This window comes from Azospirillum oryzae, assembly GCF_900177515.1.
In the GTDB taxonomy this organism is placed as follows: Bacteria; Pseudomonadota; Alphaproteobacteria; order Azospirillales; family Azospirillaceae; genus Azospirillum; species Azospirillum oryzae_A.
The window spans coordinates 362,463-420,133 of record NZ_FXAK01000008.1 but is presented as its reverse complement, the minus strand read 5'-3'; the positions used below and the strand labels follow the sequence as shown (position 1 = coordinate 420,133).

Below are 57,671 nucleotides of genomic sequence, written 5' to 3'. Positions count from 1 at the left end.
TTAGCCCTTGTAGTGCCGCCCGAAGCGGTTGTTCAGGAAGGCCTCCAGCGGCACCTGCTCCTGCCGGATGAATCCCGCCTGCGGGATGGAACCCTCGCGCAGCAGATCCAGCACGGCGCAGATGCCGGCGGCGGTGGTGACCTGGATGGCGCTCCAGGTGCGGCCGGCGATGGGCTTGCTGTAGATCTTGGTGGCGAAGGTCTCCTGCCGCAGTTCACCCTCCTGCACGCCGGTGGCGGTCGCCAGCACCAGAACCACGTCCTGCAGGGTCAGCGGCACCGCCGTCTCCAGCACGTCCTTCAGCAGGTGGCGCCGCTCGCCCAGCCGCAGGTCGCGGATCAGCAGGCGGACGATGTCGCGGTGGCCGGGATAGCGCACCGTCTTGTAATCGAGGTTCCGCACCTTGCCCGCCAGCGTCTCGCACAAGGAGCCCAGCCCGCCCGAGGTGTTGAACGCCTCGTAATCGACGCCGTCCAGCGCAAAGCGCTCGTCACCCTCCAGCGGCATCACTTCGTGCGGGCGGCCGTCGACGATGGCCTCGCACGGGTTGCAGTATTCGTTGATGAGCCCGTCGGTGCTCCAGGTCAGATTGTACTTCAGGGCATTGGTCGGATACTGCGGCAGGGCGCCGACGCGCAGATGCAGGTTGTGCAGCTCGTCGAAGCGGCGGGCGAGGTCATGGCCGACGATTGAGATGAAGCCCGGCGCCAGACCGCATTGCGGGATCAGCGCGCTGTTGGCGGTTTCCGCCAGCGACTTCACCTTGCGGGTGGCGGCGACATCCTCGGTCAGGTCCAGGTAATGGGCGCCGGCCGCGACGGCGGCGGTGGCGATGGCCGGGGTCAGGGTGAAGGGGCAGGCGCTCAAGACCGCATGCTGGCCGGCCATGGCGGCGCGCAGAGACACCGGATCCTCGACATCGACGCGCGTCACCCGCAGCCCGGCTTGTTCGGCGCGGTGAAGCAGCGCGTCGTCCCGGTCGCCGATGGTGACGGCGAAATCATTGGTCTCGGACAGCAGCGTGCCGATCATCGACCCGATCTTGCCGGCACCCAGAACCAGAACCTTCATCGTTGCCATTGTCTCCCGCTCCTCTGTTTCAGCCGTCTGTGTTGGCGATTTGGCTCGCACACAAAAGGTGTCGGCGGATACGGCCGGGCAGAACCGGGCAATGCGCCGGTAACGCTGGAGATTTCCGGCGGATTGACGGAAACTCCGTTGAAATGACGGACATGCTTTATCGCTCGCACAGCATCGGCGGCGGCGCTAAGGTCGCAGCCGGTTTCCCCAAATCCGGCCCGTACCCATGACCACCCGCCAACTGACCGCCCCGCACGCCGTCCTGCTGGAAGAGCCGCAACAGGGCGTCCCCCAGACCAGCGAGATGATCCGTGGCGAGCGTTTCCGCATTCTGGAGGAGCGGGAGGGCTGGCTGCGGGCGGAGAATGCGTTCGACGGCCATGTCGGCTGGCTCCCCCCCGGCACCGCGCATCGGGAGGCGGTCGCCCCCACCCACCGCGTGCGGGCCTTGCGCGCCGACCTGCACCCCGGACCGACGCACCGGGCGCCGCCGGTGGCGACGCTCAGTTTCGGGTCGCTGGTGACGCTGGACGGCCGGGCCGAGAATGGCTGGGTCGGCACCGACGACGGGCTGTGGCTGTTCGCGGGCTGGCTGGAGCCGGTGGACGCCGCCCCGGCGGCCGACCACATCGCCACCGCCCTGCGCTTTCTGGAGACGCCCTATGTCTGGGGCGGACGCAGCAGCTTCGGCATCGACTGTTCCGGGCTGGTGCTGACCGCCATGGCGGCGGCCGGCGTCGTCTCCCACCACAGCAGCGGCATGCAGCGCAAGGACGAGCGGCTGGGGGCGTGGCTGTCAGAGGACGGTCGCGGCGTCGATTACCAGCGTGGCGACATCGTCTTCTTCCCCGGCCATGTCGGTCTGATGGTGGACGGGGCGAACCTGCTGCACGCCACCGTCTTCACCATGTCAGTCGTGATCGAACCGCTCGCTGAGGTCGCCAAACGCGCGGAGATCAACGGAGTCCGCCGTCTCGGCTAGGGCGTCCGCCGCCCCAACCTGACGCGGGCGTAGCGCCTCCCCCACCAGCAGCAGGGTCGGCCCCTTGCCGGCGGCCACCCCCTGCTCCGCCATCTCGCCGAGCGTCGTCCAATAGCGCCGCTCGTCGGGCCGGCAGCCGTTTTCCACCGCCAGCACCGGCGTCGTGGCCGGCAGCCCGGCCCCGGTCAGCCCCTGGCCGACCGCGCGCGCCTGTTCACGCCCCATATAGATCGCCAGCGTGCCCTGCGGATCGGCCAGCCGCGCCCAATCGGGCTCGAACCGCTCGCCGTCACGGCCATGGGCGGTGACGAAGGTGACGGCGCGCGAGACCCCGCGCTTGGTCAGCGACAGCCCGGTCGAGGCGGCGCAGCCGAGCGCCGCGGTGATGCCGGGGATGACGCGAACCGGAATGCCGAGGCTGTCGAGATGCTCGATCTCCTCGCCGGCGCGGCCGAACACCATCGGGTCGCCGCCCTTCAGCCGCACCACCCGCTTGCCGCGTTGCGCATGGAAGGCGATCAGCGCGTTGATCTCTCCCTGCGGCAGCGAATGCCGGCCGGACCGCTTGCCGACGCAGATGCGCTCGGCCCCAGTATGGGCGAGGTCAAGGATGCCGTCGCCGACCAGCGCGTCGTAGAGCACGACCTCGGCGGCGGCGAGCGCCTTCACCGCCGCAACGGTGAGCAGGTCCGGGTCGCCGGGGCCGGCGCCGACGAGCGTCACTTGCCCCCACCCTGCCCCTCCCCCGCCCGTATCCCCCTCTCCCCCCCGGGGAGAGGGTTGGGGTGAGGGGGAAAACTTCTCCGAAAGACGAGCGAAAACCGAGAATGGAGCGCGCACCCAATCCCAATAGGCCCCGCCGCGCATCCCCCTCACCCCAACCCTCTCCCCGGGGGGGAGAGGGAGAGTCTGGCCATCACGCCACTTCGCGCTGATGAGCATGACGAAGCACCTCCTTGAGTTCTGGCACGCAGGAACCACAATTCGTGCCGGCCTTCAACGCCGCACCGATCTCCACCACGCTGGTCAGCCGGCGGTCGCGGATGGCGCCGACCAGCCGGTTGATGCCGACGCTGAAGCAGGCGCAGACGATCCGCCCCTCATCCGCAGCAGCCCCAGGCGCCCGCCCGGCAAGCAGCCCGGCCCGCGCCCCGTCGTCCAGCCCCTCCGCCTCCAAAAGCCCCGCCAGCCAACCGCGCGGCGGCAAACGCCCGTCGGCGGCGACGAACAGGCAGGCGTCCAGCCGGTCGCCGTCCATCCAGGCCATCCGCAGGCTGCCGCGCGCGTGGTCGCGGAACTCCACCGCCGCCTCCGTGGGGTCGAGGCCGGGCAGCCACGCCGCAAGATCGGGAATCGTCCCCGTCCCCGCCATCTCCACCAGATGCCCGCCGGTCACCGCACGCCGCGCCCAATAGCCGCCATGGGCCGGCTCCACCGGCTGCCGGGCCAGCAGGAAGGCGGTCCAGTGCGGTCGCCAGGGCTCCACCGTCGCCGGCATCCGCTTCAGGTCGGGCTGGCCGGAGACGGGGTCCACCGCCTCGTCGTCGATCAGCCGGCCGATGACGCAGCCACCGGTGAAGCGGTCGGTCCAATGCATCGGCAGGAAGATGGTGCCTCTGCTTTGGGCATCGGTGACTCGCACCCGCGCCAGCGCCTCCCCCGCCGCCGTGACGATGCGGGCAAGACCGCCATCGACCAGCCCCCGCGCCGCCGCATCCGCCGGGTGAATGTCCAGCCGCGGCTCCGGCGCGTGGGCCGACAGCCGGGCCGACAGTCCGGTGCGGGTCATCGTGTGCCACTGGTCGCGCAGCCGCCCCGTGTTCAGCAGCAGCGCCCCATCCGGCACGGCACGCGGCAGCGGTTTCGCCGTCACCGCCAGCATTCGCGCCCGTCCGTCCGCGGTGAAGAAGCGGCCATCGCCGAACAGTCGCTTCTGCGGCTCGCCGCCTGCACGCCAAGGCCACGGAAAGGGCGCCAGCGCGTCGTAACCGGCGTCATCCAGCCCGCTCAACGCCCCGATGTCGAAGGCCCGCGTCCCGCCATTCTCGAAGTCCGACAGCGCCGCATGCTCGCGAAACACCGCCGCGGCATTCTCATAGGGGAAGGCGTCGGCGAAGCCCATCCGCCGCGCGACCTGCGTCACGATCCACCAGTCGGCTCGCGCTTCCCCGGCCCCATCCGTGAAGGCCCGCTGGCGCGTGATCGTACGGTCGGAGTTGGTGACGGTGCCGTCCTTCTCGCTCCAGCCCTTGGCCGGCAGGCGGATATGGGCGAAGCGGCCGGTGTCGGTGTCGCGGATGCAGTCGGAGACGACCACCGTCTCGCACATCTCCAGTGCCCGCCGCACCCGGCCGGCATCGGGCATGCTGACGGCCGGATTGGTCGCCATGATCCACACCGCCTTGACCGTCCCGGCCTCAACGGCGCGGAACAGGTCGACCGCCTTCAGCCCCGGCTTGACCGCCATCCGCGGTGCGCTCCAGAAGCGACCGACCCGGTCCACCTCCTCCGCGGTGAAGCCCATATGGGCGGCAAGCTGGTTCGCCAGCCCGCCGACCTCGCGCCCGCCCATGGCGTTCGGCTGCCCGGTGACGGAGAAGGGGCCGCAACCCGGCCGACCGATGCGCCCGGTCAGGAAATGGACGTTCAGGATGGTGTTGACGGTGTCGCTGCCCTGGGAGGACTGGTTGACGCCTTGCGAATAGACCGTCACCACCCGATCCGTCGCCGCGAACTCGGCATAGAAGGCGGCGACCTCCCCCTCCTCCAGCCCGCAGCGGCGGGCGACCGTCGCCACGTCGGGCGCATCGGCGCGGGCGGCGGCCAGCGCCTCCTCCACCCCCTCGGCTCGGGCGTCCACAAATCCCGCATCGCGATGACCCTGGCGGTCCAGATAGGCCAGCAGCCCGTTGAACAGCACCGCGTCGGTCCCGGCCTTCAGAGCCAGATGGCGGTCGGCGGCATCGATGCAGTCGGTTCGCCGCGGATCGACCACGACGATGCGCGTTCCCCGCTCCGCCCGCGCCGCCAGCAGCCGCTGGTTCAGCACCGGGTGGCACCATGCGAGGTTCGAACCGACCAGCACCACCAGATCGGCACACTCGAAATCCTCGTAAGTGCCCGGCACCGCGTCGGCGCCCAAGCCCCGCTTGTGCCCGACCACCGACGACGCCATGCACAGGCGCGAGTTGGTGTCGATGTTCGCCGAGCCGATGAAACCCTTCATCAGCTTGTTGGCGACGTAGTAATCCTCGGTCAGCAGCTGGCCGGATACATAGAAGGCCACCGAGTCCGGCCCATGCTTGGCGATGGTGTCGGAAAAGCGCCGGGCCACCTCGTCCAGCGCCTCGTCCCAAGACACGCGCCTGTCGCCGATCTCCGGATGCAGCAAGCGCCCGTCCGGCACCAGCGTGTCGGCCAGCGCCGATCCCTTGGAGCAGAGCCGCCCCCGGTTCGCCGGGTGGTCGGCATCGCCGCGTACGCTGACGGCGCCATCGGCCGTCACCGTCGCGATTACCCCGCACCCGACCCCGCAATAGGGACAGGTGGTCTTCACCTCCCGTTTCGGCCCGGAGGCTGGCTCCGCCCCGTCAAACATGGCCGCAGGCCTTGCGGCAGCCGCCGCGCGACAGCTTGGCCTCGCCGAGCGCGAGGGAGACGCTGCGACCCTCCACCCGCACCGGGACATGGCCGGTGCGGCCCTCGTCGGGGGCGACGGCCTCCCCGGTCGCCAGTTCGATCACCCAGTTGTGCAGCGGGCAGGTGACGCGGCGGCCATGGACGATGCCCTGCGACAGCGGCCCCCGCTTGTGCGGGCATGCATCCTCCAGCGCGAAGACTTCGTCGGCCGCCGTGCGGAACAGGGCGATGTCGCCGCCGGGGGTGCGGACGACGCGCGAGCCCAGCACGGGGATGTCGTCGATGCTGCCGACCTGGGTCCAGACGATCTCAGAGACGGCGGTTTCGGTGATGATGCTGTCCATGATCCCTTACCCCACTTCGGCGAGCAGATTGAATTCGTGACGGTCGACGCCCTTGGCGGCGCGCTCCGCCCACGGGTCGTCCTGCGAGAAGGTCTGCGAGAACAGGAAGCGCGCATTCAACGCCCGCCGCCGCTCCGGATCATCGACCAGCGCCGCCTTGATATGGTCGAGGCCCACCCGCTCCACCCACGGCGCGGTGCGCTCCAGATAGCGGGCCTCCTCGCGGTAGAGCTGCATGAAGGCGCCGGTGTATTCCAGCACCTCCTCCTCCGTCGCCACGCGGACCAGCAGGTCGCAGGCCCGGACATGCAGGCCGCCGTTGCCGCCGACATGCAGTTCATACCCGCTGTCGATGCAGACCACGCCCAGGTCCTTGATGGTCGCCTCGGCGCAGTTGCGCGGGCAGCCGGAGACCGCCAGCTTGACCTTGTGCGGGGTCCAGGTGCCCCAGGTCATCCGTTCCAGCTTCACACCCAGCCCGGTCGAATCCTGCGTGCCGAAGCGGCACCATTCCGACCCGACGCAGGTCTTCACCGTGCGCAGCCCCTTGGCATAGGCATGGCCGGACACCATCCCGGCGGCGTTCAGATCGGCCCAGACCGCCGGCAGATCCTCCTTCTTCACGCCGAACAGGTCGATGCGCTGGCCGCCGGTGACCTTCACCGTGGGGATGTTGAACTTGTCCACCACGTCGGCGATGGCGCGCAGCTCGGCCGCGTTGGTCAGGCCGCCCCACATGCGCGGCACGACCGAATAGGTGCCGTCCTTCTGGATGTTGGCGTGGGCGCGCTCGTTGATGTAGCGCGACTGGTAATCGTCCTTGTACTCGCCCGGCCACGCACACAGCAGGTAATAGTTCAGCGCCGGCCGGCAGGAGGCGCAGCCGTCGGGCGTCGTCCATTCCATCGCCTGGAACACGTCGGCCATGGTCTTCAGCCCACGGTCGACGATGGCCGCCCGCACCGCGTCGTGGGTGTGGTGGGTGCATTTGCACATCGGCTTGACCTTCGGCGCCGCCGTGAAGCCGTCGCCCAGCGTCACCGCCAGCAACCGTTCCACCGTGCCGGAACAGCCGCCGCAGGAGGCCGACGCCTTGGTGTGCGCCTTCACCTCGTCCAGGCTGGTCAGGCCCTTCTCGGTGATCGCCTTGACGATGGTGCCCTTGCACACGCCGTTGCAGCCGCAGATCTCGGCACTATCGGGCAGCGCCGCGATGGCGGCGTTCGGGTCGCCGGCATCGGCGCCGCCGAAGCCCTGCCCGAAGATCATCGTGTCGCGCTCGGCCGACACGTCGGCGCCGTCCTTCAGCAGCGAGAAGTACCAGGCGCCGTCCTTGGTGTCGCCATACAGCACCGCGCCCAGCAGCTTGCCGTCCTTCAGCACCAGCCGCTTGTAGACGCCGCGCGCCGCATCGCGGAACACGATGTCCTCGGTCCCCTCGCCGCCCGAGAAATCGCCGGCCGAGAACACGTCCACCCCCGTAACCTTCAGCTTGGTCGAGGTGACGGAGCCGGTATACGCGGCACCCTCCCCGCCCGCGAGGTCGTGGGCCAGCACCTTCGCCATCTCGAACAGGGGGGCGACGAGGCCCCAGGTGACGCCGCGATGTTCGACGCATTCGCCGACCGCGTAGATCGACGGGTCGCTGGTGCGCATCTGGTCGTCGACGCGGATGCCGCGCCCGCACTCCAGCCCGGCCGCCTTGCCCAGCGCCATGTTCGGGCGGATGCCCACCGCCATGACGACGATGTCGGCCGGCAACTCGCGCCCATCCCGCAGCCGCACCGCGCTGACCCACTCGTCCCCGACGATTTCCGCCGTATCCGCCCCGGTCAGCACCTCGATGCCGCGGCGCTCCAGCTCGCGCTGCAGCAGCATGCCGGCCGACGGGTCGAGCTGGCGCTCCATCAGCGTCGGCATCAGGTGGACGACGGTGACCTCCATCCCCTTGACCCGCAGCCCGTTCGCCGCCTCCAGCCCCAAGAGGCCGCCGCCGATCACCACGGCCCGGCCACCCTTCGCCGCCGCCGCCAGCATGGCGTCGACATCGGCCAGATCGCGGAAGCCGATGACGCCCGGCAGGGTCGATCCAGGCACCGGGATGATGAAGGGCATCGACCCGGTGGCGATCAGCAGCCTGTCGTAGGGAACGACGCGACCGGACTGCGACACCACCGTCTTGCCCTCGCGGTCGATGCCCTCCACCGGCTCGCCGGTCAGCAGGGTGATGCCGTTGGCGTCGTACCACTCGCGGCTGTTCAGCACGATCTGGTCGAAGGTCTTTTCCCCCGCCAGCACCGGCGACAGCATGATGCGGTTGTAGTTCGGATGCGGCTCGGCCCCGAAGACGGTGATGTCGTAGCGGCCGGGCGCTTTGGCCAGCAGCTCTTCCACCGTCTTCATGCCGGCCATGCCGTTGCCGACAACCACCAGCCGCTCCTTGGCCGGGCCGGCGTTGCGCAGTTCGGCCTCGTTAAGTTCAACGACGGGCCCGTTGTTCGATGAGAGATGCATGTCCATGGCGCGTCTGCCTCGTCAATCGTATCCGGCCTGCCGCAAAGTCAGGCACGGGGCCAAAAAGAAAGGCGTCCGAACGGGCCGTCTCCCTGCCCCGCGAGTGGATCGCGAAGGAGGGTGCAGACCTGTTCGGACGCCGTTGTCCGGGCGGTTCGTCGTCGAACCAGAGCCAAATCCGCGCGTCGTCGCGAGGGCTTCGGCAGGTGTCGCGGGCATCGGCGACGTTGCCGGCGCCCGCTGTTGTCTCACCGGTTCCTTCGCAATCCGCGTGCCAACCGTCGCGCAAATCGGTTGCCGTTGAAAAACTCCAGGGAATCCGCGGGGTCCTGCCTGGTTCCGCATCCAATACCTAGGTGCCTATTTTCAGGCCAGCCTTAGGTACTGCACAACGGATGACCACACAGGCTTGTGTGCGCCGCAAAATTCGGCAAACCGCATATCCGTCTCGTAAAGTGCTTCATACCTTCCGCCGGGTCATAGGCAGCAAAATCAACCTCTTCAGGCTGATTTTCGGCAAAACCCATCCTTTGGCATGAGGCTTGCGAAGACGGGGACCAGAGACGCGCCAACGACGGTGCGTGCATCCCAAGCGTCCAATGATGGGCCAGCTCCCGGCAGTGTTGCCGACCCCGGTATCGACACGCTTTTCCGGTCGATCCCGCTGGACGCTTTCGACGGCCAAGGTGCGCAAGAGCCATCCGCCTGAAAAACAGCCAGCCCGGGACCTGCCCAGAAAATCGCCAAAGCTCGAAACCGGTGTCGCCCCACCCGGCCGCTGGCCCGGATATCAGAGATGGAGCAACCGACGTGGCCCAGTTCTCCCGCACCACCCTCCGCCACCTTCTCGCATCCGCCGCTGCGGTCGTCGCCCTGACCGGAGGCGTCTCTGCCTATGCCGCTCCGCTTGATGTCGAGAAAGAGCAGCTGAAGCTCGGCTTCATCAAGCTGACCGACATGGCGCCGCTGGCCATCGCCGTCGAGAAGGGCTTCTTCGAGGATGAAGGTCTTTCCGTCACGCTGGAGCCGCAGGCGAACTGGAAGGTCCTGCTCGACCGCGTGATCTCCGGCGAACTGGACGGCGCCCACATGCTGGCCGGCCAGCCGCTGGGTGCGACCATCGGCTTCGGCACCAAGGCGCACATCGTCACCGCCTTCTCCATGGACCTGAACGGCAACGGCATCACGCTGTCGAACGAGGTCTGGCAGAAGATGAAGGCCAATGTGCCGAAGGGCGCCGACGGCAAGCCGGCCCACCCGATCAAGGCCGACGCGCTGAAGCCGGTGATCGCCCAGTACAAGGCGGAGGGCAAGCCCTTCAACATGGGCATGGTCTTCCCGGTCTCGACCCACAATTACGAACTGCGCTACTGGCTGGCGTCGGGCGGGATCAACCCCGGCTTCTACAGCCCGACCGACGTGTCGGGCCAGATCGGCGCCGACGCGCTGCTGTCCGTCACCCCGCCGCCGCAGATGCCGGCGACGCTGGAAGCCGGCACCATCTACGGCTACAGCGTCGGCGAGCCGTGGAACCAGCAGGCGGTGATCAAGGGCATCGGCGTCCCCGTCATCACCGACACCGAGATCTGGAAGAACAATCCCGAGAAGGTCTTCGGCGTCACCGACGACTGGGCCAGCAAGAACCCCAAGACCCATCTGGCCGTCGTCAAGGCGCTGATCCGCGCCGCCCAATGGCTGGACGAGAACAACAACGCCAACCGCGCCGAAGCGGTGAAGATCCTGGCAAAGCCCGAATATGTCGGCGCCGACGCCAAGGTGATCGCCAATTCGATGACCGGCACCTTCGAGTATGAGAAAGGCGACAAGCGCGACGTTCCCGACTTCAACGTCTTCTTCCGCTACAACGCGACCTACCCCTTCTATTCCGACGCCGTCTGGTACCTGACCCAGATGCGCCGCTGGGGCCAGATCGCCGAAGCCAAGCCGGACAGCTGGTACGACCAGACCGCGCGCAGCGTCTACAAGCCGGACATCTACCTGCAGGCCGCCAAGCTGCTGGTCGAGGAAGGCAAGGCCAAGGAAGCCGATTTCCCGTGGAAGAGCGACGGCTACAAGCCGGTCGACAACGGCTTCATCGACGGCATTCCGTACGACGGCCACAAGCCGAACGATTACCTCGCCAAGCAGCCCATCGGCCTGAAGGGCGACCAGAAGGTCGAAGGCGGTCAGGTGGTGGGCGGGTAACCGCCAGCCGGATGCCCCCACCCTAACCCTCCCCCGCTGGGCGGGGGAGGGGACTCCGCTGACTTCCCGCCAAGCGCCTAATCCCCCTCCCCCGCCCAGCGGGGGAGGGTCGGGGTGGGGGCAACGCGAAGCCGACGCCCTACGCCCGCCGACAGCTCAGGACACCCCGCCATGACCAGCCTGACCGACAGCACCGCCTCCGACCTCGCCCGCGCCCAGCGCAAGGCGCGCCGCGCCCACGCCCTCAACCGCATCGCCTCCGTCCTGACCACCGTCGGGCTGGGCTGGCTGGCGCCGCTGCTGCGGCTCGCCGCCGGCGAGAACCCGCGCCAGCAGGGCATCGAGCTGTGGCGTCAGATGGGCGTGCCGCTGACCGCCATCCTGCTGTTCCTCGCCGCCTGGGGTTGGGCCGCCCCGCAGGTCCACACCAGCCTCGGCGCCATCCCCGGCCCGGCCCAGGTGTGGGAGCAGGCGACCAACCTCTACGCCGACCACAAGGCCGAGCGTGCCAAGGAGGCGGCCTTCTACGAACGCCAGGATAAGCGCAACGCCGAAAAGCTGGCGAAGAACCCGGCGGCGGAGGTGAAGACCCTGCCCTATGCCGGCAAGCCGACCTACCTCGACCAGATCGTCACCAGCCTGAAGACGGTGTTCACCGGCTTCCTGCTGGGCGCCTTGATCGCGGTGCCGCTGGGTGTGGCGAGCGGCCTGTCGCCGACCGTCAACGCCGCGATCAACCCGCTGATCCAGATCTTCAAGCCGGTGTCGCCGCTGGCCTGGCTGCCGCTGGTCACCATGGTGGTCAGCGCCACCGTGTCGGGCAGCGACCCGCTGTTCGAGAAGTCGTTCCTGACCTCCGCCATCACCGTCACGCTGTGCTCGCTGTGGCCGACGCTCATCAACACGGCGGTCGGCGTATCCTCCATCGACCGCGACCTGATGAATGTCGGCAAGGTGCTGCAGCTGTCGGGCTTCACCATGGTGCGCCGCCTCGTGCTGCCCTCGGCCCTGCCCTATATCTTCACCGGCCTGCGGCTGTCGCTGGGCGTGGGCTGGATGGTGCTGATCGCCGCGGAAATGCTGGCTCAGAACCCCGGCCTCGGCAAGTTCGTGTGGGACGAGTTCCAGAACGGCTCCTCCAACTCGCTCGCCAAGATCATGGTCGCCGTCTTCACCATCGGCCTGATCGGCTTCCTGCTCGACCGCGTGATGCTGGCGCTGCAGTCCGCCGTCAGCCACAGCCCCGCCCGCTAAGCCCTTCCAGATACGGAGACGACGACCATGGCGATCCTGGACCTGAAGGGCGTGTCGAAGTCCTACGGCGGCACCACCGTGCTCCACAACATCGACCTGTCGATCGAAGAGGGCGAGTTCGTCGCCATCGTCGGCTTCTCCGGCTCCGGCAAGTCGACGCTGATCAACCTGATCGCCGGGCTGGCGATGCCGGATGCCGGCGAGGTGCTCTACCGCGGCAAGCCGGTCACCGGCCCCGGCCCGGAACGCGGTCTGGTCTTCCAGTCCTATTCGCTGATGCCCTGGCTCAGCGTGAAGGAGAATGTCGCGCTGGCGGTGGACGCCGTCCACAAGGCCAAGCCCACGGCCGAGCGCGGCGTGCTGACCCGCCGGGCGGTGGAGACAGTCGGCCTCGGCCACGCCACCGACCGCCGGCCGAAGGAGCTGTCGGGCGGCATGCGCCAGCGCGTCGGCTTCGCCCGCGCGCTCGCCATGAGCCCGGAGATGCTGCTGCTGGACGAGCCGCTGTCGGCGCTCGACGCCCTGACCCGCGCCAAGCTGCAGGACGAGATCGAGGCGATCTGGCGCAAGGACCGCAAGACCGTCATCCTCATCACCAATGATGTGGACGAGGCGATCCTGCTGGCCGACCGCATCATCCCGCTGACCCCCGGACCCAACGCCACCCTCGGCCCCGCCTTCACCGTCGATTTGCCGCGTCCCCGCGACCGCACCGCCGTCAACCATGACGAGGACTTCAAGCGCCTGCGCGCCGAGGTCACCGCCTATCTGATGGAGGTCGGCGTCGCCCGCGGCACCGGCGGTGATGACAGCCTTACCCTGCCCGACCTGAAGCCGATCACCGCCGCCCCGCCGCCCAAGGCCTATATCGAGGCGATGGGCGGGCGCGGGATGGAGGACCGCTATCTGGAATTTTCCCGCCTGACCAAGATCTTCGCCACGCCGAAGGGTCCGCTGACCGTGGTGGACGGCTTCGACCTGAAGATGCGCAAGGGGGAGTTCGTCTCACTGATCGGCCATTCCGGCTGCGGCAAATCCACCGTGCTGTCGATGGTCGCCGGCCTTGCCGACATCACCAGCGGCGGCATCATCCTGGACGGCAAGGAGGTGGACGGCGCCGGCCCCGACCGCGCCGTGGTGTTCCAGGCCCCCAGCCTGTTCCCCTGGCTGACCGCCTACGAGAACGTCATGCTCGGCGTCGATCGCGTCTTCCCCGATGCGAACAAGGGCGAGCGCGCCGACATCGCCCGCTATTACCTCGCCCGAGTCGGTCTCGGCGACAGCATGGACCGCAAGGCGTCGGAGCTGTCCAACGGCATGAAGCAGCGCGTCGGCATCGCCCGCGCCTTCGCCCTGTCGCCCAAGCTCCTGCTGCTGGACGAGCCCTTCGGCATGCTCGACAGCCTGACCCGCTGGGAGCTGCAGGAGGTGCTGATGGAGGTGTGGGCGCGCACCAAGGTCACCGCGGTCTGCGTCACCCACGATGTCGACGAGGCGCTGCTGCTGGCCGACCGGGTGGTGATGATGACCAACGGCCCCAACGCCAAGATCGGCCATATCCTCAACGTCGACATCCCCCACCCGCGCACCCGGCAGGCCCTGCTGGAGCACCCGCGCTATTACGACTACCGGGAAGAACTGCTGAACTTCCTGGAAGGCGGTCATGCCGGGGTGCCGAAAAAGGCGGCATAGCCGCTTTCACTCCCCGGAAAGCCCACCGAAGACCCATCGACAAGCTGGCCCCGCGGGACCAGCTTGTTGTCTTTCGGCATGACGGACGAGGGAGACCAAGATGAAGCGCGTGACCCTGCCCGACGGCACCGAGGTCCCGGCTCTCGGCCAGGGCACCTGGATGATGGCGGAAGGGCGCGGCGACCGCGCCGCCGAGATCGCCGCCATCCGGGCCGGCATCGACCGCGGCATGACCCTGATCGACACCGCCGAGATGTACGGCGACGGCGCGTCGGAGGAACTGGTGGGCGAGGCCATCGCCGGCCGCCGCGACGGCCTGTTCATCGTCACCAAGGTCCTGCCCAGCAACGCGTCCCGCATCGGCACGGTCAAGGCCTGCGAGCGCAGCCTGAAGCGGCTGGGGATCGACCGCATCGACCTCTATCTGCTGCACTGGCGCGGCGGCGTGCCGCTGGAGGAGACGGTGGAGGCCTTCGAATCGCTGATCCAGGCCGGCAAGATCGCCCGCTGGGGCGTATCGAACTTCGACGTCGACGACCTGGAGGAACTGGCGGAGATCACCGACCTGCAGGGCTGCGCCGCCAATCAGGTGCTCTACAACCCCGAACACCGCGGCATCGAGTACGACCTGCTGCCCTTCCAGCACACCGCGCGCATGCCGCTGATGGCCTATTCCCCCATCGGCCAGGGCGGTCGCCTGCTGCGCTCCCCCGCCTTGCTGTCGGTGGCGAAGCGCCACGACGCCACCCCGGCGCAAGTGGCGATTGCCTGGGCCTTGCGCCAGCAGGGGGTGATCGCGATTCCCAAGGCGGGAACCACGGCGCATGCGCTGCAGAATGCCGAGGCCGTGAAGCTGACCCTGACCGGGGAGGACATCGCGGAGATCGACAAGGCCTTCCCGCCGCCGAAGCGCAAGCAGCCGCTGGCGATGATCTGAGGGAAGCCGCCGGGAGGGTGCCGGACTTCGCGACTCTCAATTCGCGACCATCCGGCGCTCTCTCCAAAGGCACGATCCGGACGTCACCGCAGCTTGATGGTAAGCATCTGGGAATCGGTGATCGAAGCAAGCTGTTTGCGTCGTTTTTCCCCGATCTGCCTGGCTTCTTCGATGGTGTCTTTCAATTTGCTCTGGAAGAGCTGTTTCATCGCGTCGCCCGATACTTTTTTCGGGCTTACCCCCGCAAATCCCGCCGCACCGCCCGTATAGTGGATCTTCTCCAGATTGACCCCGCCTTGTTCCGGCAAGCCGACAGCGAGTCCACCATGAAGCGCCACTTTTGCAAGCCTTTCGGCGGCTTCCGTCTTGATCACTGTGTAGGCTGAATGAGCATGAATCTTCTGCTCAAGCGGATCCGCCTTACCGAAGGGCTTGTTCCGTATGGCTTTGGAGAACTTCATTGTCTCTCTCCATGAGGTCTCTCGCTGTCGGCCAACCCGATAACATGCGACAGCATGCTGGAGGCGAAACTGGCGAAATCGTCGTTCAGCACGTCTCTAACGTAGGCCGCATTGCCGTTTCCGTCCAGAAGCAGCACCATGGCGGGCAGCGCATGCCCGTCGTCTACCGATGAATATATGGGGATGGCAAGCTGCCATGTCATTGCCGTCCACAGCAGACGGCGGAGGCGGCGATTGGCGTCTCCTGCCAGCCGAAAAGTGAAAGGCGCGGCATCGAAGGTCGGTTTCCCGGTGCAGAAGACATGCCCCGCCAGAGAGCCGTCGATTGGAACGGTCAAGGTCTCGTCGGGATGACGGGAGCGGTTATGACCATGAAGATAGCGAAGGCTGCGGTGGGTGCCGGGTTCGGCCATGGCAAGACACACCCGAACCTCGCCGGCAATGCCATGACCGCCCGCTTTGAGCAGATCGACGACAATCTCATGCACGTCCCGGCATGCGCTCTGCAGCAGACTGGGCCGTGTGTCCAGTTCATAGATGACGTTGGCCGACGTCCATTGATAGGCCGCGTCAACCATCTTCGCCGCCTGATCCGCCCCCAGATCAAAATCCAGAACCCTGACGTCGGTCCTGATCGGCAGGGCATACAGGCCGGCCGCCGCCCTTTTGTTCAGGACCCCGGCCCCGAAGAGGGCGGCCCGCGTCGCCGCGGCAAGATTTTGGAACGGCTTCAGAAAGGCCGTCGGACCGCCGGTCTTCCGGCGCTCGTTCTCGACGATTTCGATGGCGATGGTATGGGCGTCGGGATCGAGGGCGCGCTCCTCATCGAATGTCCAGGCCGGCAGGTTGCTGACCAGCCCGCCATCGTAATAGGGGACGCCGGCAATGATCTTGGGACTGAAGATGACCGGAATGGCGATGGACGCGGCAACCGCATCGGCGACCGCGACCTGCGGCGTGTGCTCCTGCGAAAACAGCGTCAGTTCGCCACTCTCCAGGTTGGTGGCGACGATCTTCAGCGGTCGGGGCAAATCCTTGAAACAGACCCGGCCCTTCGGCCCGACGCTGCCGATCTTCCGGCGCAGTGCACGGTCCATATTGATGGTGAAGGTGTCGGTCGAGCACAGCCCGGCGCATAACCAACGAAAGACGAGGACCACGACCGCCATCACCGCCAACATGAACAGCGGCATGCCGAACACCGGCGCGAGGCCCCAGGTTTCCCGATCCAGATGCCACCCCACCCAGGCAGAAAACAGGACGAAAAAGCTCCCCAGCCCGCCGAGCAGCAGTTTCCAATGGTCCAGGCACCATCGGAATCCGCGGATTATGCTCCAGGCGTCGCCGAAGAGTTCAGTGGCGCGGCCGAGATGCAGATCCTGCAGGATCGTATGGGAGCCATCCAGCGCGAACAGCTCCTCCGCGCGATAGCCGGCGGCGACGAGCGCCGCCAGAATGGCGCCGGCTGACGTGCCCGCCACGCCCATTATGTGCGGTTCCAGCTCTTCGATGGCATGCAAGGCGCCGACATGCACCAGCCCCTTTGCCCCGCCGCCCTCGAAGACCAGAATGGCACGCTTGGACCGCATGCTCCTCGACGCCACCACCGCTCTCCCCACTCGACAGGACGGCACCAATCGGCTCAACGCCGCGACCTTGGTACAGCGGTTGCGACACGTCACCCAAGGGAAAAAAGAGAGCTGGGCACTCAGTTCATCGTCTGCCGGTTGCCGGTGCCATGCCGGTCGGGACGTGGATCCCCAAAGACACGGATCCAAAGACACGGCTCCAAAGACATGGCCCCAAAATGGCGAAGGCCGCCAACCCGTTCCGGTTGGCGGCCTTCATGAATGGTGGTCCCGACTGGGATTGAACCAGTGACCCCTACGATGTCAACGTAGTGCTCTCCCGCTGAGCTACGAGACCACGGGAACTTAGAAACTGTCGCTCCAGTCATGGAGCGGGCGAAGGGATTCGAACCCTCGACCCCAACCTTGGCAAGGTTGTGCTCTACCCCTGAGCTACGCCCGCAAAGTGGCGCGAGTGACGGGACTTGAACCCGCGGCCTCCGGCGTGACAGGCCGGCGCTCTAACCAACTGAGCTACACCCGCGCTGAGGAGCGGCGCCTTATACAAGGCATCACCCCGACAGACAAGACCTAAACCTACCCAAACCTTCAGAAGTGGTGGAGCCAAGGAGGATCGAACTCCTGACCTCTACAATGCCATTGTAGCGCTCTCCCAGCTGAGCTATGGCCCCACTATACTTCTGCTACCCTTCACCAACACTTGGAGTGTTGGTGCGCTTGGAGGGAGTCGAACCCCCACGGCCTTTCAGCCACTAGGACCTGAACCTAGCGCGTCTACCAGTTCCGCCACAAGCGCTTTCCCCGCACCGCGTTGGGCGCCGCGGGGAGCGCCTATGTAGCGGGATGGACCGCGGCCCGCAAGCGGAGAATTCACTCTCCGCGAAAATTTTTCCCGAGCCCGTTCCGGCGGGCCAGAAGGGCCAGCCCGACCCCCACCGCCGCGCCCGCCGCGACCCCGGCGCCGATGCGCCACGCCGTCCGGTTCACGTCGCCGAACACCGTCGCGCCACGCAGGATCGTCTCCGCCATCGGCTCCGGCCGGTCAGGGTCGAGCAACCGCTCGTCCACCAATTTGCGCTCCGTCTCGTTCAGCGGCTCCGGCTCCAGCGGGCGGAGCGAGCGGCCAACGGGGCGCATCAGCCGGTCCACCATGGCGGTCAGCGATCCGGTCTCTTCCTCCGTCCGCTCCACTTCCTCCACCCCAACGCCCAGATGCTCGGCCATCAGGCGCGTGCGGACGGAGCGGATGGCGCGGCACACCTCCGGCCGCTCGCCTTGCGCGACCTCGATGGCGAGGTCGCATTCGGTGTCCAGCCCCTGGGAGCGGTTGTTGATGTTGGACGACCCGACCCGCAGCAGCCGGTCGTCGACCACCAGCACCTTGGCATGGACATAGATGCCCTCTCCACCCTCCGTCACCGGAGACAGGATGCGGAAGCGCCCGTGCGGATCCTGCGCGCGCAGGCGCTGGACCAGCAGCGAGCGGGCGCTGCCCATCGCCTCCTCTTCCACCCAGCCGGGGGTGCGTTCTGGGTTGACCACCACCACCTCCGGTCCGTCCGGTTCCGTCAGGCGGGCGGCGATGGCGCCGACGATCCGCTGCGAGGCGAAATACTGGCTTTCCAGATAGATGAAATCGCGCGCGGAGGCGACGGCGGCCAGATAGAGCGCCTCGATCTCGCGGGCGCCGCCCTGGGGCTGGTCCGTCATCGGATCGGTGCGGGCGATGGCGACGGGGATGTCGCGGAAGTCGGGCTTCAGATCCTCGGGCCAGTACGCCTCGGTCGGCGGCGGCGGGGCCAACTCCTCGCCGGTCGCGCGGCGCCAGCGCTCCCGCGCCAAGTCGCCCAGCGCCCGCGCCGCCTCGCCGTCGACCGCCGTCGTCACGTCATGGAAGGGGCCGTATGGCTCGCCGCTCGGCCGTACCCGGCGGGGGTCGCCGTCGCGATGATCGGGCGTGTCCCAGCGGTCGGTGGTCATGTCGATGCCGCCGCAGAAGGCCAGGGCGTCATCGATGATGGCGATCTTCTGATGGTGGCAGGCGCCCGGCGGATGGGCGGAATCCAGGCGGAAGCGCAGGCGCCGGCTGCTCATCCAGTCCAGCAGGACCAGCGGCGTCCGTCCGCGGAACGGCATCTTCAGGACCGCCAAGTCCCATTTCAGCACATTGATGGTCAGTTCCGGCCGCACCCGCACGATCCAGCTCAGGAAATCGCCCAGTTCGTTCGGCACGCCCGGCATCGGGGCGTCGGGCTCCAGCTTGATCCGGGTGTCGAAATCCCAGCCGATCAGCATCACCGTGTGGCGGGCATGGAGGATGGCGGCCTTGATCCGGGCGAAATAGGCGGCCGCGTCGATGATGACCGCCACCCGATCCGCCTTTTCGATCCGCCAGCAGGTCCGGCCGGGCACCAGAACCGGGCCGGCCGGAGTCTGGCCAGCCTGATACGTGGAGTCTGGACGGGCGGCGTCCGGCATCGCAGCCATGTCGAGCTTTCCTTCCGGCGTTGTGGAGCGGCATCTCGGGACCGGCAGCGGAACCGCTGCCATGCCCTTCGATGAACCCCGCAAGCCGCCGGACGGTTCCCCGGTTCCGGTCAGCCCGCCCCGAATCGCAGCCGCATCCGATGCCCATAGGTTTCGCCGGGATCGAGCCGCGCCGACGGAAAATGGCCGATGTTCGGGCTGTTGGGAAAGCGCTGGCTCTCCAGCGCCAGCCCGGCGAAGCGGCAATAGGGTTGCCCACCCTTGCCCACGACTTTCTCACTGAGATAGCCGCCGGTATAGACCTGCAATCCCGGCTGATCGGTCGCCAGCTCCATCCTCCGTCCAGATGCCGGATGCTCCAGCACCGCCACCGGTCGCAGCTCCCCCGCCGGCCCGTCCAGGCACCAGTTGTGGTCGAAGCCGAAGCCGCCCACCGCCTCCAGCACCTCGCCCAGCCCCACCCCGCCACGCAGGTCGAAGCCTGTGCCGTCCACCGGCCGCACCTCCCCCGTCGGGATCAGGTCGGCGCCGACCGGCGTGGTGAAGCCGCCGCGCACCGTCAGCCGGTGGTCGCGCAGGTCGCCGGAGCCATGGCCCCCGAGGTTCCAGTAGCTGTGATGGACGAGGTTGACGACAGTCGGCCGGTCGCACACCGCCGTCATGCGGATGTCCAGCACCCCGTTGTCGCTCAACTGGTAGCGCGTGCTCGCCGTCAGCGTCCCCGGATAGCCCTGGTCGCCATCCGGCGAGACGAGCGTGAAGGTAACGGCGTTCTCCGCCTCATCGACTTGTGCCGCCCAGATGCGCCGGTCGAGCCCCTCCGGTCCGCCATGCAACTGGTTCGGCGGCTCGTTGACAGCCAGCTCATGGCGCACGCCGTCCAGCGTGAAGGCCGCCCCGCCGATGCGGTTGCCGTACCTCCCGCAGGTGGCGCCGAAATAGGCGTCGCTCGCCAGGTAATCGGCAACCCGGTCGAAGCCAAGCACCACATCGGCGCCGGCTCCGTCGCGGCCGGGCACCATCATCCGCACCAGCCGGGCGCCGTGGGCGATCACCGTCGCCTCCAGCCCGCCGGCGGACAGGATGAACCCCTCCACCGGCCGTCCTTCATGCGTATCGAACAGGAAACTCTCGATGGGCATCACGCCTCCGCCGGTTCGCCGCCGCGGCCGGCCCAGACCGTCAGCAGCCCCTTCTGCAACAGGATGAAGACGAACAGCAGCACGCCGATGGCGATCTTGGTCCACCAGCTGCTGAGCGTGCCGTCGAAGGTGATGTAGGTCTGGATCAGCCCCTGGATCAGCACGCCGACGAAGGTGCCGACGACATAGCCATAGCCGCCGGTCAGCTGCGTGCCGCCGATCACCACCGCGGTGATGGTGTCCAACTCCACCCCCGTCGCCGCCAGCGAATAGCCGGCGCCGGTGTAGAGCGAGAAGACGATCCCCGCCAGCCCGGCCAGCAGCCCGGACAGCGCATAGACCGCCACCGTGGTCCGCCCCACCGGCACGCCCATCAGCTCCGCCGACTGCCGGTTGCCGCCCAGCGCATAGAGGTTGGCGCCGAAGCGGGTCCAGTGCGCCAGTACCACCGCCGCGACCACCACCCCCAGCATCAGCATCGCCGGCAGGCTGAGCTTGCCCCCCGCTCCGAAGCGCAGCGCGATGTCGTTCAGCTCGCCATAGAGCGGATGGTTGATCGGCACCGAATCGGTGGTCAGGACGAAGCCCAGACCGCGGGCGATGAACATGCCGGCCAGCGTGACGATGAAGGGCGGCATCTGGAAGACATGGATCACCCCGCCCATCGCCGCGCCGAAGCCGCCGGCGGCGATCAGCGCGACGGCGAATGCGGCCAGCGGGTGCCAGCCGCCATGCTCGATCAGCACGGCCAGCAGCACGGTGGTGAAGCCGATCACCGCCCCCACCGACAGGTCGATCCCGCCGGACAGGATGACGAAGGTCATGCCGACCGCCGTAATCCCCAGAAAGGCATTGTCGGTCAGAAGGTTGCCCACCACCCGCCAGGAGGCGAAGTTGGGAAACTGCGCCGCGCACAGCAGGAAGCCGACCACCAGCACCGCGGTGGTGACGATCAGGGGAAGGAACCGCTGGAGTGCACTGGTCATGGCTTTGCCCCTCCGCTGGTCGGCGCCACCGGCGGCTTGACCGTGCCCATCGGCCGCGCGCCCTTGGGACGCGGCAGGAACAAGGTCAGCGTCGGCGATTGCAGCAGCAGGACGACCAGCAGGACGCCCGCCTTGACGATCAGGTTGAATTCCGGCTTGAAGCCGCTCAGCAGGATGCCGGTGTTCATCGCCTGGATGATCAGCGCCCCCACCACCGACAACACCAGCCCGAACCGCCCGCCCAGCAGCGAGGTGCCGCCGACCACCACCGCCAGGATGGCGTCCAGCTCCAGCCACAGCCCGGCATTGTTGGCGTCGGCGCCGCGGATGTCGGCGGTGACGATCAGCCCGGCCACCGCCGCGCACAGCCCGCACCAGACATAGACGGCGACCAGCACCACCGGGGTGTTGACGCCGGCCCCGGCGCTCGACAGCCGGTTGACGCCGACCGCCTCGATCATCAGCCCCAGCGCCGTCGCCCGCACCAGCAGGGCAGTGACCGCCAGCAGCGCGATGGTGATGACCACCGGCATCGGCACGGTCAGGAAGGACCCGCCGCCGATGAAGGCCAGCGCCGGGCTGGTGAAGGTGACGATCTGCCCCTCCGTCACCAGCTGGGCGATGCCGCGCCCGGCGACCATCAGGATCAGGGTGGCGATGATCGGCTGGATGCGCAGCACCGCCACCAGCAGCCCGTTCCACAGCCCGCACAGCAGTCCGGCGGCCAGCGACGCCGCCAGCACCGCCGGCAGGCCCCATCCGGCACCGGTCATGGTTGCGGCGACCGCGCCGGAAATCGCCATGACGGCGCCGACCGACAGATCGACGCCGCGGGTGGCGATGACCATGGTCATACCGATGGCGAGCAGCGCCACCGGGGCGCCACGGTTCAGCACATCGATGAGGCTGCCGAACAGCCGGCCGTCCTGAAGACGGATGGCGAAGAAATCCGGGAACAGCAGCCAGTTGGCCAACAGGACGGCGATCAGCGCGCCGTATTGCGGCAGGTTGCGCGACGGCCCGGGAGCGGACAGCGTCATTGCCGCACCTCGCCGCTTTTCGATTCCGACGCGATGGCGGCGACGATGCGCTCCACGCTGACCTCCCCTCCCCTCAGTTCCGCCACATGGCGGCGGTCGCGCAGCACGACGACGCGGCGGCTGTAGGCGACGATCTCCTCCAGCTCCGACGACACCACCAGCAGCGCCATTCCGTCGGCGCACAGCCGCTCGATCAGGCGGATGATCTCGGCATGGGCGCCGACATCGATGCCGCGCGTCGGCTCGTCGAGGATCAGCAGCCGCGGCTCGGTCGCCAGCCAGCGCGCCAGCAGCGCCTTCTGCTGGTTGCCGCCCGACAGCAGCTGGATCGGCCGTTCGGCGTCCGGCGTGCGGATGTCGAGCAGGCGGATGAAGCGGTCGGCGATCTCCTCCTGGCGGCGGCGCGGGATCGGCTTCAGCCAGCCCTGCCGCGCCTGGAGCGCCAGGATGATGTTCTCCCGCACCGACAGCTCGCCGACGATGCCCTCCTTCTTGCGGTCCTCCGGACAGAATCCGAATCCGAGCCGCACGGCGTCGCGCGGTCCCTTCAGCCGGACCTTGCGGCCGTCCACCGTCGCCTCGCCCTGGTCGGCGCGATCCATGCCGAAGACCAGCCGCACCGTTTCCGTCCGGCCGGATCCCAGCAGACCGGCCAGCGCCACCACCTCGCCGGGACGGATGTCGAGGTCGAAGGGCTCGACGCTGCGCGACTTCCCGAATGCCTTGAAACTCGCCAGCGGCGGACGGCTGTCCAGCTCCGCCGGGCCGAGGTCGATGCGGTGGGCCGCCGCCTCCAGCTCCCGCCCCAGCATCATCGCGACCAGATCCAGGCGCGGCAGCTCGGCCGTCCGCCGCTCGCCGACCAGCCGGCCGTTGCGCAGCACGGTGATGCGGTCGCAGACCTCATAGACCTGATCGAGGAAATGGGTGACGAAGACGATGCCGATCCCGCGCGACCGCAGGGTCCGCATCACCTTGAACAGCACGGCCACCTCCTGCGCGTCCAGGCTGGCGGTGGGCTCGTCGAGGATCAGCACCTTGGCCGACATATCGACCGCGCGGGCAATGGCGATGATCTGCTGCGTCGCCACCGAGAAGCGCCCGAGCGGCGCCGTCACGTCGATGGAAAGCCCATAGGGCATCAGAATGGCCCGCGCCCGCCGCCGCATGGCGCCGCGGTCGACCAGTCCCCAGCGCATCGGCTGGCGGCCCAGGAACAGGTTCTCCGCCACCGACAGGTTGGGCAGCAGGTTCACCTCCTGATAGACGGTGCCGATGTGCAGGCGCTGCGCCTCCTCCACCCCGCGCGGCGCGATCTCCCGCCCCTCCAGCGCCACGGTGCCGCCGTCGCGCTGGTAGACGCCGGTCAGCGTCTTGATCAGGGTCGATTTGCCGGCACCGTTCTCGCCCAGCAAGGCATGGATTTCGCCATGGCGCAGCGTGAAGTCGACCCCGTCGAGCGCCTGGACGCCGAGAAAGGCCTTCGACAGCCCGCGGATCGCCAGAAGCGGCGCGGAGCTGGGGGGAGCGGTGGATGCCGTCATGGCGGACCTCGCCGGAAGCGCGGAGAAATGTGCGTGGAGTATCCCCTCTCCCCCCGGGGAGAGGGTTAGGGTGAGGGGGACGCGCGGCGAGGATTCTCGAGAATCCACCCTTGTGCATCCCCCTCACCCCGACCCTCTCCCCAGGGGGGAGAGGGAGATTTCAACTTCAAATCAATAAGCATCCTTGCGGCGCTCATACTCTTCCTTGGCGGTGTCGGGCGTGAACAGCTTCGATTCCGTCTGGATCCACTTCGGCGGCATCTTGCCGTCCTTCTTGTAGGCGATCAGCGCGTCGAAGGCCGGGCCGGCCATGTTCGGCGTCAGTTCCACCGTGGCGTTCGCCTCGCCTTCGGACATCGCCTTGAAGATGTCGGGCACGCCGTCGATCGACACGACCAGGATGTCCTTGCCCGGCTTCAGGCCGGCTTCCTTGATCGCCTGGATGGCGCCGACCGCCATGTCGTCGTTGTGGGCATAGACGGCGCAGATGTCCTTGCCGCCATTCTCGGCCTTGATGAAGCTCTCCATCACCTCCTTGCCCTTGGCGCGGGTGAAGTCGCCGGACTGGGTGCGGATGATCTTCATCCCCGGATTCTTGGCGACGACCTCGTCGAAGCCCTTCTTGCGGTTGATGGCGGGCGAGGAGCCGACGGTGCCCTGCAGTTCCACCACCGCGCATTTGCCGCCGGTCTTCTTCGCCAGCCATTCGCCGGCCACCCGGCCTTCATGCACGGTGTCGGAGGTGACGGCGGTCATGTAGAGGCTCTGGTCCTTGGTCTCGATCTGCCGGTCGAGCAGCATGACCGGGATCTTCGCCTCCTTTGCCTCCTTCAGCACCGAATCCCAGCCGGTCGCCACCACCGGCGCGATGAAGATCGCGTCGACGCCCTGGGCGACGAAGGAGCGCACGGCCTTGATCTGGTTCTCCTGCTTCTGCTGGGCGTCGGAGATCTTGAGGTCGATCCCGCGCTTCTCGGCTTCCGTCTTGGCGGTCTTGGTCTCGGCGGCGCGCCAGCCCGATTCCGACCCGATCTGCGAGAAGCCGACGACCAGCTTCTTGGCATCGGCGGCCTGGACGGCGCCCAACCCGATGAACAGCGCCGCGGCGGCGGTGGCGGCGGAGATCACCCATTTCCTGGACATCCGTTTCACTCCCTGAGGTTTTATGGCGAGGATTTATTGCGGTGCATGCTGGATGGAGGCAGGCGACGGGACGGGGCGCGGAATGTTCCTGATCGCGGTCCGGTCCGAAATTGTTCGTCATGCCTACTTTAAGTGCGCATAACCATAACTGTCCAATACGATTCCTGACCTGTACGATGCCGAAAAGGATATGGCCGGCCACAGATCAGGCCCGAACTCAGGCCGAAAAAACGGCCGGGCAGCGCAGGGCTGCCCGGCCGTGAGTTGACCCTGCTCCTGTCCGGAACAGGGCCGACGCACCCGAGGGAGAGCGCGCCGGGACGCGACCGCCGCGGCGGGATGGAGAGCAACACCGCGGGCGGCGCGAAGCCGAAGGAAAGGGCCAGGACGTCAACCGGCCCGGTCTTGGAAGAAAAGGCGCTTAGAAAGCGAGATTCGCCTGGACCAGGAACATGTCGCCCTTGTCGCTGTTGGCGGCGACGTCGGAGCTGAGCTTGAAGTGGTTGTATTCCGGCCCGATGGCGAAGCCGGGGGCGACGACATACTTGGCGCCGACGGTGATCAGCTCGAACTTGGTCCGGCCGCGCACCGTCAGGTCACCGGCGTCCTTGGCGTTCAGGTAGCCCACGCCCAGCGTCGTCGGCCCGAAGGTGTATTGCGCGCCGACGGTCCAGACATCCTGCTTCTCGCGGCTGACGATGCCGGCGGTGCCGGACTTGGCATAGCCGCTGTCGCCCGACCAGGCATAGCTGCCGCCGACCTTCAGCCCGCCATAGGCCACGGTCAGGCCGGCATGGGTGGAGGACAGGTCGTCGAAGCCCGCCCCGGTGAGGCTGGAGTCCTTGGCCTTGCCGCCCAGGTAGAACAGGCTGGCATTGACCGCGACGCCGCCGAAGCTGTTGGTGTAGGTGCCGCCGACTTCGTAGACGTCGCGATAGGCGCCGGTGCGGTTGGCCGAGGCGAGCGCCACCTTGGAGCGGTTGACGTCGGTGCCGCTGCTGTCCGACGACGGCTGGTAGGAGGCGCCGAGCTTGAAGCCGGCGATCTCCGGCGTCCAGTAGGTGGCGCGGGTGGCGGGATTGCCGGAAATCAGGGCGCGGATGTTGCCGATGGTGACCGGCGAATTGGCCGCGCTGTTGCCGAGCCAGGACGGGAAGGAGCCGTCGACGCCACCGGTGCCCCAGTCGGACGGGGCGATGATGCCGCTGTCGTCGGACGGGCCGTTCTCCACGCCCATATGCACGGTGCCGAAGCCGCCCTGCACGAACAGGAAGGCGCGGTCGTAGCCGGTGGTGCGGGCGTTGCCGGCGCCGTTCTCGGCCAGCAGGCGCAGGCGGGCGCCGTATTCCAAACCGTTGTCGGCCTTGGCCTTCGGCGTCACCAGCAGGCGCAGGCGGTTGCGGAACTCGGTGGAGCGCAGGCCGGCGTCGCGGTCCTGATCGACATAGCCGGCTTCGAAATAGGCGTCGCCGCCGATGACCACGTCGAACTTCGACTGGGCGAAGGCAGGGCCGGCTCCCAAGACGGAGACGAGCGAAAGGGTGGCTGCGCCAAGCAGCAGAGCTGATCTCACCATCTGCGTTTCCTCTTAATGCGGTTTGTTTTTGCTTCGGTACTTTGTGCGGGAGCGGTGCTTCGGCGTTGCGCGGACGCACGCCGTCCCCGGCCGCCGCACCCGGCACGCGGCCGGGCACGACAGTCTGCTCTGCGTCAGCGCTCCCTCTGACGCAGCCGTTGCGGGTTTCTGGTGTCTGTCAGTCTCTTCCGGCGGTCAGTCCCGCCCGAGCGTCCCGTCGATGCGCCGCCACAGCCCCAGCGGATTGCCGTCGCGCAGAGCCTCCGGCAGCAGGTCGGGCGGCAGGTCCTGGTAGCAGACCGGGCGCAGGAAGCGGCGGATCGCCAGCGTGCCGACCGAGGTGCTGCGCGGGTCGGACGTCGCCGGGAACGGGCCGCCATGCACCATCGCGTGGCAGACCTCCACCCCCGTCGGCCAGCCGTTCGCCAGGAGGCGGCCGGCCTTGCGCTCCAGCGTCGGGATCAGACCCGCCACCGCAGCCTTGTCCTCCGCATCCATCTGCAAGGTCGCGGTGAGCTGACCCTCCAGCTTTTCCGCCACCGCCACCATCTCCGCCACATCCCTACAGCGGATCAGCAGCGAGGCGGCGCCGAACACCTCCTCCTGCAGGTCGGTATCGGCGATGAACGCCTCGGCCGTCGTGCTGAAGAAGGCCGCCTGCGCCTGGTTCGGGCCGCTGCAGGCCAAACCGCGCGCCAGCGCCGTCACCGCACCGCTGCCGGCCAGCTTGGCGACGCCGGCGTCATAGGCGGCATGGATGCCCGGCGTCAGCATGGTCGAGGGCGCACTGCCGCCAAGCGCCTCGACCGCCGCCGCGACAAAGCGGTCGAGGTCCGGTCCCTCCAGCCCCAGCAGGATGCCGGGGTTGGTGCAGAACTGCCCGGCACCCATGGTCAGCGACGCCACGAACGCCTTGCCCAGGGCGCCGGCACGGGACGCCAGCGCCGCCGGCATCAGGAAGACCGGGTTGATGCTGCTCATCTCGGCATAGACCGGGATCGGCTCCGGCCGCCGGGCCGCAACCTCCATCAGCGCCAGCCCGCCGCGGCGCGAGCCGGTGAAGCCCACCGCCTTGATGCGCCGATCGGCGACCAGCGCCGTGCCGATCTCGTTGCCAGTGCCGAACAGCAGGGAGAAGACGCCCTCATGCAAACCACAGGCGGCGACCGCCGCCTGGATGGCGCGGCCGACCAGTTCCGAGGTGCCGGGATGGGCGCCGTGGCCTTTGACCACCACCGGACAGCCGGCGGCGAAGGCGGACGCGGTGTCGCCGCCGGCCACCGAGAAGGCGAGCGGGAAGTTCGACGCGCCGAACACGGCGACCGGTCCCAGCGGGATGTGGCGCTGGCGGATGTCGGGACGCGGCAGCGGCGTGCGCGCCGGCAGGGCCGGGTCGATGCGCGCCTCGATCCAGCTGCCCTCGCGCACCACCTGGGCGAACAGGCGGAGCTGGCCGACGGTGCGGCCGCGCTCGCCCTCCAGACGCGCGCGCGGCAGGCCGGATTCGGCCATGGCGCGGGTGATGAGGTCGTCGCCGATGTCGAGGATGTTCTGGGCGACGGCCTCCAGGAAGGCCGCGCGCTGCTCCAGGCCGGTCTCGCGGAAGCTGTCGAAGGCGGCCCAGGCCAGGGCGCAGGCGCGCTCGACTTCCGCAGCGCCGCCGCCGCCGAAGGCGGGCTCCAGCGCCTTGCCGGTGGCGGGGTCGACGGCGCGCAGTTCGCCCTCGCTGCCGCGGTGGGCGCTCGCGCCGATCAGCATCTCGCCGGTGATGGTCATGATGTCTCCTTCGTCGGGACGTTTTGCCCCTTCCCTAACCCTCCCCCGCCCTCGGTCGGCCAAAGGCCGATCCGATCGCGGGAGAGGGGACTGCCGCCATCCTTTGCTGAACCCTCGCTAAGCTCCTGCCCCCTCTCCCTCGAAGAGGGGGAGGGATGGGGAGGGGGCACCCGTCGCGACGGCCTAACGCCCCCAGCGCAACACGAGCGGATCGAGCCGCCGCGCCGCGTCCAGCAACCCATCACGGCTCATCGGATGCGGATTGGCCGTCGGGTGGCGCATCGCGTCGGACCTGATGACGCCGCCCTCCTTCATCAGGATCTTGGCGGTGGCGATGCCGCACTGGCGGTTCTCGTGGTTGATCAGCGGCAGCCAGCGTCCATAGGCCGCCACCGCCGCCTCGCGGTCGCCGGCCAGATACGGATCGACGATCTGCCGGATACCGTCGGGATAGCCGCCGCCGGTCATCGCACCGGTCGCCCCGGCGTCGAGGTCGGCCAGCAGGGTGATCGCCTCCTCGCCGTCCCACGGGCCTTCGATGGCGTCGCCGCCCAGTTCGATCAGCGTGCGCAGCTTGGCCGCCGCCTGCGGCACCTCGATCTTGAAGTAGGATACCTGCGCGATCTCCCGCGCCATCCGCGCCAGCAGCGGGGCCGGCAGCGGGGTGCCGCTGACCGGCGCGTCCTGGATCATGATCGGGATGTCGATGGCGTCCGACACCCGCTGGAAGAACTCGACAATGCCGGCCTCCGGCACGCGGATGGTGGCGCCGTGATAGGGCGGCATCACCATCACCATGGCGGCGCCCAGATCCTGGGCGCGGCGGCTGCGCTCGGCGCAGGCGCGGGTGCTGAAATGGGTGGTGGTGACGATCACCGGCACCCGGCCGGCGACATGGGCCAGCATCGTCTCCATCAGCAGCGTGCGCTCGTCGTCGGTCAGCACGAACTGTTCGGAGAAATTGGCCAGAATGCACAGGCCGGTCGAGCCGGCGTCGATCATGAAATCGACGCAGCGCTTCTGACCATCGAGGTCCAGCTCTCCCGATTCGGTGAAGATGGTGGGGACGACGGGGAAGACGCCGCGATAGGGGTGCGCGCTGGGCGGCATGGCGAAGGTATCCTTTATCAAAACCCAGTCAGCATTCAGCGCGTGGCGGGTCCGAAGCCGCAGGGCGGCAGGCCGCGCACGCCGGGATCGCACTCGAACAGCGCGCCGGCCAGTAGTTCCCCGTCCCGGCCATGCGCCGCGGTGGTGATGAACATCCGGTCCAGATCCGGACCGGCGAAGACGCAGGAGGTGACGCGGGAGACCGGCAGTGCAATCGCACGGTCCAATGTCCCGTCGGGGCGGAAGCGGCTGACGCGCGCGCCGTCCCAATGGGCGATCCACAGCCCGCCCTCGGCATCGCAGGTCATGCCGTCGGGATAGCCGTCGGCCTCGGTGAAGCGGATGTGGACGCGCTTGCCCGACAGGCCGCCGTCGGCGCCGATGTCGAAGGCGTAGACCGTCCGCGCCGCGCTGTCGGTGTGGTAGATCGTCCGGCCGTCAGGAGACAGTGCCGGCCCGTTGGCGACGGTGTAGCCCTGATCGACCCGCGTGACCGAGCCATCGTGATCGATGCGGTAGAAGCTGCCGGCCGGCCCCTCCTCCGCATCATCCATGCTGCCGACCCACAGCCGGCCGTCACGGTCGACCTTGCCGTCGTTCAGGCGGTTGCCCGGCATGTCAGGCTCGATCCGCGCGATCTCCCCGCCGACCACCACCTGCCCCGGCTCCAGCCGCAGCCGGACCACCCGGCGCGAGCGCAGCCCGGCGATGAAGCCGTCGCCGTCGGCGCTCTCCACCAGCCAGCAGGCGGCGTCATCCAGCTCCCACCCCGCCTGCGCACCGTCGGACAGGCCGTGGCGCAGGATGCGGGAGCCGCGGATGTCGACGAAATAGACGGCGTCCTGCCGCGGAGACCAGAGCGGTCCTTCCCCCAGCAGCGCCCGGGCCTGCCAGACACAACGCGCTTCCTGCGCCATACCGCTCGACCCCCTTCACCCCGGCGGACCGCCATTCGCCAGCGGCCATTTTTCAAAATTTGTTGACGGCCCAAACGATAAGGGGCCTCTTGATACTCGTCCAATATGAAGATCGGCGCTTGCGATATCAAATGTCGTATCCCGGCATCTCCTATCCCAACGCCGCCGCCCGACCGGAGGCAATCTCCCGTGACCCCGCAACGCTTTTCGCCGAACTGGTTCCAGAAGGCGCGGCTGAAGCTGCGTCATCTCCAGCTGTTCGCCGCCCTCGACGAACACCGCAACCTGCACCGCGCCGCCGCCAGCCTGAACATGTCGCAGCCCGCCGCCTCCAAACTGTTGGGCGACCTGGAGGAAACGCTGGGCATCGAGCTGTTCGACCGCCACGGCCGCGGCATCGAGCCGAACTGGTACGGCAGCCTCATGATCCGCCACGCCCGGATGATCCTCAGCGAGCTGCAGGAGACGGGGGAGGAGCTGAACGCCCTGCTCGCCGGCCACAGCGGGCGGGTGTCCATCGGCACGGTGATGGCCCCGGCGGTGGAACTGGTGGTGCCGGTCATCAGCAGCCTGACCCGCGAACATCCCAACCTGAAGATCGCGGTGGCGGTGGAGACCAGCGACGTGCTGGCCGAGCGCGTCCACCAGGGGGTAATGGATTTCGCCATCGGCCGCCTGCCCGGCCATTTCGACCCCACCGCCTTCGAATATCAGGAGATCAGCAGCGAGGAGCTGTGCTTCATCTGCCGCGAGGGCAACCCGCTGCTGCAGCTGGGCCGTCCGCTGACCGCGGCGGATCTCTCCGACGCCACCTGGATCCTGCAGCCCGTCGGCACGCTGCTGCGCGACCGGGTGGAGGCGCTGTTCCGGGCCGAGGGCGCCCGGCTGCCGCACCGGGTGATCGAAAGCGCCTCCCCCGTCATCTCCATGGCAATGGTGGCGGAAACCGAGTCGATCACCGTCTTCGCCCGCGCACTGGCCCAGGTGTTCTCGCCCAGCGGCTGCTGCGAGATCATGCCCTTCCACAAGCGCTTCAGCGTCGAACCCTACGGCATCTTCTGGCTGAAGGACCGGCCGCTGTCGCCGGGTGCCCGCACCGTGCTGTCGGCGGTGCGCGCGGCCTCGGAACTCAAGATGCGTCTGGTGTCGGCCACCGCCGCTCCGGCCCCGGCCGATACCTAAATGCATATCGATTTGCCGAATAATCATATTTGACAGTTATGGGAAAACGGAGGATTGCTAGGGACACAAACCATCGCGTCCGACGCCATCCGCGCCACAGAACGCGGGGGCGGCGTATCGCGTGCCGCAGTAACGGGGAGGATTCCGGTCCATGTCGTCTCCTAAAGGGTCTTCTTTCAGCTCCAAGTTCGCCGGCCTCGCCGTCGGCCTGCTCGTCGCCACCAGCGCGCTCGTCCCGGCGATGGCCCAGGACAAGCCGACCGTCGGCATCGCCATGCCGACCAAGTCGTCGGCGCGCTGGATCGACGACGGCAACAACATGGTCAAGTATTTCCAGGAAAAGGGATACAAGACCGACCTGCAATATGCAGAGGACGACATCCCCAACCAGCTTGCCCAGATCGAGAACATGGTCACCAAGAACGACAAGGTTCTGGTGATCGCCGCCATCGACGGAACGACGCTGACCGACGTTCTGCAGAAGGCGGCGGAACAGGGCGTCAAGGTCATCGCCTATGACCGGCTGATCCGCAATTCGCCGAATGTCGATTACTACGCCACCTTCGACAACTTCCAGGTCGGCGTCCTCCAGGCCTCCTACATCGAGAAGGCCCTCGGCCTGAAGGAGGGCAAGGGTCCGTTCAACATCGAGCTGTTCGGCGGCTCGCCCGACGACAACAACGCCTACTTCTTCTACAACGGCGCCATGTCGGTGCTTCAGCCCTACATCGACAGCGGCAAGCTGAAGGTGCAGAGCGGCCAGGTCGGCATGGACAAGGTGTCCACCCTGCGCTGGGACGGCGCCGTCGCCCAGGCCCGCATGGACAATCTGCTGAGCGCCTATTACGGCGACAAGAAGCTGGACGCCGTGCTGTCGCCCTATGACGGGCTCAGCATCGGCATCATCTCGTCGCTGAAGGGCGTCGGCTATGGCTCGGCCTCGCAGCCGATGCCGGTCGTCACCGGCCAGGACGCCGAGGTGCCGTCGGTCAAGTCGATCCTGGCGGGCGAGCAGCGCTCCACCGTCTTCAAGGACACCCGCGAACTGGCGAAGGTCACGGTGGGCATGGTCGACGACCTGCTGGCCGGCCGCAAGCCGCAGGTCAACGACACCAAGACCTACGACAACGGCAAGAAGGTGGTTCCCTCCTATCTGCTGAAGCCGGTCAGCGTCGACTCCTCCAACTGGAAGCAGGTGCTGGTCGACAGCGGCTATTACAAGGAATCGCAGATCAAGTGAGCGAACGGCGCGGGGTGGGGGTGCCGATCGGCGCCCTCCCCCCGCGCCCCGTCCAACAGCGGATCGGGCGGCAGGATCGGCGATCGAGGGTTTATTCATGAACAGCATTCTTGAGATGCGCGGCATCACCAAGACGTTTCCGGGCGTCAAGGCGCTCGACAACGTCAACCTCTCGGTCCGCGAGGGGGAGATCCACGCGCTGATCGGCGAGAACGGCGCCGGCAAATCGACGCTGATGAAGGTGCTGAGCGGCGTCTATCCGCACGGCACCTACGAGGGCGAGATCCGCTTCCGCGGCCAGCCCGTCGCCTTTCGCGGCATCGCCGACAGCGAGAAGCTGGGCATCATCATCATCCACCAGGAACTGGCGCTGGTCCCGCTGCTGTCGATCACCGAGAACCTGTTTCTCGGCAACGAGCAGGCGAAACGGGGCCGGATCGACTGGATCGCCGCCACCGCCCGCGCGCGCGAGCTTCTGCGCATGGTCGGCCTGACCGATTCGCCCGAAACCCTCGTCACCGACATCGGCGTCGGCAAGCAGCAGCTGGTGGAGATCGCCAAGGCCCTGTCCAAGGAGGTCAAGCTGCTGATCCTGGACGAGCCGACCGCCAGCCTGAACGAAAGCGACAGCGACGCCCTGCTGGCCCTGCTGCTCCGCTTCAAGGAACAGGGCATCTCCTCCATCCTGATCTCGCACAAGCTGAACGAGATCGCCAAGGTCGCCGACCGCGTCACCATCCTGCGCGACGGCACCACGGTGGAGACGCTGGACTGCCACGACGCCCCCATCAGCCAGGACCGCATCATCAAGGGCATGGTCGGCCGCGACCTTGCCGACCGCTATCCCCGCCGCACCAGCAACCCCGGAAACATCCTGTTCGAGGTGAAGGGCTGGAGCGCCGACCACCCGATCCATCCCGGCCGCCGCGTCGTCCGCGACATCGACCTGCATGTCCGCCAAGGCGAGGTGGTGGGCATCGCCGGCCTGATGGGCGCCGGCCGCACCGAATTCGCCATGAGCCTGTTCGGCCGCAGCTACGGCCGCAACATCCGCGGCAAGGCCTTCCTCGGCGGGCGCGAAATCGACGTGTCGACCATCCGTAAGGCGATGGACAACGGCCTCGCCTACGCCACGGAGGACCGCAAGCATTACGGCCTCGTGCTTGACAACGACATCCGCCACAACGTGACGCTGGCCAAGCTGGACGGCGTCGCCAGGCGCGGCGTCATCCATCACGAGCGCGAGATCGAGGTCGCCAACGACTTCCGCCGCCGCCTGCGCATCCGCTGCTCGGACGTGTTCCAGCACACCGTCAACCTGTCCGGCGGCAACCAGCAGAAGGTCGTGCTCAGCAAATGGCTGTTCGCCGACCCGCAGGTGCTGATCCTGGACGAGCCGACCCGCGGCATCGACGTCGGCGCCAAATATGAAATCTACACCATCGTCAACCAGCTGGTGGCCGAAGGCCGCGGCGTCATCCTGATCTCGTCGGAACTGCCGGAGCTGCTGGGTGTCGCCGACCGCATCTATGTGATGAACGAAGGCGCGCTGGTCGCCGAGATGCCGGCGGCGGACGCCAGCCAGGAAAAGATCATGCACGCCATCATGTCGTCCGCCTCCAAATCGCCGGCAGCAGCCGTCCGGGAGTCCCTGCAATGAGCGCCGAACTGAACATGCCCGCCGCGCCGTCCCGTCAGGCTTCGATGGCCAAGTTCCTGAAGAGCCACATGCGCGATTACGGCATGCTGATCTCGCTGCTGGCGATCGTGGCGTTCTTCCAATACATGACCAACGGTACGCTGCTGCAGCCGCTGAACCTGACCAACCTCGTGCTGCAGAACAGCTACATCGTCATCATGGCGTTGGGCATGCTGCTGGTGATCGTCGCCGGGCACATCGACCTGTCGGTCGGGTCCATCGTCGGCTTCATCGGCGCGCTGGCCGCCATCCTGATGGTGCAGTTCCACTGGCACTTCATCCCCACCGCCATCGTCAGCCTGATGGCGGGCGCCGCCATCGGCGCGGCGCAGGGCTACTGGGTCGCCTATTTCCGCATCCCGTCCTTCATCGTGACGCTGGCCGGCATGCTGGTCTTCCGCGGCCTCAGCCTCGCGCTCTTGGCCGGCCAGTCGGTCGGACCCTTCCCGGTGGAGTTCCAGCGCCTCAGCTCCGGCTTCATCCCGGACGTCTTCGGCACCACCGGCTTCCACACCACCACGCTGCTGCTGAGCATCGCGACGCCGGCGATCATGATCGCCTTCAGCGTCGCCGCCCGCATCCGCCGCCACCGTTTCGCCATCGAGCAGGAGCCGCTGGTGCTGTTCCTGCTGAAGAGCGCCGGCCTGTTCGCGGTGGTCGCCTATGTCGGCTGGCTGCTGGCGACCTACAAGGGGCTGCCGAACGTCCTCATCATCATGGCTCTGCTGATCGGCCTCTATGCCTTTGTCACCCGCGACACCACCATCGGCCGGCGCATCTACGCGCTGGGCGGCAACGAGAAGGCGGCCAAGCTGTCGGGCATCGATACCCGCCGCCTGTCCTTCTACACCTTCGTCAACATGGGCGTGCTGGCGGCGCTGGCCGGCCTGATCTTCGCCGCCCGCCTCAACACCGCCACGCCGAAGGCCGGTGTCTCGTTCGAGCTGGACGTGATCGCCGCCTGCTTCATCGGCGGCGCCTCGGCCTCGGGCGGCGTCGGCCGGGTGACGGGTGCGGTGATCGGCGCCTTCATCATGGGCGTGATGAACAACGGCATGTCGATCGTCGGCATCGGCATCGACTGGCAGCAGGTCATCAAGGGCCTCGTCCTCCTCGCCGCCGTCTGCTTCGACGTCTACAACAAGGGCAAGGCCTGAGGCTTTCCGCCCCGACCGGACTTACCGCCATGACGCTCCCCACCCTCGGTCTCGTCGGCTTGGGCAAGATCGCCCGCGACCAGCATGTCCCGGCGATATCCGCCACCGGCCTGTTCGACCTCGCCGCCGTGGTCAGCCCGGACGGCGCGGCAATCGACGGCGTGCCGACCTTCCGCTCCCAGGCTTCGATGCTGGCGGCCCTGCCCGACCTCGACGCCGTGGCGCTCTGCACCCCGCCCGCCGTGCGCCACGGCCTGACGGTCGAGGCGCTGCGCGCCGGCTGCCATGTGCTGATCGAGAAGCCCCCCGCCGCCACCCTGTCGGAACTTCACGATCTGGTGGAAGAGGCCGCCGCCGCGCGCCGCACCCTGTTCACCGCCTGGCATTCGCAGTTCAACCCGGCGGTGGAAGAGACCCGCCGCCGGCTGGCGGACGCGACCATCCGCAGCGTCGCCATCACCTGGAAGGAGGATGTGCGGCGCTGGCATCCGGGGCAGGACTGGATCTTCGCGGCCGGCGGCTTCGGCGTCTTCGATCCCGGCATCAACGCCCTGTCGATCCTGACCGACATCCTGCCCGCCCCGGTCTTCGTCCGTTCCGCCGACCTGCAGGTCCCGGCCAACCGCGACACGCCGATCGCCGCGACGCTGGAGATGAGCGCCGCCCCCGGCTCCCGCATCGGCCGCGTCACCGCCGACTTCGACTTCCTCCAGCAGGGCGAGCAGGCCTGGTCCATCGTCATCGAGACGGCGGACGAGCGCCTCGACCTCACCCATGGCGGCACCCGCCTCCTGGTGGACGGCGTCCCGGTCCTGGCCGAGCCCGACACCGAATACCAGCGCATCTATCACCATTTCCACCGGTTGATCAGCGATGGGGCGAGCGACGTCGACGCCCGTCCGCTGTCGCTGGTCGCCGATGCCTGCATGGTCGGGCGCTGGCACCGCACCCATTCCTTCGACTGGTAACGCCGCCGCCGCGACGCACCCCCAACTCCGGCGCCTGGCCATCCGCTCCGCGCCCCAACCTGAAACCGGTGTCGACATGTCCGATACGAAGTCCCCCTTCCCCACGAACGCTTCCGGTTCAGAACGTCGGCTGCGGTCGCGCGCGTGGTTCGACAACCCCGCCAACCCCGACATGACCGCGCTCTATCTGGAGCGGTACCTGAATTTCGGCCTGACGCGGGAGGAACTGCAGTCCGGCGCCCCGATCATCGGCATCGCCCAGACCGGGTCCGACCTCAGCCCCTGCAACCGCCACCATCTGGTTCTGGCCGAACGCCTGCGCGAGGGAATCCGCACCGCCGGCGGCATCGCCATCGAGTTCCCGGTCCACCCGATCCAGGAGACCGGCAAGCGGCCGACCGCCTCCATCGACCGCAACCTGGCCTATCTCGGCCTCGTCGAGGTTCTGCACGGTTATCCGCTGGACGGCGTCGTGCTGACCATCGGTTGCGACAAGACCACGCCGGCCTGCCTGATGGCCGCCGCCACCGTCAACATCCCGGCCATCGCCCTGTCGGTCGGCCCGATGCTGAACGGCTGGTTCCGTGGCGAGCGCACCGGCTCCGGCACCATCGTGTGGAAGGCGCGCCAGATGATGGCGGCCGGCGAGATCGACTATCAGGGCTTCATCGAGCTGGTGGCGTCGTCGGCTCCCTCGACCGGCTACTGCAACACCATGGGCACCGCCTCCACCATGAATTCGCTGGCGGAGGTGCTGGGCATGCAGCTCCCCGGCTCCGCCGCAATCCCCGCCCCCTATCGCGAGCGCCAGCAGGCCGCCTACGAGACCGGCAAGCGCATCGTCGAGATGGTGCGCCAGGACATCAAGCCGTCCGACATCCTGACCCGCGACGCCTTCCTCAATGCCATCGTCGTCAATTCGGCCATCGGCGGCTCGACCAACGCGCCGATCCACATCAACGCCATCGCCAAGCACATCGGCGTGCAGCTGACGGTCGATGACTGGCAGACCCACGGACTGGACATTCCGCTGCTGGTCAACCTCCAGCCGGCCGGCGAGTATCTGGGCGAGGATTTCCACCGCGCCGGCGGCGTGCCGGCCGTGGTCGGCCAGCTGATGACCAGGGGCCTGATCCGCGAGGACGCCCCCAACGTCAACGGCCGGACCATCGGCGAGAACTGCCGCAACACCGAGATCCTCGACACCCGTGTCATCCACCCGATCGACGACCCGCTGAAGATCAACGCCGGCTTCGTCGTGCTGCGCGGCAACCTGTTCAACGCCGCCATCATGAAGACCAGCGTCATCTCCGACGAGTTCCGCGAGCGCTACCTGTCCAACCCGAAGGACCCGGAAGCCTTCGAGGCCAAGGTCGTCGTCTTCGACGGTCCGGAGGACTATCACCACCGCATCGACGACCCGTCGCTGGGCATCGACGCCTACACCATCCTGGTCATCCGCGGCGCCGGCCCGATCGGCTACCCGGGCGCGGCGGAGGTGGTGAACATGCGTCCGCCCGCCGACCTGATCAAGCAGGGCATCCATTCCCTGCCCTGCATCGGTGACGGCCGCCAGTCGGGCACCTCGGGATCGCCCTCGATCCTCAACGCTGCGCCGGAAGCGGCGGCCGGCGGCAACCTCGGCATACTGCGCACCGGCGACCGCGTGCGGATCGACCTGCGCCGCGGCAGCGCCGACATCCTGATCTCCGAAGCGGAGCTGGCCGACCGCCGCGCCGCCCTGGAGGCCGCCGGCGGCTACCCCGCCCCGCCGTCGCAGACCCCGTGGCAGGAAATCCAGCGCGGCATCGTCGACCAGCTGGACGAGGGCATGGTCCTGAAGCCGGCGGTCAAGTACCAGCGCGTGGCGCAGACCATGGGGATCCCGCGCGACAACCATTGAGGGCGGGCATTGACGGCGGGCATTGACGGCGGGCATTGACGCCGGGCATTGACGCCGGGAATTACACGCCGCCCTCCTGCGTTGCGGGAGGGCGGTCCGCTCGTTATCAGACCATGGATCGAGCCGAGCCACGTTCGCCGGGCACATCCATCCTCGCCATTCCCGTCTGCCGCTTCAAGAAGACAGGGGATGCATTCGGCGGCCACAACATGTCCGATTGCAGGCCCATCCACCGACAGAGCACCGGCCATGTGCCGGCATGCGCGACGATCAGCGGCGGACGGCCGTCCGCCGGCACCGGCAAGCCGTCGAGTGCCGCGGTGACGCGGGCGCGAAAGCCGGTCAGGCTTTCCCCATTCGGCACCTCCTCCCGCAGCAGATCGGCGGGAATGGCGCCACCTTCCAGATCGCCCCAGCGCCGTTCCTCCAGCCCGGCCACCGGAAGGACGGGAGCCTTCAGGGCATCGGCCAGGATGGCCGCCGTCTCCAGCGCCCGGCGTTGCGGACTGCTGTAGACGACCGGCACGCTCCGCCCTTCGGCGAGCAGGGCGGCGGCGGCATCCCGCGCCTGCGCCCGGCCCCGTCCGGTCAGCGACACGTCCCGCGATCCGGCGAGCCAGCCGCCGAGATTGCTCTCAGTCTCGCCATGGCGGCAGAAGATCACGCCATTCAGCATGACAGCCGTCTCGGCAGATCGGCGAACCCGTCGAGGATCCCGTCATGCGGCAGCCCGTCGAGCGGGACCCGGGCGTAGCCGTAGGGCACCAGCAGCACCCGCGCCACCTTCGCCGCGCGGGCGGCGGCCACGTCATGCTCGTTGTCGCCGACGAAGGCGGCCTCGTCAGGCCGCACCCCCAGCCGCTCCAGCAGGCCCAGCAGCGGCTCCGGCGAGGGTTTGCGGGTCGGGTAGCTGTCGCCGCCGACCACCGCCGCGAAAAATCCGGCGATGCCCAGATCCTCCAGCAGCCGCAGCGTCGCCGCCATCGGCTTGTTGGTGCAGACGCCGAGTCGCAGGCCGGCCGCCGACAGGGACTCCAGCGTCTCGGCGACGCCGGGATAGAGCGCGCTGTGGGCGCTGGGGTCGGCCTCGTAGATGGACAGGAACCGCCGGAGGCAGCGGGCGGTCTCCTCCGGTGCCGGAACCCCGCCGGTGGCGGCCAGCACGCGCTCCACCAGCTTGGGCGCTCCATCGCCGATGAAGGAGCGAACCGCCGGCAGATCGACCGGCGGCCGTCCCAGTTCGGCGAGCAGGGCGTTGGAGGCGTGCATCAGGTCGGCCGCGCTGTCCACCAGCGTGCCGTCGAGATCGAAGGCGACGGCGCGGAAGGAGCGGCGGATGAGGTTGTCGGCGGCGGGATCGGTCACGGTGGCGGCACCTTATCGGCTGAGGAAGCGGGCCTTGTCGGCCGCAAGGTCGAGGATGATCGGGGCATCCGGGGCAAGCAGAGCATCGCCTGCCTGATGCGGCGCGTCCACCTGCACCAGCTGTCCACCGACGTCAACCGCATAGCGGATCGAGGCGCCCAGGAACTCCCGGTGCCGGATCCTGCCGGCCAGCCGGGCGTGGCCGGGGGCCGGGGGGGTGCCGTCCTGGCGAATAATCAGGTTCTGCGGGCGGAACATCAGCTTGCCCGCCGCCCCCGGCGCCACCGACGGCGGCAGCGCCACCGGCGTGATGCCGGCGCCGACGAAGACGCTGCCGCCGTCGCCGCCCTGCACCGTGCCGTCGAGCACATTGGCCGTGCCGAGGAAGCCGGCGACGAACAGGTTGGCCGGATGGTCGTAGAGGTCCTGCGGCGTGCCGACCTGCTGCACCCTGCCGTCGTCCATCACCGCGATGCGGTCGCAGATGGTGTTGGCCTCCTCCTGGTCATGGGTGACGAAGATGGTGGTCAGGCCGAGCTTGCGCTGAAGGCTCAGCAGCTCCTGGCGCATCTGCACGCGCAACTTGGCGTCGAGATTCGACAGCGGCTCGTCGAGCAGCAGGATTTTCGGCTCGATCACCACGGTGCGGGCCAGCGCCACGCGCTGCTGCTGGCCGCCCGACAGCTGCGACGGGCGGCGGTCGGCCAGATGCTTCAGCCCGACCAGATCGAGGGCGGCATCCACCCGCCGTTCGATCTCGGCACGCGGCACGCGGCGCTCCTCCAGCCCGAAGGCGACGTTGCGGCGCACGGTCATGTGCGGCCACAGCGCATAGCTCTGGAACACCATGCCGACGTCGCGGCGATGCGGCGGCAGCACGGAAATGTCGCGGCCGCCGATGCGGACCTCCCCCTGCTGGGCGGTGTTGAAGCCGGCGATCAGCCGCAGGAGCGTGGTCTTGCCGCAGCCGGACGGGCCGAGGAAGGCGAAGAACTCGCCCGGCCTGATGGCGAGATTCACGTCCTTCAGCACATGGTTGCTGCCGTAGGAGAGGTTGACGCCCTCGATGTCGACGCCGACGCTCTCGATCCGGGGGGCGAGCGCGGCCGGAGAAAACTGGTGGTTCATGATGGGGTTCCCTTCGGAGGCTCTGTCGGTGGTCTTCACCGTCAATGGTCCTGGCCGCGCTCGCGCCGGCCGCGCTCGATCACGACATGCGACAGGTAGGTGCCCAGACCGACGATGATGACGGCGAAGATGCCCAGCGCCGCACCCGGACCACGCCCGGCCGCCGACTGCATGTAGACATAGAGGCCGTAGGCCAGCGGCGCGTCGCTTTGCGAATGGACCAGCATGATGGTGGCCGACAGCTCGACCGCCGCCGTCGCGAAGCTGGTGACGAAGCCGGCGAGGATGCCGCCCGACATCAGCGGCACGACGATGCGCCCGACCGTGCGCAGCTTGGTGGCGCCGAGATTCTCCGCCGCCTCCTCCAGCGAGGAGCTGACCTGCTGCAGGGCGGCGGTGCAGGCGCGCAGCGCGTAGGGCAGCCGGCGGATCGCCAGCGCGAAGACCAGGATCAGCCAGAAGTTCGACAGCGGCTGGCCGGAAAACGGCATCGGCACGCCGTAGAAGCTGCGCAGATAGCCGATGCCCAGCACCACGCCCGGCACCGCCAGCGCCGCCATCGCGACGTAATCCAGCCATTGCCGCCCCGGCAGCTTGGTGCGCAGCACCAGATAGGCGATGGCCGTGCCGATGACCACGTCCAGCAGTGCCGCCAGCGAGGCGTAGAGCAGCGTGTTGGTGATGTACTGTCCGCTCTCGGTGAAGACGGTGTGATAGTGCTTCAGCGTGAAGGCGTCGGGCAGCGGGCTGAAGGACCAGATGGTGGCGAAGGACAGCAGCCCCAGCCCGATATGCGGCGCCAGAACCAGCACCAGGATCAGAAGCACCACCGCATAGGCCGCCACCAGCTCCAGCGGCTTCATCCGCCGCCGGGCCAGGCCGCCGCCGCCGCGCTGCACCGTGGCGTAATCCTTGCCGCGCATCGCCAGCGCCGACACCCAGAGCGCCAGCAGTGAGCAGGCGATCAGCACGACGGAGATGACGTAGCCCATCGGGTCGGCGATGCCGATCGAGGAGATGCGCAAGTAAGCCTGCGGCGCCAGCATGTCGTTGACGTTCAGCAGCAAAGGCGTGCCGAGATCGTCGAACACCTTGATGAAGACCAGCGAGGCACCGGCGACATAGCCCGGCATCGCCAGCGGGAAGACGATGCGGCGGAACAGACGGAAGCCGTGGCAGCCGAGATTCTGCGCCGATTCCTCCATCGCCCGGTCGATGTTCTTCAGACTGGCCGACAGGTTGATGAGAATGAAGGGGAAGTAATGGATGCTCTGGACGAAGATGACGCCGTTCAGCCCCTCCATGAAGGGGATCGAAAAGCCGAAATGGTCGCGCAGCAGCAGGTTGACCGAGCCGTTGCGCCCGAACAGCAGCTGCATGGCGACGGCGCCGATGAAGGGCGGCATGATCAGCGGGATGATGCCCAGGCTCTGGATCAGCACGGCGCCGCGGAATTCGAACCGCGTGGTCAGATAGGCGAGCGGAAGCGCCAGCAGGCTCGCCACCACCACCGACATCGCCGAGACGTAGACGGAGTTGCCGAACGACCGCATGAACAGGTCGTTGCGGAAGAAGTCGGCGAAATTGACCAGGGTGAAGGCCCCCGTCGTCTTGTCCTGGAAGGCGACGAAGATGACCTGGACCACCGGAACGACCAGGAACAGCAGCAGGAAGGCGGCGATCAGCAGCGCGGCCAGCGCCGGCCCCGGCCGCACGCGCGCGATGCGGTCGCGCGTGAGCGCAAGTGACGTCATGGAAAGGCCCGTGAGCTTGGAAGGAAGGAGGGGACGCGACCGGCGCGTCCCCCTGGCGCGGCGGCGCGTCAGCGCACCAAAGCCATCGCCTCGTCAGCCTTCTTGCGGGCGGCAGCGTAGTTTTCCTTGGCGAAGGCGGCCCATTTCTGCTCGACCTGCGCCTGGCGCTCCGGCACCGCGTCCTTGGCCGACTTGCGCTCGACGGTGAAGGCGCCGGCCAGCTGCGGGTCGGCGGCCTGCTCCGCCGTCACCGGCATGGCGGCTACGAGGTCGCGCGCCTCGGCCAGCAACGCCTTGGCCTTGTCGTTGGGCTTCTTGGCGAGCGCCGCCTCGCCCTGCTGGATCGCCTTGGTCGCCGCCTTGAGATCGTCGAGCTGGAAGGTGATGAGCTGGTCGAACAGCGCATCCACCACATTGTAGCGGGCCTGCGAAACCTCGACGTCGAAGTTCACCTGGGCGCCCAGCGACTTGTCCTTGAACGGGTTGGGGTAGCCGGCGGGCGCCTTCTCATAGGTCGCGGGATTGACCGGCAGGCGGCGGATCGCCGGCTCCAGCAGGACCTCCTGGCCCTTCGGCGACAGCAGGAAATCGACGAAGGTCTCGGCCGCCGCCTTGTTGGGGGCGTTCTTCACCACGCCGATGTTCGCCGGCACGATGGTGGTGACGGTGGGATAGACGAACTCCACCGGGAAGCCCGACGCCTGGGAGGACAGCGCAAAGAAGTCGATGACGATGCCGACCCCGAAGGCACCGGAATTGACGCCGTCCGGCACGCCGAAGCTGCGTTCGGTGATGGTGCGGTAGTTGCCGGCCATCTCCTTGTTGGTGCGCCAGCCCTTTTCCCAGCCTTCGCCCTGGAGGATGGTCTCGATGGTCAGGTGCGTCGTACCCGAGCGCGACGGGGCCGAGATCGCCACATGGTCGTAATAGGCCGGCTTGGTCAGATCGGCCCATTCCTTCGGCGCCGGCAGATCGTTGGCCTTCATGTAGCGGGTGTTCCACATGATGCCGTAGCCCGACGCGGCAAAGCCGGAATACATCCCTTCGGGATCGTTGACGGGATAGGCGCCGACCTTCTCCGGAATGCCCTCCACCTTCGGCTTGTAGGGCTGCAGGAGCTTGGCCGACTTCAGCACCTCGAACGCATCGGGCGCCGACGCCCAGAACAGGTCGACGCCGTTGTTCGACGCGGTTTCCTGCAGATACTTCACGCCGGCGTTGGTGTTGCGGTTCAGGATCTCGACGGTGACCTGCGGATGGGCCTTCTGGAAGGCCTGCTGGAAGGCGGTCGTCAGGTCCTTGGGAAAGGAGGTGACGATGACCAGCTTGCCGCTGGCGTCCTGGGCGAAGGCGGTGGCGCCGGACAGCAGCAGGACGGCCAGGGCGGCGGCGGCGTTGCGCAGGGTGCGCGTGGTGCGAAGCATCGGTGTTGTCCTCCCCTCGATGTCTTATGCTCGCCTGTTCAGCAATCGGCATGCCAGATGATCCGCCCTTGCACGGCCGGCATCCGGGCGGCATCGATGGGTCAGGACGGGAACATCGGTCGGGGCGGCGGGGTAACGTCGGGAACATGGGCCAGGAGGAGTGGGCCGGGAGGAGTGGGCCGGGAGGAGTGGGCCGGGCTTCGCTCCGCTCATTCCTCCAAGAAATCGTCCCGGCTCAGGCCATGGTGGCGCATCTTCAGATACAGCGTCTTGCGGGTGATCCCCAGCCGCTCCGCCGTTTCGCCGACGCGCCCGCCGCAGCGGGCCAACGCGTCCTCGATCAACTGCTTCTCGATGTGGTCGAGTTGGTCGGCCAGCGGCTCGATCTCCGCATCCCCGGCCGCCGGCAGGGCGGACGTGGCGGGGGTAAGGCCGTCCCCCAGCCCCAGCGCCACCCGTTCGGCGACATTGCGCAGCTCGCGGACGTTGCCCGGCCAGGGATGGGCGGCAAGACGGCCAAGCGTGGCGGCGTCGAGCGGCGGCGGCGTCCGGCGCGACCGGGTCGCGGCGGCGTCGAGGAAATGGCGGAACAGCAGAGGCACGTCCTCCCGCCGTTCCCGCAACGGCGGCAACGGCACGGTGACGACGTTCAGCCGGTAATAGAGATCCTCGCGGAACCGGCCTTCGCCCGCCAGCTTCAGCAGATCGACCTTGGTGGCGGCGACCACCCGCAGGTCGAGCGGTATCGTGCGGTTGGCGCCGATGCGCTCGATGGCCCGTTCCTGCAGCACGCGCAGCAGCTTGACCTGCAGATGCATCGGCATGCTCTCGATCTCGTCGAGGAACAGGGTGCCGCCGGCCGCGAATTCCAGCTTGCCGATCCGCCGGCCCTGCGCCCCGGTGAAGGCGCCCGGCTCATGGCCGAACAGTTCACTCTCGATGATGGAATCGGGCATGGCGCCGCAGTTCAGCGCGACGAAATTGCCGCTCCGCCGCCGCCCGGCCTCGTGCAGGCTGCGGGCGACCAGCTCCTTTCCGGTGCCGGTCTCGCCGAACAGCAGCACGTCGACCTCCGCGTCGGCAAGGTTGGCCACGGCGGCGCGCAGGCGCTCGATGGCCGGCGAGCGGCCGATGATGCGCCCCTCCGCCCCGCCGTCGGCGAGCTGGGCGCGCAGGCGCCGGTTCTCCAGTACCAGCGCGCGGTGATCCAGGGCGCGCCTCACCAGCTCGACCAGATGCCCCGGCTCGGCCGGCTTCTCGATGAAGTCGTAAGCACCCTCGCGGACGGCGCGGATCGCCATGGCGATGTCGCCATGCCCGGTGATCAGCACGACCGGAACCTCCGGATCCACGGCGCGGACCCGCTCCAGCAGGGCGAAGCCGTCCATCCCCGGCATCCGCACGTCGGTCACCACGATCCCCGGCCAGGAGGAGTCCAACCGCGCCAGGGCCGCCTCGGCCTCGGTCACCGCCTGGACGGCCAGCCCTTCCAGCTCCAAGGTCTGGCGGCTGGAATCGAGCACTTCCGGATCGTCGTCGATCAGCAGGACGGTCATGGCGGGGCTTTCACGCACGGATCAGGGTGAGGGCGAAGGCGGTTCCGCCGGGGCCGCTCTCGGCCACCGACAACACGCCGCCGAAGTCGCGGACGATGTTGTACGAGATCGACAGCCCCAGACCCAGCCCCGTTCCCATCGGCTTGGTCGTAAAGAAGGGATCGAAGATCTGCCCGGCCAGCCCGGCGGCGATCCCGGACCCGCTGTCTCGCACCTCGATGCGGACGCTGTCGGCCTCCCCCGCCTCCGCCCGGATCAGGATGCGGCGGACCGGGGCGCCGGCCACGGCATCCAGCGCGTTGCTCAGCAGATTGACCAGGACCTGCTCCAGCCGCACCTCCTCGGCGCGGACCCGCAGGGGGGCACCGGCATCCGGCAACTCCACCGTGATTTCAACCGCCTCCCCGCGCAGCCGGTCGCCGAACAGCGACAGCGCCCCCTGGATCACCGGCGCCAGCTCCACCGCGCCCAGCCGGCTGTCGGGGCGCCGGGCGAAGCGCTTCAGATGGTTGGTGATGTTCGCCATGCGCGTCGTCAGGTCGGCGATCTTGCCGAGGTTGCCGCCGGCCTCCTCCGTCCGGCCCAGCTCGATCAGCTTGCGGCCGTTGTGGGCGTAGGAGCGGATGGCGGCGAGCGGCTGGTTCAGCTCATGCCCGACGCCGGCGGCAAGCTGGCCGAGTGCCGCCAGCTTGCCGGCCTGGACCAGCTCCGCCTGCGCCTCGCGCAGGTCGCGCTCGGTGCGGCGATGCTCGGCGATGGCCCGTTCGAGCCGGTCGTTGGTGGCGCGGAGATCGGCGGTGCGCTCCTGCACCGTGCGTTCCAGGATGTGCTGGGCCTCCACCCGCTCGGTCATGTCGGTCAGCGTGACGATGAAGCGCTGCTGCTGGCGGTGCCAGAAGGGACGGACGCCGACCTGCACCGGCACCACCCCGCCGTCCGGACGCCTCCCGGTGGTCAGGATCGACAGGGCCGGCGCGACGCCTTCCTCAGGACCGGCGGACACCTGGGCGAAGAAGGCCGCGACGCGGGCGGCGCCCTCTTCGTCGAGCCGGTCGGCAAGACGGGGCGCGCCACCCTGCTCCGCATGACCGCCGGGCGGCGGCGCGATCAGGGCAGCGGCGAGCGGGTTGACGAACTCGATCACGCCATCCGCGTCGGTGATCGCCAGACCCGCCTGGGCATTGTCGATCATCGCCTGGGCGTTCGCCTCCTCCACCGCGATGGCGGTGTCGCGGAACACCAGAAGCGCCGCCGCCATGTCCGACAGTTCGTCGTTGCCGCCCAGCGGGATCTCCGCCTTCAGGTCGCCGGCGGCGATGGCGCGGGCGGCGTCCCCCAGCCGGGTCAGGCGGGAGATCAGGTTGCGGTTGACGTAGAGCCACGCCACCAGCACGGCCACCAGCAGGCTGACCAAGGCGCTGGCCAGCAGGGCGGAGCGGCCGAACGCGATGGCCTGGGCGGAGCGCCCGGCGGCGGCGCGGGAATCGCTCTCCACCGCCTGGACCTGCCGGGCGATCAGCCCGTTCAGCCGGGCGACGATGTCCCGGTTCCGGGCGAGCAGTTCCTGCCCGCGGGCTGCGGTCTCCAGCTCTTCCCGGCGCAGCGCCGGCACGCCGCCATCCGTCCCGCGCGCCAGGGCCAGGAGCTGGCCCACCACCTGACCCAGCGACACGCCGTCGGGCCAGTCGGCCAGCGCCGCGAGGTCGCGTTGCAGCCGGTCGGCGGTCTCGTCGAGGAATCCGGCATTGTCGTCCAGCATCTCGGGCGTGGCGAGCGTCGCCGCCCGCGCGATCAGCCCGACGGCAAGGTTGCCGTTGGCGCCGATCTGCAGCACGGCCTCGCTCCGCCGGTTCTCCTCCCGCAGGACGCGGACGGCATCGGCGGACGGCTTCCCGCTTTCCACCGACGCCAGGGCGCTTTGGATGTTGAAGCGCGCGTCCGCCACCAGCGGTTCGATCTCGTCGAGGAAATCGGCGTGCAGCCAGCGCAGCCGCTCGATGGCCTCCTGGTTGCGGCGGCCGAGCGCCAAGCGGTGCCGCACCGTGCCGTCCAGCTCCGACAGGTTGCGGCTGAGCGCATCGACCACCGGGCGCAGGCCGGGAACGCCGCCCTCGATGGCGTCGGTCAGCGACCGCAGGGCGGCCAGACGGCGGCCGAGCGTCTCGCGGATCGCGTCCATCTCGGCCTCCGTCCGGCTGCCGGCCAGGACGGGAGCGGTGGCGATGATGGCGCCCCCCTCCTCCGCCAGCTTGGCCGCCAGCCCCAGCGCCGGCAGGTGGCTTTCGGCGAACTCGTCCAGCGTGCCGCCCAGCCGGTCATAGGACAGCCAGCCGAGCACGCAGGCCACCACCGACAGAACCGCGACGGCGACGAAGGCGAGGAAGAGGCGGACCCGGATGCCGAAGCGCATCGGCCACGTCCCCACTCCCATAGCCCCCGCCTGAACGCTCGCCTGGACACTCATGGCCATCCCCCCTCTCCCGCCGCCACGCGCAGGATGACCAGGGCCCGTTCGGACGCCGACAGGGCCGCCTCCAGCCGGTCCTTGGAAAAGCTTCGCCATTCCGCCTCCAGTTCTCCCTGCCGTGCCGAGACCGGCATGCCGCGGGCGGGACGGCGCAGCGCGGCGGAAAAGGCCGGATCGGCAGCCTGGGCGGCGCTGACCGGAACCCCGGTGGCGGCCTTTCGCGCGGCGCGAAGCAGGTCGCGCGCCACCGGATCGGGGGTGGCGGCGAGACGGGCTTCGCCCTCATGGATCAGTTGCCAGACACGGTTGAGCGTCTTCACCCGGAATGTGATCAGCTCGTCGAACAGCAGGTTGACCAGTTCGTAGCGCCGGCTGGACAAGCCCCGGTCGAAGAGGAAGAGGTCGTCGCCGGTCTCCCGCGCATAGGGATTGGGGTAGCCGGCGGGTGCGTCGGCATAGCTGTCCGGACGCACCGGCAGCCGTCCGATGTCGGGACGCAGCATCAGCTGCTGCCCGGCCTGCGACAGCAGGAAATCGACGAAGACGTTCGCCCCCGCCGGATTGGGTGCGCCCCGCAGGATCGCGACGCTGGCCGGCAGGAAAACGCTGTCCGCCGGATAGGCAAACCGCAAGCTGCCGGCCGCCGCCTGCTTTCCTTCCACCTCCGGCCCTTGTTCTGCCGGCCCTTGTTCCGCCGGCCCCTGCTCCGTTGACTGACCCGCCGCCTGTCCCAGGAAGTCGATGGCCAGCCCGATGCCGAAACGACCCTTGGCGACCCCTTCCACCACGCCGTAGCTGCGCGCCGTCACCGTGGCGAGGTTGCCTGCGATTTCAAGCCATGTCGCCCAGCCGCGCTCCCAGCCCTGGAGTTGCAGCACCGTCTCCACCATCAGATGCATGGTGCCCGATCGCGACGGCGCCGTGATGCCCAGGTGCCGGGCATATCCGGGACGCCGCAGATCCTCCCATCCCCGGGGAGCGGCAATCCCATGCCGGTCGAGGTAGGACTGATCCCAGACCAGTCCGTAACCGGACAGCGCGAAGCCGAGATAGGTGCCGTCGGGATCGTCGACCGGCTGGTTGCCGATGGTCGACGGGGCACCGGTCGGCCGCGATGCGATCGGGGTCAGCAATCCCGCCGCCTTCAGAACCTCGAACGCATCCGGGGCTGATGCCCAGAAGACATCGACGCCCTCGCCTTCGCGGTCCTGCAGCCGGGTGATCGCCGCGGTGGTCTTGGTGTTGATCACGCGCAGATGCCGGTCCGGATGAGCGCGCTCGAAGGCCTCCCGCACCGGCTCGTAGAATCCGGCGGGAAACGACGTCAGGACGATGATCGTCTCCGATTCCGTGCCCGTCAGGTCCCGACCTGCCGCTGCGACCGGGGCCAGCAGAACCAGGACGACCGCCAGCCAGCGCACCAGGCGTCCGCCGCGCCGCAAGCCCCATCGCGGCCCAGCGATCGTATCGCGCGTATATCCGTCCATGCTGCCTCCACCGGCCCCGGCCCCCGAACTGCCCAGCACCCCACACTGCAATGAACTTGTCCAGTTCCGAGCACCGGCAGCGGTTCCGGCGGGCAACTTGTTACACACAAGATTGCGACGTTGCATCAACGGGTCTGACATCGATCCCGCCGCACATGCCTGCGGCCGAGGCTGCCCAAGGCGCCCTGCGATAATAAGAATGGTTCGCATTCTAAGGTCAGTGCGGCTATACCGGTGTGACCGGCATCGAAGGGGATGGCCCCAGGGATGCCGATCCCCTCATATCGGCCAGTCCGCGCATCCGTGACCGACAGCTTCCGCCCTGCCCTGACCGCTGACCTCCGTTCCTGGCCCGTCCGATGACCGGGCCCGTCGGCACCTGGGCGCGCAGGATCGCGGAACTGTTCGATGCGCATCGGCTGCGGGTGGAGCGTGCCATCGCCCGGCGCACCGGCGATCCGCAGACGGCGGGCGATCTGGCGCAGGATGCCTTCCTCAGGCTGGCCCGCCTGCCCGATGGCGAGGCGGTGCAGAATCCGGCCGGTCTGCTCTATGTGATGGCCGACCGCATCGCCCTGGACCATTGCCGGGCAGCCCGCCGCCAGCGCCTGCGCGAGGCCGGTCCGCCCGACGAGGCGTTGCCGGCCGCGGGCCCCGGCGCCGACGCGGTGGTGGAGCGGAACCAGACCATGGCCCGGCTGCGCGGCGCCATCGACGCCCTGCCGCCAAAGACCCGCGAGGTCTTTCTGCTCTACCATGTCGAAGGCCTGCCCTACCGTGCCATCGGCGAACGGCTCGGCATTTCCCCGCGCACCGTGGAGTACCATCTGCGCACGGCGCTGGAACAGTGCCGCGCCCACATGAAGCGGCGCCCCCCGCGATGATCGGCAATTTCCTTTCCCCTGCAGGCAATTTTCTTTGAGGGATCGGCCTGCGCTGGTCGTCTTACCAAACACGAGGCAACGGGAGCTTGCGGCAAGACGCGATGGACCATCGGGATGAACGGCAGAGGGACCCGGCAGACGGGGAGCCGGCAGACGGCGGACCTGCAGACGGCGGACCGGATGGGGATCGCCTGTTCTCGGAAGCCAACGCGTGGTTCTTCCGCCTGCAGTCCGACGACCTCACCCCGGCGGAGCGTACCGCCTTCGCCGACTGGCTGGCCCGCAGTCCGGCCCATTCCCGTGCCTGGAGTGAAGTGCGGACCCTCCTGCACGACCTCAAGGAGCCTGCCCGCGCCGCCTATGCCGGATCCCGCATCGCCCCTCCCCGCCGCCCCGTGGCGGTTCGGGTGCGGCGCTTCGCTGCGGCGCTGGCGGTCCTGCTGGTGGCGGGCGGGCTCGGCGTCTGGCGCGGACCGACGCTCTACCAGAATGCCATTGCGGATCAGGTGACCTCGACCGGACAGCGCCGGACTTTGACCCTGCCGGACGGCTCCACCGCGGAGATGAACGGCGACACCGCGCTGGCGCTCGATTTCCGGGACGGTGAGAGGCGCGTCCGCATCCTGCGCGGCGAGGCATGGTTCCACGTCACCCGAGATCCCGACCATCCCTTCGTCGTCGATGGCGGGGCGGGGGCCGCCCGCGTGCTGGGCACAAGGTTCAGCGTCCGGCGCGAGGACGACCGCACGATCGTCACCGTCGGCGAAGGGCTGGTCGAGGTCTCCGCCCATCCAAGCACCGACAGCCACGCCCCCTGGCCCGACAGCGTCCGCCTGCACGCGGGCGAAAGTGCGGAGGCAGACTCCCACGGCCTGACCGGGCCGCGGACGGTGGATCCCGCCGTTGCCTTCGCATGGCGCCAGGGTCAGATCGTCTTCCGCCAGCAGTCGCTGGCCTCCGTCATCGCCGCGCTGAACCGGCAATGGCCCGGTCGCGTCGTCCTGCTGAACGACGAGGCGGCGGAGCGCGTGGTCTCCGGCGTCTTCGCGCTCGACCGGCCGGATGCCGTGTTCGATGCGCTGGAACGTGGCCTGGGGGTGCGCGCCACCCGCATCACCCCCTACCTGACACTGCTCCGCTGAAAAAAGCGGGAGGGCTGAAAAAAACTTCCCAGGGATCTCCGTCCGCCCATCGTCATCACCGGGAAAGAAGAGAATGAGACGCAGTCGCAAAAAAGCGGCGCGGTCTCTCACCGGATGACAGAGGCGAGTGATGGCATCGGCAAAGTTTGGACTGAGGGATGTGACGACCGGACGCCGGGGCAGCGTCCAAGGCGGCCTGTTCGGCCGCGTGTTCCTGGGGCGGCTGCTGGCGACGACGGTGCTGATCGCGCCGGGCCTCTTGCTCTCCAGCGTCCCCGCGGCGATCGCGCAGACGAACCCGGCCGGCGCGGTGACCTTCGCCATTGCGCCGCAATCGGTGGACGGGGCGCTCGCCGCCTTTTCCGCCGCGACCCGCATCCAGGTGCTGAGCCCCGGCGCGGTGACGCAGGGCGTCGACTCCCCCGGCGTCAGCGGTTCGATGTCGGCGCGTGAGGGGCTGAACCGCCTGCTGTCCGGCACCGGGCTAACCGCCCGCTTCCTCAACACCGAAACCGTGACGGTCGAGCGCGTGGCCGCCGGCGGCGCCATCCAGCTCGATCCGGTGCAGATCGAAGGCAGCGGGGGCGCGACCGGTCCCGGCGCCCTGCCCCCGGCCTATGCCGGCGGTCAGGTGGCGCGCGGCGGGCGCATCGGCGCGTTGGGCAACCAGGACGCGATGGATGTTCCGTTCTCCGTCACCGGCTACACCGCCGAAACCATCCGCAACCAGCAGGCGGATACCGTCGCCGATGTGCTGGCCAACGACCCGGCGGTGCGCAGCGGCCTCGGCTACGGCAACTTCGCGGAGAGCTTCGTCATCCGCGGCTTCCAGCTGATGGGCGAGGATCTGTCGATCGACGGACTCTACGGAACCGCACCGCGCCAGATCGTCGCCACCAACATGTTCGAACGGGTGGAGGTGCTGAAGGGTGCCAACGCCTTTCTGAACGGCGCTGCCCCCAGCGGGTCCGGCATCGGCGGCGGCGTCAACCTCGTGCCCAAGCGGGCGGAGGATGAACCGCTGACCCGCCTGACCGCCAGCTATGCCATGGACAGCCGCTTCGGCCTGTCCGCCGATGTCGGCCGCCGGTTCGGCGACGCCAACCAGTTCGGCGTGCGCGTCAACGCCGCCGTCCGCGGCGGCGAGACCGCCATCGACGACGAGGGGCGGACGCTGAAGCTCGGCTCCCTGGCGCTCGACTATCGTGGAGAGCGCGCCCGCATGACGCTCGACGTCGGCACCCAGACCCAGCGGGTGGAGCAGGGCCGCCCCGTGGTCTATTTCGGCAACTTCGTCCCGGCGGTTCCGTCGGCTTCGCAGAACTATGCGCAGCCCTGGTCCTATTCGCAGATGCGCGACACCTTCGGCCAGATCCGGGCCGAATACGACATCCTGCCCAACCTGACCGCCTATGGCGCCTTCGGCCTGCGCAGCATGCGCGAGGACGGCGACTATGCCTCCCCCACCGTCACGCGGGTCGACGGCACCGGCACCGTCAGGCGCCTGACCGTCCCGCGCGAGGATTTCACCGCCACCGGCCAGGCCGGCATCCGGGCCGACCTGCACACCGGCCCGGTCAGGCACCAGCTGAATGCCGGCGCCTCCGCACTGCGGACGACCAACAACAACGGCTTCGAATTCGGCACGACCACCGCCATCAACCTCTACAATATGGTCGGCTTCCCGCGCCCGGCGACGACATCGGCCAGCGGCATGGTCGGCGATCCGCCGAAGGTCAGCGAGTCCGTGCTGCGCAGCGTCTATGCGTCGGACACGCTGTCGATCCTCGACGACCGGGTGATGGTCACCGCCGGCCTGCGCCAGCAGAACATCCAGGTCCGCGGCTACAACCGGGCCAACGGAGCCCGCACCTCCGATTACGACCAGTCGGCGCTGACGCCGGTGGTCGGACTGGTGGTGAAGCCGATCAAGGAACTGTCGCTCTACGCCAACCGCATCGAAGGGCTGGCGCAGGGCCCGACCGCCCCGTCCACGGCGGCCAATTCCGGAGAGATCTTCGAGCCCTACCGCTCCGTCCAGTATGAGGTCGGCGGCAAGCTTGACTTCGGCAGCTTCGGCGGCTCGCTGTCGCTTTTCCAGACCACCCAGCCCAGCGGCGTCACCGACGCGTTCACCCGCATCTACAGCGTGTCCGGCGAGCAGCGCAACCGCGGCATCGAGCTGATGCTGTATGGCGAGCCGGTGCAGGGCGTCCGGCTGCTGGGCGGCGCCACCTTCATCGATCCGGAACTGACCGACACCGGCAGCGCCGCGACCGAGGGCAAGGACGCCGTCGGCGTGCCGCGCCACCAGTTCAACGCCAATGTCGAATGGGACCTGCCCTTCCTCCCGGCTTCCTTCCCCACCGTGACGCTGACCGGGCGCGTGATCCACACCGGGTCGCAGTATCTCAACACCGCCAACACGCTGAAGATCCCCAGTTGGACCCGCTTCGACATCGGCGCGCGGATGGTCACCGACGTCCAGGACCGTCCGGTCACCGTCCGGGCGGCGGTGGAGAACGTCACCGACAAGGCCTATTGGGCGTCGGCCTATGGCGGCTATCTGAGCCAGGGCGCTCCGCTGACCGCCAAGCTGTCGCTGTCGGTCGATTTCTGAACCGTGCATTCCTAACGGCGGCATGAGGAGTGCCCGATGACCAACCGAACCATCCGGATTTGGACGCTGATCCACAAATGGACCAGCCTGATCTGCACGCTCTTCATGCTGCTGCTGTGCCTGACCGGCCTGCCGCTGATCTTCCATGACGAGATCGAGGCGCTGACGGAAGAAGACAACCTTCCGTCCATGCCGGCCGAAACGCCCCTGAAATCATTGGACGAGGCGGTTGCCTCGGCGCTGGCCACATATCCCGGCGAACGGCCGCTGTTCCTCAGCTTCGACGAGGACCGGCCGGTGGTGAACGTCACAACCGGCCCGACCGCCCGTCCGCCGGTGTCGCAGATGCACATCTCCGCCATCGACCTGCGCACCACGCGGATTCTGGCCGACCTGAACGACGACCAAGGCTTCATGCATGTGATGCTGCGCCTGCATGTGGACATGTTCGCCGGGCTGCCCGGCGAACTGTTCCTCGGCTTCATGGGCTTCCTGCTGTTCCTCGCCACCCTGTCCGGCGTGGTGATCTATGCCCCCTTCATGCGCAAGCTGTCCTTCGGCACCGTGCGGGCCGGGCGCAGCAGGCGGCTGAAATGGCTCGACCTGCACAACATGCTGGGGATCGTCACGCTGATGTGGGTGGTGGTGGTCGGGCTGACCGGCGTCATCAACACCCTGTCGGTTCCGCTGGTCGCCTATTGGCGCGCCAACGAGCTGGCGGCGATGATCGCCCCCTATGAGGGCAAGCCGATGCCGGAGCACTTCGCCTCCGTCGACGCGGCCGTCCGCACCGCCATGGAGGCCGCCCCCGGCATGCGCCCGCAGTTCATCGCCTTTCCCGGCGTACGCTTCTCCAGCAACCACCATTACGCGGTGTGGCTGAAGGGAGCCACGCCGGCCACCAACCGGATCCTGACCCCCGCCCTGATCGACGCCGAGACCGGTGCCTTCACCGACATGCGTTCCATGCCCTGGTACATGCTGGCGCTGCGGCTGTCGCAGCCGCTGCATTTCGGCGATTACGGTGGGCTGCCGATGAAGGTCCTGTGGGCGGTGCTGGACGTGCTGACCATCATCATCCTCGGCAGCGGCCTGTATCTGTGGGTCGCCCGCCGCCGCGGTGCCCAGGAGCAGGCCGGCGCAAGCCCCGGCCTGCGCGCCGTCACCGGGGAGGCCGCGGAATGAAGCCGCGCGCTCCCCTCCCCCTGCCGGCGATCTTCGGCATTCCCGCCGCAATCGCGCTCGTCACCACCGCCGGGCTCGTCACCGCTCTGCTGGACGACGGGCTGATGGACACGCTGTCATGGGCGGCGCTGTCCGTCCCCATTCTGGTGGCCGCTTGGGCCTGGCGGAAACGCGAGCGCTGACGGCTCCTCACGACCCCACGGCGGGGGCCGGATGATAACATCCGGCACGGTTATCGATCCGAAATAATGCATTGACGGAACTGGCGGATCCGGGAAACCTCAGTCTCTTGACAATAGGGACACCAAGGTTCCGCGCCCGATGCAGTCGTCCACCCGGAACGCCTCTCCAACCCCCGCACAGCAGGCCACGCCACCTTTGCTCAGCGTCGAGGGCCTGTCCGTCGCCTTCGGCGGGCAACGCGTCATCGACGACCTGAGCTTCCGTGTTGATCCGGGGCGGACGCTGGCGATCGTCGGCGAGTCGGGGTCGGGCAAGTCGGTGACGTCGCTGTCGGTGATGCGGCTCGCCGACATGGCCGGGGCGCGCTTCCCCACCGGCCGCATTCTGTTCCAGGGCAGCCGGGGGCCGCGCGACCTGCTGACGGCCACCCAGAAGGAGATGCGGGCGATCCGCGGCAAGGAGATCGCCATGATCTTCCAGGAGCCGATGACCTCGCTGAACCCCGTCTTCACCATCGGCGACCAGATCGGCGAGACGCTGATCCTGCACGAGGGCATGGGCAAGGCCGCGGCGGCGGCGGAGGCCCGGCGGCTGCTCGACATGGTCCGCCTGCCTGATGCCGCCCAGATCCTGAAGCGCTACCCGCACCAGCTCTCGGGCGGCATGCGCCAGCGGGTGATGATCGCCATGGCGCTGGCCTGCCGGCCCAGGCTGCTGATCGCGGACGAACCGACGACCGCGCTCGACGTGACGATCCAGGCGCAGATCCTGACCATCATGCGCGACCTGCAGGCCGAACTCGGCATGGCGATGATGTTCATCACCCACGACATGGGCGTGGTGGCCGAGATGGCGGACGACGTCGTCGTCATGTGGAAGGGCCGCAAGGTCGAGGAGGGCCGCGCCGCCGATCTCTTCGCCACCCCGCGCCAGCCCTACACCCGCGCCCTGCTGGCCGCCGTGCCGCGGCTGGGCGCCATGGCGGGGCAGGACCATCCCCGCCGCCTGCCCTTGACCGTTCTCGACGGCGACCAAGTCACCAGTGTGGGCGAGGCCCGGGTGCAGGACACGGCCGACTACGGCGCGGCCCCCCTTCTGTCCGTCCGCGACCTGTCCGTCCGGTTCAAGTCCAGGACCAACTGGCTCGGCCGCGCCACGCATCAGGTTCATGCGGTGACGCAGGTCTCCTTCGACATCCATCCGGGCGAAACGCTGGCGCTGGTCGGCGAATCCGGCTCCGGCAAATCGACGATCGGGCGCACCATCCAGCAGTTGCAGGACGCGACCTCGGGCCGCATCTCGTTCCATGGCCGTCCCCTGTCGGAGATGGGCGCGGCCGACCGCAACCGGCTGCGGCGCGACGTCCAGTACATTTTCCAGGACCCCTTCGCGTCGCTGGATCCGCGCAAGACGGTCGGCTTCTCGGTCGCGGAGCCGATCCGTACCCATGGGCTGCTCGACGACGAGCGCGAGATCCGCAAACGGGTGGACGGCCTGCTGGAGCGGGTCGGGCTCTCCCCCGCCCACGCCGCCCGCTACCCGCATGAATTTTCCGGCGGGCAGCGCCAGCGCGTCTGCATCGCCCGCGCGCTCGCCTCCGACCCCAAGCTGATCATCGCCGACGAGGCGCTGTCGGCGCTCGACGTGTCGATCCAGGCGCAGGTCATCAACCTGTTCATGGATCTTCAGGCCGAACGCGGCCTCGCCTACCTTTTCATCAGCCACGACATGGCGGTGGTGGAGAAGATGAGCCACCGGGTGGCCGTCCTCTTCCTCGGCCAGATCATGGAGATGGGGAGCCGGCGGCAGATCTTCGAAAGCCCGGCGCACGACTACACGCGGCGCCTGCTGTCCGCGGTCCCCGTCCCCGACCCGGCGCGGCGGAGCCGCCGCGCCCTGCTGGACGGGG

43 protein-coding genes and 5 tRNA genes (2 of these 48 cut by a window edge) are annotated in these 57,671 nt (G+C 68.3%); 18 read left to right on the top strand and 30 right to left on the bottom strand.

All coding sequences use genetic code 11. From position 1 onward, the window contains the following. Positions 1-4 carry the 3' portion of a potassium channel family protein gene (locus B9N97_RS27895; protein ID WP_085091073.1) on the top strand. The gene continues 1,052 nt to the left of window position 1, outside the view, so the window shows 4 of its 1,056 coding nt (coding positions 1,053-1,056); its start codon lies off the left edge, out of view; it ends in the stop codon at positions 2-4. Here B9N97_RS27895 and B9N97_RS27890 read toward each other — a convergent pair. Continuing rightward, positions 1-1,080, bottom strand: coding sequence for a saccharopine dehydrogenase family protein (locus B9N97_RS27890; protein WP_085091072.1), 1,080 nt, complete (start codon positions 1,078-1,080; stop codon positions 1-3). The two genes, B9N97_RS27895 and B9N97_RS27890, sit on opposite strands and share 4 nt — an antisense overlap. 226 nt (positions 1,081-1,306) lie before the next feature. Here B9N97_RS27890 and B9N97_RS27885 point away from each other — a divergent pair, with 226 nt between their 5' ends. Next, positions 1,307-2,062, top strand: coding sequence for a C40 family peptidase (locus B9N97_RS27885; RefSeq protein WP_085091071.1), 756 nt, complete (start codon positions 1,307-1,309; stop codon positions 2,060-2,062). Here B9N97_RS27885 and cobA read toward each other — a convergent pair. From cobA to nirB, 4 genes are all read right to left on the bottom strand, one after another. Continuing rightward, complete coding sequence (gene cobA, locus B9N97_RS27880; protein WP_085091070.1) at positions 1,991-2,785, bottom strand: uroporphyrinogen-III C-methyltransferase; 795 nt, start codon at positions 2,783-2,785, stop codon at positions 1,991-1,993. The two genes, B9N97_RS27885 and cobA, sit on opposite strands and share 72 nt — an antisense overlap. 193 nt (positions 2,786-2,978) lie before the next feature. Continuing rightward, the gene (locus tag B9N97_RS27875) at positions 2,979-5,660 is read right to left on the bottom strand and encodes a nitrate reductase (protein ID WP_085091069.1); all 2,682 of its coding nucleotides are present in this window, start codon (positions 5,658-5,660) and stop codon (positions 2,979-2,981) included. Beyond that, the gene (gene nirD / locus B9N97_RS27870; RefSeq protein ID WP_085091068.1) at positions 5,653-6,045 is read right to left on the bottom strand and encodes a nitrite reductase small subunit NirD; all 393 of its coding nucleotides are present in this window, start codon (positions 6,043-6,045) and stop codon (positions 5,653-5,655) included. The genes B9N97_RS27875 and nirD overlap by 8 nt, the downstream gene beginning before the upstream one ends. Before the next feature lie 6 nt (positions 6,046-6,051). After that, positions 6,052-8,559: a nitrite reductase large subunit NirB gene (gene nirB / locus B9N97_RS27865; RefSeq protein WP_143266907.1), complete on the bottom strand. Its 2,508-nt coding sequence runs from the start codon at positions 8,557-8,559 to the stop codon at positions 6,052-6,054. An 810-nt stretch (positions 8,560-9,369) separates the two neighbouring features. Here nirB and B9N97_RS27860 point away from each other — a divergent pair. From B9N97_RS27860 to B9N97_RS27845, 4 genes are all read left to right on the top strand, one after another. After that, the gene (locus B9N97_RS27860; protein WP_085091067.1) at positions 9,370-10,764 is read left to right on the top strand and encodes a CmpA/NrtA family ABC transporter substrate-binding protein; all 1,395 of its coding nucleotides are present in this window, start codon (positions 9,370-9,372) and stop codon (positions 10,762-10,764) included. 171 nt (positions 10,765-10,935) lie between these two features. Next, positions 10,936-12,018 (top strand): ABC transporter permease, encoded by a 1,083-nt coding sequence (locus B9N97_RS27855; protein ID WP_085091066.1) that lies wholly within the window; start codon positions 10,936-10,938, stop codon positions 12,016-12,018. A 27-nt stretch (positions 12,019-12,045) separates the two neighbouring features. Next, positions 12,046-13,710 (top strand): ABC transporter ATP-binding protein, encoded by a 1,665-nt coding sequence (locus tag B9N97_RS27850; RefSeq protein WP_085091065.1) that lies wholly within the window; start codon positions 12,046-12,048, stop codon positions 13,708-13,710. A gap of 100 nt (positions 13,711-13,810) precedes the next feature. After that, positions 13,811-14,647, top strand: coding sequence for an aldo/keto reductase (locus tag B9N97_RS27845; RefSeq protein ID WP_085091064.1), 837 nt, complete (start codon positions 13,811-13,813; stop codon positions 14,645-14,647). Between the two features lie 83 nt (positions 14,648-14,730). Here B9N97_RS27845 and B9N97_RS27840 read toward each other — a convergent pair whose 3' ends face one another. From B9N97_RS27840 to B9N97_RS27760, 17 genes are all read right to left on the bottom strand, one after another. Further along, positions 14,731-15,108 (bottom strand): hypothetical protein, encoded by a 378-nt coding sequence (locus B9N97_RS27840; protein ID WP_085091063.1) that lies wholly within the window; start codon positions 15,106-15,108, stop codon positions 14,731-14,733. Next, the gene (locus B9N97_RS35260; RefSeq protein ID WP_143266893.1) at positions 15,105-16,697 is read right to left on the bottom strand and encodes a patatin-like phospholipase family protein; all 1,593 of its coding nucleotides are present in this window, start codon (positions 16,695-16,697) and stop codon (positions 15,105-15,107) included. The genes B9N97_RS27840 and B9N97_RS35260 overlap by 4 nt, the downstream gene beginning before the upstream one ends. A 262-nt stretch (positions 16,698-16,959) precedes the next feature. Next, positions 16,960-17,034 (bottom strand) — tRNA-Val (locus B9N97_RS27830). A gap of 30 nt (positions 17,035-17,064) precedes the next feature. Then, a tRNA-Gly gene (locus tag B9N97_RS27825) sits at positions 17,065-17,139 on the bottom strand. A gap of 4 nt (positions 17,140-17,143) precedes the next feature. Further along, positions 17,144-17,220, bottom strand: a tRNA-Asp gene (locus B9N97_RS27820). 72 nt (positions 17,221-17,292) lie between these two features. After that, positions 17,293-17,368: transfer RNA gene (locus B9N97_RS27815), tRNA-Ala, on the bottom strand. A gap of 38 nt (positions 17,369-17,406) precedes the next feature. After that, positions 17,407-17,493: transfer RNA gene (locus B9N97_RS27810), tRNA-Leu, on the bottom strand. Between the two features lie 74 nt (positions 17,494-17,567). Beyond that, positions 17,568-19,184, bottom strand: a complete 1,617-nt coding sequence (locus tag B9N97_RS27805) for a phospholipase D-like domain-containing protein (RefSeq protein ID WP_208621276.1) — start codon at positions 19,182-19,184, stop codon at positions 17,568-17,570. A gap of 110 nt (positions 19,185-19,294) precedes the next feature. Next, on the bottom strand, positions 19,295-20,326 hold the full coding sequence (locus tag B9N97_RS27800) for an aldose epimerase family protein (RefSeq protein WP_085091062.1): 1,032 nt from the start codon (positions 20,324-20,326) through the stop codon (positions 19,295-19,297). After that, the gene (gene yjfF, locus B9N97_RS27795) at positions 20,326-21,312 is read right to left on the bottom strand and encodes a galactofuranose ABC transporter, permease protein YjfF (protein WP_085091061.1); all 987 of its coding nucleotides are present in this window, start codon (positions 21,310-21,312) and stop codon (positions 20,326-20,328) included. The genes B9N97_RS27800 and yjfF overlap by 1 nt, the downstream gene beginning before the upstream one ends. Further along, positions 21,309-22,352 (bottom strand): ABC transporter permease, encoded by a 1,044-nt coding sequence (locus B9N97_RS27790; RefSeq protein ID WP_085091060.1) that lies wholly within the window; start codon positions 22,350-22,352, stop codon positions 21,309-21,311. The genes yjfF and B9N97_RS27790 overlap by 4 nt, the downstream gene beginning before the upstream one ends. After that, a complete protein-coding gene (ytfR, locus tag B9N97_RS27785) occupies positions 22,349-23,896 on the bottom strand; it encodes a galactofuranose ABC transporter, ATP-binding protein YtfR (RefSeq protein WP_085091059.1) in 1,548 nt (515 codons plus the stop codon). Before ytfR ends, B9N97_RS27790 begins: the two co-directional genes overlap by 4 nt. A 171-nt stretch (positions 23,897-24,067) precedes the next feature. Next, positions 24,068-25,039 (bottom strand): galactofuranose ABC transporter, galactofuranose-binding protein YtfQ, encoded by a 972-nt coding sequence (ytfQ, locus tag B9N97_RS27780; RefSeq protein ID WP_085091058.1) that lies wholly within the window; start codon positions 25,037-25,039, stop codon positions 24,068-24,070. 421 nt (positions 25,040-25,460) lie between these two features. Continuing rightward, positions 25,461-26,615 (bottom strand): porin, encoded by a 1,155-nt coding sequence (locus B9N97_RS27775; protein ID WP_085091057.1) that lies wholly within the window; start codon positions 26,613-26,615, stop codon positions 25,461-25,463. A 195-nt stretch (positions 26,616-26,810) separates the two neighbouring features. Beyond that, positions 26,811-28,391 (bottom strand): aldehyde dehydrogenase (NADP(+)), encoded by a 1,581-nt coding sequence (locus tag B9N97_RS27770; RefSeq protein ID WP_085091056.1) that lies wholly within the window; start codon positions 28,389-28,391, stop codon positions 26,811-26,813. A gap of 183 nt (positions 28,392-28,574) precedes the next feature. Beyond that, positions 28,575-29,501, bottom strand: coding sequence for a dihydrodipicolinate synthase family protein (locus B9N97_RS27765; RefSeq protein ID WP_085091055.1), 927 nt, complete (start codon positions 29,499-29,501; stop codon positions 28,575-28,577). Positions 29,502-29,536: 35 nt separating this feature from the next. Next, a complete protein-coding gene (locus B9N97_RS27760) occupies positions 29,537-30,418 on the bottom strand; it encodes an SMP-30/gluconolactonase/LRE family protein (RefSeq protein WP_085091054.1) in 882 nt (293 codons plus the stop codon). A 189-nt stretch (positions 30,419-30,607) separates the two neighbouring features. On the opposite strand from B9N97_RS27760, the gene B9N97_RS27755 reads away from it, so the two are divergent. The 6 genes from B9N97_RS27755 (at position 30,608) to B9N97_RS27730 (ending at position 38,567) form a co-directional block, all read left to right on the top strand. Continuing rightward, entirely contained in the window at positions 30,608-31,600 is a 993-nt protein-coding gene (locus B9N97_RS27755) for a LysR family transcriptional regulator (RefSeq protein ID WP_085091053.1), read from the top strand. Between the two features lie 151 nt (positions 31,601-31,751). Further along, positions 31,752-32,840, top strand: coding sequence for a multiple monosaccharide ABC transporter substrate-binding protein (gene chvE / locus B9N97_RS27750; protein ID WP_085091052.1), 1,089 nt, complete (start codon positions 31,752-31,754; stop codon positions 32,838-32,840). A 97-nt stretch (positions 32,841-32,937) separates the two neighbouring features. Beyond that, positions 32,938-34,500 carry a multiple monosaccharide ABC transporter ATP-binding protein gene (mmsA, locus tag B9N97_RS27745; protein ID WP_085091051.1) on the top strand — a complete coding sequence of 521 codons (1,563 nt, stop codon included), beginning with the start codon at positions 32,938-32,940 and terminating at the stop codon, positions 34,498-34,500. Beyond that, entirely contained in the window at positions 34,497-35,696 is a 1,200-nt protein-coding gene (gene mmsB / locus B9N97_RS27740) for a multiple monosaccharide ABC transporter permease (protein ID WP_085091050.1), read from the top strand. The genes mmsA and mmsB overlap by 4 nt, the downstream gene beginning before the upstream one ends. Positions 35,697-35,725: 29 nt before the next feature. Further along, positions 35,726-36,664, top strand: a complete 939-nt coding sequence (locus tag B9N97_RS27735; RefSeq protein ID WP_085091049.1) for a Gfo/Idh/MocA family protein — start codon at positions 35,726-35,728, stop codon at positions 36,662-36,664. A 76-nt stretch (positions 36,665-36,740) separates the two neighbouring features. After that, positions 36,741-38,567, top strand: coding sequence for an IlvD/Edd family dehydratase (locus B9N97_RS27730; protein WP_085091048.1), 1,827 nt, complete (start codon positions 36,741-36,743; stop codon positions 38,565-38,567). Positions 38,568-38,673: 106 nt separating this feature from the next. On the opposite strand, the gene B9N97_RS27725 is transcribed toward B9N97_RS27730, so the two are convergent. From B9N97_RS27725 to B9N97_RS27690, 8 genes are all read right to left on the bottom strand, one after another. Beyond that, positions 38,674-39,243: a histidine phosphatase family protein gene (locus B9N97_RS27725; protein ID WP_085091047.1), complete on the bottom strand. Its 570-nt coding sequence runs from the start codon at positions 39,241-39,243 to the stop codon at positions 38,674-38,676. Further along, positions 39,237-39,932 (bottom strand): phosphoglycolate phosphatase, encoded by a 696-nt coding sequence (gph, locus tag B9N97_RS27720; protein WP_085091046.1) that lies wholly within the window; start codon positions 39,930-39,932, stop codon positions 39,237-39,239. The genes B9N97_RS27725 and gph overlap by 7 nt, the downstream gene beginning before the upstream one ends. 12 nt (positions 39,933-39,944) lie before the next feature. After that, positions 39,945-41,060 carry an ABC transporter ATP-binding protein gene (locus tag B9N97_RS27715; protein WP_085091200.1) on the bottom strand — a complete coding sequence of 372 codons (1,116 nt, stop codon included), beginning with the start codon at positions 41,058-41,060 and terminating at the stop codon, positions 39,945-39,947. 41 nt (positions 41,061-41,101) lie between these two features. Beyond that, positions 41,102-42,814, bottom strand: a complete 1,713-nt coding sequence (locus tag B9N97_RS27710; protein ID WP_085091045.1) for an ABC transporter permease — start codon at positions 42,812-42,814, stop codon at positions 41,102-41,104. A gap of 68 nt (positions 42,815-42,882) precedes the next feature. Further along, positions 42,883-44,238, bottom strand: coding sequence for an extracellular solute-binding protein (locus B9N97_RS27705; protein WP_085091044.1), 1,356 nt, complete (start codon positions 44,236-44,238; stop codon positions 42,883-42,885). 209 nt (positions 44,239-44,447) lie between these two features. Further along, positions 44,448-45,794, bottom strand: a complete 1,347-nt coding sequence (locus tag B9N97_RS27700) for a sigma-54-dependent transcriptional regulator (protein ID WP_085091043.1) — start codon at positions 45,792-45,794, stop codon at positions 44,448-44,450. 10 nt (positions 45,795-45,804) lie between these two features. Beyond that, entirely contained in the window at positions 45,805-48,264 is a 2,460-nt protein-coding gene (locus tag B9N97_RS27695; protein ID WP_244560964.1) for an ATP-binding protein, read from the bottom strand. Next, a complete protein-coding gene (locus B9N97_RS27690; protein WP_085091042.1) occupies positions 48,255-49,748 on the bottom strand; it encodes an ABC transporter substrate-binding protein in 1,494 nt (497 codons plus the stop codon). Before B9N97_RS27690 ends, B9N97_RS27695 begins: the two co-directional genes overlap by 10 nt. 359 nt (positions 49,749-50,107) lie before the next feature. On the opposite strand from B9N97_RS27690, the gene B9N97_RS27685 reads away from it, so the two are divergent. The 6 genes from B9N97_RS27685 to B9N97_RS27660 all read left to right on the top strand — a co-directional run. Next, positions 50,108-50,632 (top strand): RNA polymerase sigma factor, encoded by a 525-nt coding sequence (locus B9N97_RS27685; protein WP_085091041.1) that lies wholly within the window; start codon positions 50,108-50,110, stop codon positions 50,630-50,632. 101 nt (positions 50,633-50,733) lie between these two features. Next, positions 50,734-51,774 (top strand): FecR family protein, encoded by a 1,041-nt coding sequence (locus B9N97_RS27680; protein WP_085091040.1) that lies wholly within the window; start codon positions 50,734-50,736, stop codon positions 51,772-51,774. Positions 51,775-51,934: 160 nt separating this feature from the next. Then, positions 51,935-54,394 carry a TonB-dependent receptor gene (locus B9N97_RS27675; RefSeq protein WP_244560963.1) on the top strand — a complete coding sequence of 820 codons (2,460 nt, stop codon included), beginning with the start codon at positions 51,935-51,937 and terminating at the stop codon, positions 54,392-54,394. A gap of 36 nt (positions 54,395-54,430) precedes the next feature. Next, entirely contained in the window at positions 54,431-55,579 is a 1,149-nt protein-coding gene (locus tag B9N97_RS27670) for a PepSY-associated TM helix domain-containing protein (protein ID WP_085091039.1), read from the top strand. After that, complete coding sequence (locus tag B9N97_RS27665; protein ID WP_085091038.1) at positions 55,576-55,761, top strand: hypothetical protein; 186 nt, start codon at positions 55,576-55,578, stop codon at positions 55,759-55,761. Before B9N97_RS27670 ends, B9N97_RS27665 begins: the two co-directional genes overlap by 4 nt. A 139-nt stretch (positions 55,762-55,900) precedes the next feature. Then, positions 55,901-57,671, top strand: partial view of an ABC transporter ATP-binding protein gene (locus tag B9N97_RS27660; RefSeq protein WP_085091037.1) — the 5' portion only. It continues 95 nt past the right edge of the window; the window shows 1,771 of its 1,866 coding nt (coding positions 1-1,771); it begins with the start codon at positions 55,901-55,903; its stop codon lies beyond the right edge, outside the window.

Coding starts and splice junctions, on each gene's coding strand:
- B9N97_RS27890 (WP_085091072.1), bottom strand. CDS start 1,080: ATGGCAACGATGAAGGTTCTGGTTCTGGGTGCCGGCAAGATCGGGTCG.
- B9N97_RS27885 (WP_085091071.1), top strand. CDS start 1,307: ATGACCACCCGCCAACTGACCGCCCCGCACGCCGTCCTGCTGGAAGAG.
- B9N97_RS27875 (WP_085091069.1), bottom strand. CDS start 5,660: ATGTTTGACGGGGCGGAGCCAGCCTCCGGGCCGAAACGGGAGGTGAAG.
- nirD (WP_085091068.1), bottom strand. CDS start 6,045: ATGGACAGCATCATCACCGAAACCGCCGTCTCTGAGATCGTCTGGACC.
- nirB (WP_143266907.1), bottom strand. CDS start 8,559: ATGCATCTCTCATCGAACAACGGGCCCGTCGTTGAACTTAACGAGGCC.
- B9N97_RS27855 (WP_085091066.1), top strand. CDS start 10,936: ATGACCAGCCTGACCGACAGCACCGCCTCCGACCTCGCCCGCGCCCAG.
- B9N97_RS27850 (WP_085091065.1), top strand. CDS start 12,046: ATGGCGATCCTGGACCTGAAGGGCGTGTCGAAGTCCTACGGCGGCACC.
- B9N97_RS27845 (WP_085091064.1), top strand. CDS start 13,811: ATGAAGCGCGTGACCCTGCCCGACGGCACCGAGGTCCCGGCTCTCGGC.
- B9N97_RS27840 (WP_085091063.1), bottom strand. CDS start 15,108: ATGAAGTTCTCCAAAGCCATACGGAACAAGCCCTTCGGTAAGGCGGAT.
- B9N97_RS35260 (WP_143266893.1), bottom strand. CDS start 16,697: ATGCGGTCCAAGCGTGCCATTCTGGTCTTCGAGGGCGGCGGGGCAAAG.
- B9N97_RS27805 (WP_208621276.1), bottom strand. CDS start 19,184: ATGGCTGCGATGCCGGACGCCGCCCGTCCAGACTCCACGTATCAGGCT.
- B9N97_RS27800 (WP_085091062.1), bottom strand. CDS start 20,326: ATGCCCATCGAGAGTTTCCTGTTCGATACGCATGAAGGACGGCCGGTG.
- yjfF (WP_085091061.1), bottom strand. CDS start 21,312: ATGACCAGTGCACTCCAGCGGTTCCTTCCCCTGATCGTCACCACCGCG.
- B9N97_RS27790 (WP_085091060.1), bottom strand. CDS start 22,352: ATGACGCTGTCCGCTCCCGGGCCGTCGCGCAACCTGCCGCAATACGGC.
- ytfR (WP_085091059.1), bottom strand. CDS start 23,896: ATGACGGCATCCACCGCTCCCCCCAGCTCCGCGCCGCTTCTGGCGATC.
- ytfQ (WP_085091058.1), bottom strand. CDS start 25,039: ATGTCCAGGAAATGGGTGATCTCCGCCGCCACCGCCGCCGCGGCGCTG.
- B9N97_RS27775 (WP_085091057.1), bottom strand. CDS start 26,615: ATGGTGAGATCAGCTCTGCTGCTTGGCGCAGCCACCCTTTCGCTCGTC.
- B9N97_RS27770 (WP_085091056.1), bottom strand. CDS start 28,391: ATGACCATCACCGGCGAGATGCTGATCGGCGCGAGCGCCCACCGCGGC.
- B9N97_RS27765 (WP_085091055.1), bottom strand. CDS start 29,501: ATGCCGCCCAGCGCGCACCCCTATCGCGGCGTCTTCCCCGTCGTCCCC.
- B9N97_RS27760 (WP_085091054.1), bottom strand. CDS start 30,418: ATGGCGCAGGAAGCGCGTTGTGTCTGGCAGGCCCGGGCGCTGCTGGGG.
- chvE (WP_085091052.1), top strand. CDS start 31,752: ATGTCGTCTCCTAAAGGGTCTTCTTTCAGCTCCAAGTTCGCCGGCCTC.
- mmsA (WP_085091051.1), top strand. CDS start 32,938: ATGAACAGCATTCTTGAGATGCGCGGCATCACCAAGACGTTTCCGGGC.
- mmsB (WP_085091050.1), top strand. CDS start 34,497: ATGAGCGCCGAACTGAACATGCCCGCCGCGCCGTCCCGTCAGGCTTCG.
- B9N97_RS27735 (WP_085091049.1), top strand. CDS start 35,726: ATGACGCTCCCCACCCTCGGTCTCGTCGGCTTGGGCAAGATCGCCCGC.
- B9N97_RS27730 (WP_085091048.1), top strand. CDS start 36,741: ATGTCCGATACGAAGTCCCCCTTCCCCACGAACGCTTCCGGTTCAGAA.
- B9N97_RS27725 (WP_085091047.1), bottom strand. CDS start 39,243: ATGCTGAATGGCGTGATCTTCTGCCGCCATGGCGAGACTGAGAGCAAT.
- B9N97_RS27715 (WP_085091200.1), bottom strand. CDS start 41,060: ATGAACCACCAGTTTTCTCCGGCCGCGCTCGCCCCCCGGATCGAGAGC.
- B9N97_RS27710 (WP_085091045.1), bottom strand. CDS start 42,814: ATGACGTCACTTGCGCTCACGCGCGACCGCATCGCGCGCGTGCGGCCG.
- B9N97_RS27705 (WP_085091044.1), bottom strand. CDS start 44,238: ATGCTTCGCACCACGCGCACCCTGCGCAACGCCGCCGCCGCCCTGGCC.
- B9N97_RS27700 (WP_085091043.1), bottom strand. CDS start 45,794: ATGACCGTCCTGCTGATCGACGACGATCCGGAAGTGCTCGATTCCAGC.
- B9N97_RS27695 (WP_244560964.1), bottom strand. CDS start 48,264: ATGGCCATGAGTGTCCAGGCGAGCGTTCAGGCGGGGGCTATGGGAGTG.
- B9N97_RS27690 (WP_085091042.1), bottom strand. CDS start 49,748: ATGGACGGATATACGCGCGATACGATCGCTGGGCCGCGATGGGGCTTG.
- B9N97_RS27685 (WP_085091041.1), top strand. CDS start 50,108: ATGACCGGGCCCGTCGGCACCTGGGCGCGCAGGATCGCGGAACTGTTC.
- B9N97_RS27680 (WP_085091040.1), top strand. CDS start 50,734: ATGGACCATCGGGATGAACGGCAGAGGGACCCGGCAGACGGGGAGCCG.
- B9N97_RS27670 (WP_085091039.1), top strand. CDS start 54,431: ATGACCAACCGAACCATCCGGATTTGGACGCTGATCCACAAATGGACC.
- B9N97_RS27665 (WP_085091038.1), top strand. CDS start 55,576: ATGAAGCCGCGCGCTCCCCTCCCCCTGCCGGCGATCTTCGGCATTCCC.